We start from the raw sequence: 55,646 nt of genomic DNA on the forward strand, positions 1-55,646 counted from the left end.
AAGAGGCACTGGAAACATTCCGCTGGCATGCCCATACCACCGTAGACAGCAAGACTTACCACGCCTTGTCTCAGCAACATCGTTTAGTGGCTGATGTTGTGTGCTTCCAGGGCTGTCACATTAACCATCTCACACCGCGCACCCTTGATATTGATCGCGTGCAAGCGCTGATGCCCTCACGGGGTATTGATCCGAAAACGCTGATTGAGGGGCCGCCTCAACGGCAGGTGCCGATTTTGCTCCGTCAAACCAGTTTTAAAGCGCTGGAAGAGGCAGTACATTTTAACGATGGATCGCCGGGTACCCACACCGCGCGCTTTGGCGAAATTGAGCAGCGCGGTGCCGCATTAACGCCAAAAGGTCGTGCACTCTATGACCGTCTGTTGGCGGAAGCGGGGACCGGTGCTGACAACCTGCATCATCAACAGCATCTCAGCGCCGTATTTCGCGACTTCCCCGATGTTGAGGACTCACTGCGGGAGCAGGAGCTGGCATGGTTCCGCTACCGTTTAACCGATAAAGGGGAACATCAGCGTCCACAGCCAGGTGAAAGCGTGGCGCAGTTGCTCGCTGAGGGGCGGTTACAGGCCGAGCCGATTATCTATGAGGATTTTCTGCCAGTGAGTGCAGCGGGCATTTTCCAGTCTAATCTGGGTGATGAAGTGCAGGCGCGTAGTGCAGGGAATGCCAGTCGGGCGGATTTTGAAGCCGCATTAGGTGCAAAGGTGCAAGACGAAATGGCGCTCTATCAGCAGATGCAACAGCGCAGTCTGGCGCGTTGCGGCATTGTCAAAGCCTGAGAAAGCCGGCCTGTGGAGGGGCAATCCCCTTCACCGGACCGGCTATTTTTTCTTCTACTATTTATTGCAGGCGCGAATCACGCACCAGCGTGTACTTCCCGGCACCCAAGAACATGATGGCGAGCGCGCCAAGCAGATAAAGGGCTTCTGTTTCCAGAGACCAGGCTCCTACATCTGTTCGATGCCAGACGGCGCCCATTTTTACCAGCAAGGTCGCGACAATCATATTCACCGCAATAATGAAGGCCGCTGGGCGCGTCATTAAACCGATGATCACCATCACAGGTGCCACTATTTCCCCGATGTAAGCACCGTAAGCGATGAAACCTGGCATACCTTTTACGGCCAGCAAATGGGCTATCCAGTCGACGCCATGCATCACTTTGAATTCGCCATGAAACAGCAGCAGGCCGCCAAATGTGAGACGTAACAGCAGTTTACCGAAATCCGGGTGATCACTCATCCGGCTGAACATCTGATTGATTCCACCGAACATCGCGCTTCTCCGTCTCGCCAGGTTAACTTAAAACTTTAGAACACATTGCCATGCCAGGGTTAGCCAAAAAATTTGATGGTGTTGTTCAGTGGATCGAATGCTGCTTCGGCTTAATCTGCAAATGCTTTCGGAACATGGACATTCGTGCAAGGCCTGCAAATAATGGAACTACGCATTATCCGGGAACCCGAGATGAAAAACGAACGACGTCTGAGGATTATGACCGCAGAGGGCGAACTCAGAGGCCTGATTGATGATGATCTCTTTGTCTTCAAGGGAATACCTTACGCCGCTGCACCGGTAGGCAAATTACGCTGGCGTCCACCGCAGCCGGTCGCACCCTGGAAAACGGTGCGTGATGCCACCGAGTGGGGCAATGCCAGTTGGCAGAATCGTGACTATTGTGTGGCCGTTGGTGGTGGTGATCCGGGCTGTTATAGTGAGGACTGCCTTTACCTTAATATCTGGACGCCGGACGTCGAGCCTTCGCATCCGATGCCAGTCATGGTTTGGCTGCATGGCGGCGGATTTACTATCGGTGCTGGCAGCCTCGACCCCTACCGCGGTAAAGCCCTGGCTGCGCAGGGCGTGATTGTGGTGACGCTAAATTATCGGCTGGGCCATTTTGGTTTCTTTGCGCATCCTGCGCTGGATGCCGAATATCAGGCCAAATCAGTTGTCAATAATTTCGCCCTGTTAGACCAAATCGCGGCATTGCAGTGGGTTCAGCGTAATATTCCGGCTTTTGGCGGTGATCGCCATAATATCACGTTGTTCGGCGAGTCTTCGGGGGCGCGCAGCGTGCTGTCGCTGTGTTGTTCACCCTTAGCAGAAGGGTTGTTTCACAAAGGCATTGTGCAGAGTGCCTATAGCTTGCCGGATGTGCCGCGTAAAAAAGCGCAGCAGATTGGCAGGCAGGTCGCGGCACATTTTGGTCTGACCGACCAGGCCACTGCAGCGCAATTGCGTCAATTACCTGCCGACCAGTTTTGGTCGTTGCAGCGATCGCTGGGATTAGGACCGGTGGCAATCAGTGGTGATACGGTATTGCCCAAACCGATGCTGGACACTTTTATGGCAGGCAAACAGCATCGCGTGCCGCTGATGGTGGGTAGCAACAGTGATGAAGCCAGCGTGTTGGACTATTTTGGTGTTGATGCCGCGCAGGTGTTGCAGCAGATGCGCAAGAAAAACCGCTTTAGCTATAGCCTGATGAAATGGTTATACGATATCCATGACGATACGTTATTAGGCCGCTCAGTAGCGCGCGACATGGCCTTCACGGTGATGCCATTGCTGGTCGCGCAATCTCAACACGATATTGGTATGCCGGCCTGGCGCTACTGGTTCGACTATGTCTCAGAGAACGCGCGCGATCTCTATCCACACGGTACCTGGCACGGCAATGAAATTCCTTATGTGTTCAATACGCTTGGCACGCTGACACCGCCGGTCGAGCAGGCTTACACCGAGACGGATCAAGCCTTCGCGCGAAAGGTCAGCGCGTTTTGGGTCACTTTTGCGCGTGATGCCACGGAGTTTAGCTCGGAACTCCGGGGGGAGTTAGCCTGGCCGGTATGGCGACCGCATGCAGACCTGACTTTAGCCTTTGGTCACAATGGTCAGCCCCAGTCTGTATTAAAAGCAAAATTTATGCGAGGACGCCTGCGACTGTTCCGCATGATGATGCGCAACCACGTCAAACTTTGATAAGTGCGCTAATAGTGAAATTGCGCAAATGATTTTTTAAGGCAAATTTCCCGCTAATCCACTGATTAATATTGATAGCCAGTTTTATCCGCCTTAAGCAGCCAGCAATTAATTAGCTTATTAAACCGTTACATTTTCCCTAACCGATGCCGATAAACGCAATATGCCCTATTTTATCGGGCCTCCTTCGCGTTTCACACCAAGGGATTATGTATGGGTATCTTAAAAAACTTCACTATTCGCGCCGTGATGCTGACCATTCTGGGTTTGTTCTGCCTGTTGTGGTGTGCAGTTGGGTTATTCAGCGTCCACTCGCTTAATGCCCTCGGCGATGGGAATGAGATTGACCGTGAGTTAGTCAATCAGATGACGGTACTGAGCAAAGGGAACGATCAATATTTCCGCGTAGTCACACGTTTGTCACGTGTGATGGAGGGGCGCGCAGCGGGTGCTGTCGTGACCGCCGAAGCCTTCGCACCGGTACAGCAAGCGCTGGACAATATGAAAGATCAGCTCGCGCAATTTAAAGCCATGGCGCCCGGTCCAATGGACAGCGAAACCGCCAACAGCGTGATTGCTAACTGGCAAAAACTGCTGGACGAGGGCATCGCACCGCAGGTTTCGTTAGCGCAGCAGGGTACCGTGGAAGCCTATCGGGCACAGGCAAATAACGTGACGCCAGCGTTGAGCCGCGCATTTGGTACCAGTGCTGACGCATTCAACAAAGCGGCTGGCAGCAAACTGGATGAAACCCGCGTGAATGTCGATAAACTCACTAACATGACCAAGATGATCATTCTGGTCGCGGTGGTGTTCGGTCTGGTGATTCTGCTGTTCACTGATCGCTACCTGGTGGCGATGCTGGTGAAACCGCTCGAACGCGTGCGTAACCACTTTGCAGTGATCGCCCAAGGGGATTTGAGCCAGCCAATGGAGGATTTTGGCCGTAACTGTGTTGGTAAGCTGGTACCGCTGCTACGTGCTATGCAGGACAGTCTGCGCGACGCCGTGAGTGCGATTCGCAGCGGCACGGAGAATATTTACCGCGGTGCGGCAGAAATTTCGTCGGGCAATAATGACCTCTCTTCGCGCACTGAAGAGCAGGCAGCGGCACTGGAGCAGACGGCTGCCAGCATGGAGCAGTTAACCGCCACAGTGAAGTTCAACGCCGACAACGCGCGCCAAGCCAGTGTTCTGGCGGAAACTGCCACCAGCACGGCGCAGCAGGGCGGTCATTTGGTGGGTGAAGTCGTGACCACCATGGAAGGCATCTCCGGTAGTTCGAAGAAAATTGCTGAGATCACCAACGTCATCAATAGCATTGCATTCCAGACCAATATTTTGGCGCTGAACGCCGCGGTAGAAGCCGCACGCGCGGGTGAGCAAGGGCGTGGTTTTGCGGTGGTGGCGAGTGAAGTGCGCAACCTGGCACAGCGCAGTGCCAACGCCGCCAAAGAGATCGCCACGCTTATCGAGGATTCAGTGCAGCGTGTCGGTAAAGGTTCCGAACTGGTGAGCAGCGCAGGCAGTACCATGAGCCAGATTCTCAAATCGGTTCAGGACGTCAATGAGATCATGAAGCACATTGCCTCCGCATCCGAAGAGCAGAGCAAGGGCATCTCACAAGTGGGCACCGCGGTGACCGAGATGGACAGTGTCACCCAGCAAAATGCCTCATTAGTTGAGGAAGTTTCCGCTGCGGCCAGCGCCCTGGAGCGTCAGACGCAAGAGCTGCAGGCATCGGTCGCGAAATTCCGCTTATCCGATAGCACACCGGTGAGTCAGGTTACTCCAGCACCTAAACACAGCGTACCGCGCCGTCCCGCGCTGGCTCCTGCCACCGCCGTTCAGCCTAAGTCGGCCAGCGCTGACGATTGGGTCTCATTCTGAGACTGACATAACCACGCCACCAGTTCTGGCAGGAACGGTGGCGCATCCTCTTCCGAACGCTGTAACAAGCTATAGGCGGCCCCGGTTGCGACACAATCCGCAAACGGGGCAATCAGCCGACCATTGGCTAAATCATTCTGCACTAACGTCACATCTGCCACCGTCACGCCAAACCCTTGCATTGCTGCACTGATTGCCAAATCCATGGTGGCGAAATGCTGGTTGCGCGCCATGGGCAGATGCACGTTTTGCTGAGCAAACCACAGTTGCCAGTCACGCATGTCATTGGTGGGATGTAAAAAGGTGAATTTGGCCAGATCGCTGATGCTGCCTGGTGGCGAGATGTGGCTGCCCAGCACGGGTGTCAGCTTCTCATCAAACAGGCGGATTGACCCCGCCGGTGGGGCGCCAAACACAATCGCAGCGTCATAGTTCTCGAGCAGCGAGGCATGATCCAGCGTGGTGGTGAGAGCCACGTGAATTTCAGGGCGCTGCTGTTCCAGCGCCACCAGGCGTGGCACTAGCCAACGCATCGCGCAGGTTGGGGCTTTTAAGCGTATTGAGGCGTTGCTGCGGCTGGCTTTTTCCGTGGCACTGAGCAGCATTGCGTAACCCTGCTGTAGTTCTGGCAGCAAGGCTGCACCTTGCGCGGTGAGATGCAGCCCGCGTGCATGGCGTTCAAACAGGGAGAATCCTAGCCAACTCTCCAGCGTGGCGATCTTACGGCTCACCGCACCCTGGGTGATGCACAACTCAACGGCAGCACGCGTCAGATTAAGATGGCGCGCGGTCACCAGAAACGCATGGATGGCATTCAATGGCAGAGCAGAGCGGGACATGATGGCCTCAAGCTATGATTTTTAATCATGGCTATTATGACAACAAATCGCTTGTCGACTCAAGCCACACGCCGTTGAATAGAAATCTACTTTACCTAATTGGTTATGCAACCTTGCGGAGCAACGATGACCCTGAATAGCAGTGTTAACATCTCTTCCAAACAACCCGATGTCGGCACGACGATTTTTAGCGTCATCGGCAAACTGTCTGCGCAGCACAACGCCATCAACCTGTCACAGGGTGCACCAAATTTCCCTTGCGACCCGAAGCTGGTGGAACTGGTCAGCAAAGCGATGCGTGAGGGGCATAATCAATATGCTTCCATGACCGGTTTACCGGCACTGCGTGAAGCGTTGGCGGAGAAAGTCCACACGCTTTACGGCCAGCAATATGATGCAGGCAGCGAAGTGCTGATCACTGGCAGTGCCAGTCAGGGCATCTATATGGCGATTTCCGCATTGGTGCATCCTGGTGATGAGGTGATTTTCTTTGAGCCGGCCTTCGACAGTTATGCACCAGTGGTGCGCTTACAGGGCGCCACGCCGATAGGCCTGAAACTGCAGGTGCCTGATTTCGCCATCAACTGGGATGAGCTGCGTGCCAGCATTACGCCACGCACCCGTATGATCATCATCAACACGCCGCACAACCCGAGCGCGCAGGTGCTAACACCGGCCGATCTGGAACAACTGGCGGCACTCACGCGCAACACCGATATCGTGGTGCTGTCTGACGAAGTTTATGAACACATTCTGTTTGATGGCCGTGCCCATTGCGGTATGGCCACGCATCCGGAACTGGCGCAGCGTAGTGTGGTGGTCTCTTCGTTTGGTAAAACTTTCCACGTCACCGGCTGGCGCGTTGGCTATGCGCTGGCACCTGCGGCGTTGATGGAGGAGATCGTCAAAGTGCATCAGTTCATGATGTACGCGGCAGATACCCCCATGCAGGTCGGTTTTGCCCACTATCTACAGGACCCGCAAAATTACCTGCAACTGTCACCGTTCTATCAGGAAAAACGCGATCGCCTGCTGGCCTTGATGCAAGATTCGCCATTTAAGCTGCTGCCGAGTGCCGGTTCCTTCTTTATGTTAGCCAGTTACGGACATTTCAGTGACGAAAGCGACAGTGAAATGGTAAAACATCTCATCGTCGATCACGGTGTGGCCACCATTCCGTTGTCGGCGTTTTATATGGACGGCACTGACAATAAATTAATTCGCCTGTCATTCGCGAAAGACGACGCAACACTGCAGGCTGGCGCAGAAGCGCTTTGCCGGGTTAAAGGGTAATTAGGGGAAGAATAATGAAAAAGTTAAACGCACTGTTTGTAGCTCTGGGTATGCTGACTTCTGCACACGCGCTGGCGCAGGAAACCTTACGTTACGGTCTGGAATCACAGTATCCACCGTTCGAAAGCCGCAACGCGCAGGGTGAGTTAGAAGGTTTTGATATCGAACTGGGTAAAGCAATCTGCCAGGTCGGTAACTTTGATTGTAAGTGGGTGGAGAGCAGCTTTGATGCGCTGATCCCTGCGCTGCAAGCGAAGAAATTCGATGCCATCAACTCAGCGATGAACATCACCGAAGCACGTGGTAAGAGCATCGACTTCACCAAGCCGATCTACCGCATTCCTACCATGCTGATCGTGAAGCAGGGTGAGAAACTGCTGCCAACGGCAGAGTCGCTGAAAGGCAAAAACATTGGCGTACTGCAGGGTTCTATCCAGGAAACTTACGCGAAGAAGCACTGGGAACCGCAGGGCGTGACCGTCACCTCTTATCAGGATCAGAACCAGGTTTATAACGACATGGTGGCAGGTCGTCTTGACGGCACGCTGGTGATGTCAGCCGCGGGACAGTCTGGCTTCCTCGATAAGCCGCAGGGCAAAGGTTTCGCCTTCGTCGGCAAACCGGTAGAAGATGACACCATCCTCGGTTCTGGTATCGGTTTTGGTCTGCGTAAGGGCGATGCCAAGCTGAAGGGCGAACTGGATGCGGCGATCACCAAAGTGCAGGCTGACGGTACTGTCACCAAGCTGGCGGCGAAATTCTTCCCAGGTATTGATGTAACAGCCAGCAAATAACAGCTGTTCGCCAGGTCGCCATAAATGGTGACTCTACGGTCGTAGGGTGCGCATTCATGCGCACCTGGTTAATCACCGCACGGAATTATTTTGCGGCTAAATAGCACAACGCTTCCGCCACCTGATACGACTTCACAAACGACGGCACCGGTAAAAACTCAAAACGTGAGTGGAAGTTGTGCGCGCCGGTGAAGAAATTCGGCGTCAACAAACCTTTTGCCGACAGCGCTGCACCGTCCGTTCCCCCACGCATCGGGATCACTTTCGGCTCCACGCCCACCTGATCCAACGCCGCAAAAATCAAATCAATCGCCCGACGATCTTCACCCACGGCATTGCTGATATTGCTGTAAGTATCGCTAATGGTTAACGCCACATGCCCGGTGGGGTAAAGCGCAGCAATCTCATCCGCCACTTCCACCAACTGCTGTTTCTTCGCATCAAATCCGACAAGATCGAAATCACGTATCGAGGCTTTCAGCACCGCGCGGCTGGCATTGGCATTGATATCGTTAAACCAGATATAGCCTTCTCGACCTTCGGTATGTTCAGGCGTGGCTAAGCGATCAAAACGCGAAATAAAATCGTGTGCCATCAGCAGCGGGTTAACCAGCACTCCTTTGCCCGACATCGGATGCGCCGGTACGCCGGTAAACACCAGTTCAGCCGCCGCCGCATTAAAGTTTTCATACACCACTTCACCCAGCTCGCAGCAGTCAATGGTCCAGGCGAAATCCACGTTGAAGCGTGTCTCCAGATCCAGGGCCTTCGCGCCGCGTAGGCCAATCTCTTCATCAGGCACAAACGCCACCACGATGTCGCCATGGTCGCCCTTGAGATTTTCCATTAACGTCATCACCACCGTCACGGCAGCTTTGTTGTCGGCACCCAGCACGCTGGTGCCATCACTGAAGATGATGTCCTGACCCACATAAGGTGCAATCTCCGGATGTTCCGCCACACGCAGCCAGATATCTTGCTGGCTGTTGAGGCACAAATCCTCACCCTTAAACGCCAGGGTCTGTGGATGGATATCGGGAGATAAGCCAACGTCCACGGTATCGATATGGGTGATAAAGCCAATGCGCGGTGCGTTGGCGCGGTTGCCGGGTTTCACTGCGGTCACGGTGGCATGCTGATCAATCACTACATCTTGCAAGCCCAATTCACGCAACTCCTCTGCCAGCAATTCCGCCATAGCATGCTGCGAAGGAGTGCTAGGTAAGGTGGTGGATTTGGCATCGCTCTGGCTGGAGACCGCCAGATAACGATAGAAACGCTGGGTCAGTTGGCTAACAAGAGGCTCTGTCATCACTATTCCTTATAAGCTTTGCGCGATGTGCATTACACACAGCAGATAAATCATGTTAATAATCAATACATACCGATGAGGGCTCATGGAAGTCAATAAAAACGAGGTTGAAAATGAAAAAGATGATGATGAAGTTCACACTCAGTGCCTTGGGTTTGGCACTGGCAGGCGGGGTATCAGCGAAGACGCTGGTGTACTGTTCTGAGGGCTCGCCGGAGAACTTCAATCCACAGCTATACACCTCTGGTACCAGCGTGGATGCCAGTGCCGTGCCGATTTTCAACCGGCTGGTCGATTTCAAACCCGGCACCACTGAGCTGGTGCCCAGCCTGGCGGAAAGCTGGGACATCAGCCCAGATGGCACGGTGTACACCTTCCATCTGCGTAAGGGCGTGAAGTTCCAGAGCAATAAACTGTTTAAACCTTCGCGTGATTTGAATGCTGATGACGTGATCTTCTCGTTTATGCGCCAAATGGACCCGAAAAATCCGTATCATAACGTCTCGGGGGGCAATTACACCAATTTCGATAGCCTCGAATTGTCGAAGTTGATCAAGGGCATCGATAAAGTCGATGACAATACGGTGCGCATCACGCTGGCACATGCCGAAGCGCCGTTCCTCGCCGATCTGGCGTGGTATTTTGCCTCGATTCATTCAGCAGAATACGCAGACCAGATGTTGAAGGCCGGTACGCCAGAAAAAGTGGATATGGAACCGATTGGCACCGGGCCGTTCGAGTTGGTGCAGTACCAGAAGGATTCGCGCATTCTGTATAAAGCCTTCCCGGACTACTGGCAGGGCAAAGCGAAACTGGATCGCATCGTCTTCTCCATCACGCCTGATGCCTCGGTTCGCTATGCCAAACTGGAGAAAAATGAGTGTCAGGTGATGCCGTTCCCCAACCCGGCCGATCTCGACAAGATGCGCGCTAATCCAGATTTAACGCTGGAGCAAAAATCCGGCTTGAACACCGGTTTCCTGTCGTTCAATACCACCAAAGCACCGCTGGATAACGTCAAAGTTCGCCAGGCACTGGCGATGTCCATCAACAAGCAGGCGATCATCGACGCGATTTTCAAAGGCACCGGAACCGTGGCGAAAAATATCCTGCCGCCGGATGTGTGGAGCGCGGATAAGGATCTGAAAGATTACGATTACGACCCGCAGAAAGCCAAAGAGCTGTTACAGGAAGCCGGTATCAAGCCGGGCACCGAAATTTCGCTGTGGGCGATGCCGGTGCAGCGCCCGTACAATCCTAATGCGCGACGCATGGCCGAGATGATTCAGGCCGATTGGGCGCAGGTGGGCATCAAAGCCAATATTGTCAGCTATGAGTGGGGTGAATACCTCAAACGCGTGAAAGGCGGGGAGCATCAGGCGGCGCTGATGGGCTGGACCACCGCAACCGGCGATCCAGATAACTTCTTTGGCCCGCTTTACAGCTGCACCTCGGCAAACGGCGGCTCTAACTCCTCAAAATGGTGTTATCAACCGTTTGAGAAGATCATTACCGAAGCACGCGCAGAGCAGAACCACGACAAGCGCGTGGCGCTGTACCGCGAAGCACAGCAGATCATGCACGACCAAATGCCTGCCGTGATGATCGCCCACTCCACGATTTTCGAGCCGGTGCGCAAGTCTGTCAGCGGGTATACGATTGATCCCTTCGGCAAACATATCTTTTATCCGGTGGATATCAAAAATTAATACCGCAAGTCGCAGCCTGGTGTAGATTTTGTAGGGGAGGCGCCAGAGCCTCCACATCAACGCTCGCAACGTTGACGAAGCACACTCAACTGCTGTTGTAAAAAAGCCAAAAACACATTCAGGGCGGCGCTACGGGGCCGCCCTGATTGCGCCTGCAATTGCAGATTACGCTGGCTGAGCTGATCAATCCCTACCGACCGCAGCACCAGGCCATGAGTTTCTGCCTCCTGCAACACCGTAAAGGCACTGCAAATCGTTAAAGCCAGCGGCGTACGCAGCAAAAACTGGAACAGCGTTGAAAAGGTATCGCAGGTAATCACCGGCTCAATCAGGTTGCCGCTCATATGGCTCGCCAGCTCGAACAGTTGGCGTACCGTAGTGTTTTGCTGCGGCAGGGCCAGCGGATAGTGGCTGATGTCGCTGAGATCCACCTGTGGTGAGCGGGCCAGTGGATGCGTCTGATGCATCACTAACAGCACCGGTGCAGGCCACGAGCCAATAACCTCTACGCCGCGCTCAGCGTGCAGGCTGAATTGCAGTGCGACATCGCACTCGCCGCTGCGTAACAGTTCAGCCACGCCTTGCGTGCTGGCGACTTTAATATCAAACAAAATGCCAGGATTGCCTTCACGAAAGGTGGCTATCAGAGTGGGCAACAGCGTGAAAGCCAAGCCATCGGTACAGGCAACGCGTATTTGCGTGCGGCGCACGGCTTTCAGCCCTTTGATCTCCGCCAGCGCATACTCCATATCCAGCATATTTTTGCGCACGTGGCTGGCAAAGATTTCCCCGGCTTCGTTCAGTACCATGCCTCGGGCATGGCGTTCAAACAGCGGCACGCCAACCTGCGTTTCCAGTCGCTGAATCTGTCGACTGATGGCGGAGACGGCAACAAACAGCTGCTCGCTCGCCGCACTGAGCGACCCCGTATTGGCGACAGCGAGAAAATAGCGAATTTCATTACTTAACATGCGCGTGCCTCATGCTGGTGCATGCCTCGAAAATGGGCAACTGAGCTTTGCTTTAAAAGCAAATCTTACTCGATAAATTGATAATTGTGGCAAAGCAGTGTTTCAGCAAAGATGACAAAACCATAATACGAATAAAAGATCAGCAAACATGACAGCACAACACGCGGTACAACAGGCCACCGCCTGGTTCGATAGCGGGGAATTTCAGCGGATACTGGCGCGGCGCGTCGCACAGCGTACCGAGAGTCAGCGCCAGGATCGCGACAACGAGTTACAGCGCTATTTACAGGATGAGATTGGCCCACAGCTGATCGCGCTGGGTTTTACTCTGCATTTTATTGAGAACAGCGAAGCCGCTCATCGTCCTTTCCTGGTGGCCGTGCGCATCGAAGATCCCGCATTGCCGACCTTGCTGAGTTACGGGCATGGCGATGTGGTATTCGGCGATGATGAAAACTGGCGCGAAGGTTTATCGCCCTGGCAGTTGGTCGAAGAGGGCGATCGTTGGTACGCGCGCGGCAGCGCAGACAATAAAGGCCAGCACTGTGTGAATCTGGCGGCGTTGGAGCAGGTGTTTCAGGCGCGCGGTGGCCGCCTCGGCTTTAACTGCAAACTGCTGTTTGAGATGGGTGAAGAGATCAGCTCACCGGGTCTGGCGCAGCTGTGCCAGCAACATGGAGAACTGTTAAAAGCGGACCTGTTTATCGCTTCCGATGGTCCGCGACTGAATGCGGTGCGACCGACTTTATTCCTCGGCTCACGCGGCGCGGTGAATTTCCGTCTGACCATTACCGCCCGCGACAACGCCTACCACTCTGGCAACTGGGGGGGCTTGCTTACCAATCCGGGTACACAACTGGCGAATGCCATTGCCTCACTGGTTAACGCGCAGGGCGTGTTACAGGTTGAAGCGTTAAAACCGAATTCGCTGACGCAGCAGGTGCGCGACATCCTCAGTGATATCGAAGTGGGTGGCATGCCTGGCGACCCTGAAATCGACGAGAACTGGGGCGAGCCGTCATTGACGCCAACAGAACGCCTGTACGGTTGGAATACCTTAGAGGTGTTGTCGTTCCTGACCGGTAACCCCGCGCGACCGATGAATGCCATTCCCGGTGAAGCAACAGCGGTATGTCAGCTGCGCTTTGTGGTGGGCACCGATTGGCAGAATCTGGCGCAGCATATCAGCGACCATCTTGCGCAGCAGGGCTTTGGCTATGTGAAGGTTGAATTCATGCGGGGATCGCCGGCCACCAGACTGGATCCGACCGATCCGCTGGTGGATTGGGTGTTAACCAGCATGGCAGAAACCAGCGGCAAAAAGCCGGCGCTGTTACCGAATCTGGGCGGCTCACTGCCTAACGAAGTGTTCTCCGACATTCTCGGCCTGCCCACGCTATGGGTTCCGCACTCTTATCCGGCCTGTGGTCAGCATGGCGTCAATGAACATATGTTGAAGTCGATCGCGCGTGAAGGTCTGCAAATTATGACCCGGCTGCTGTGGGATCTCGGTGAGAAAGGCAGCGATTTAGTCGCACAGCATCGTAAACACACAGGAGGTGCAGCATGAGCACCCTCAACACGGCGGCACCGCTGAGTGCGACCAAGCCAAATCTGCACAAAACGCTGTTTGCCACCTGTATCGGTAACGCGCTGGAGTGGTTTGATATTGCGGTCTACGGCTTCTTTGCCAGCTATATTGCCCATGCTTTCTTCCCGACCAGCGACCCCTCTGTATCGCTACTGCTGACGTTTGGCAGCTTCGGTGTTTCATTCCTCATCCGTCCGCTGGGCGCGATTGTGTTGGGTAACTATGCCGACCGCCACGGTCGTAAAAAAGCCCTGCTGTTGTCGATCAACCTGATGATGTTGGGCGGCGCAGTGATTACCTTTATGCCGGGTTACGCCAGTATTGGCTTGATGGCACCGGTACTGATTCTGCTGGCACGTCTGGTGCAGGGGTTCTCTGCGGGTGGGGAATTTGGCAGCTCAACCGCGTTTCTGGTGGAACATTTTCCCGAGCGCAAAGCCTTTATCGCCAGCTGGCAGTTTGCTACGCAGGGCGCCAGTACTTTAATGGCCTCGGCGTTTGGCCTTGGGCTGACGCAGATCCTCAGTGAAAGCCAGATTCAGGAGTGGGGCTGGCGTATACCTTTCGCCTTTGGCCTGTTGATTGGTCCGTTAGGGATTTATATCCGTCGCCACGTGCATGAGCCCGCCAGCTTTGAGGCACAACAGCCTGAAGCCGCACCGCTCAAGCGTCTGTTTGGTCGTCAGAAAGAGCTGATGGTCCTGGCGATTGGCCTGATGGTGATCTCAACGGCAGTCAACTATATGCTGAACTACGTGCCGACCTACGCCACCAAAAATCTGCATTTATCCGGTTCGGTTGCCTTTACCGCTACCTTGCTGGCGGGCGTGATTCTTACCGTTGTGACGCCAGTCATGGGCTTGTGGGCTGAGCGCGTAGGACGTGTGCCGTTGATGTGGGGCTCACTGATTTTGCTGATCGTCACTATCTATCCGGCGTTCAGACTGGTGGTCAATCACACCACGCCGACCACGCTGATTATTTTGGTGTGCTGGATGGCCTTGCTTAAGTCGATCTACTTCTCGACCGTGCCTTCGGTGATGGCGGACTTGTTCCCGATTGGTACCCGTGCCAGCGGCATGGCGATCAGTTATAACGTGGCGGTGACGGTATTTGGTGGCTTTGCGCCGTTGATTTGTACGCTGTTGATCAATGCGACAGGCACCAGTCTGGCACCCGGTTACTACCTGATGGCGATGTCGGTGTTGAGTGGATTGGCACTGCTGCGCAGCCAGAAGCGCGTGTCCTGAGTTGCGGGGGCGGCCTGAAGGCCGCACCCTACAACAAATTTGTGGCTGCAGTCGCTTATGAGAACTGCAAATACGCCACATGGGTTTGCAGATACTCCTCCAGCCCATGACGTCCATCGGCACCACCGATCCCGGATTTACGCCAGCCCGCATGGAAGCCTTGCATCGCTTCGAAGTTTTCGCGATTGATGTAAGTCTCGCCAAACTTCAGCTGACGTAGCGCGATCATTGCGGTATTGAGATTCTGGGTATAAATCGATGAGGTTAGGCCGTACTCGCAGTCATTGGCCAATGCCACCGCTTCATCCAGCGTCTTAAAGGTCATCACCGGCAGGACGGGTCCAAAGATCTCTTCACGCATGATCTCCATCTCCTGACGCACGCCGGTAATGATGGTGGGCTCGAAGTAGAAGCCTTTATTGCCTGCGCGTTTACCGCCCAGCACCACTTTACCGCCGTCTGCTACCGCATTGGCGACCTTCTGCTCTACGCGTCCGAGCGCTGCCGCCGTGATCAGTGGACCCATATCGATATCGGTTTGTTCAGCTGGGTTGCCGAACTTCACTTGCTTCATCGCAGCGGTGAGTGCAGTGATAAACCGATCGTAAATGCCTTCCTGTACATAAACACGTTCTGCACAGTTACACACTTGTCCGGTATTGATCACGCGAGAGCTAACAATCGCTTTTACCGCCAGATCAAGATCGGCGTCATCCATCACGATAGCTGGAGCCTTACCGCCGAGTTCCAGCGACACTTTGGTGACATTTTTGGCCGCCGCTTCCATGGTGGCGATGCCCGCACCTACGCTGCCCGTCAAACTGACCAAACCCACGGTAGGGTTAGCCGCCAGTTCCTGGCCCACTTCCGGACCGTAGCCATACACGAAGTTGATTACGCCTTTTGGCAGGCCAATCTCATCAATGATCTGGGCAAAAATAGCCGCGTTGTTTGGCGTCAACTCGCTGGGTTTAATGGCGATGGTGTTACCGGTGATCAGGGCGGGCGCCGCTTTACGCGCAATCAGGAAAAACGGGAAGTTCCATGGCAGGATGCCTGTGGTGACGCCGATGGCTTTCTTAAACACGAAAATGTTTTCATTTGGGCGGTCGCTGTTAACGATTTCGCCTTCGTAACGACGCGCCCACTCGGACATATAGTCCAGATAATCGGCGGTGAACATCACTTCGGTTTGCGCCAGGCCTTGCGTCTTACCGCCTTCTGCCACGATGGTGGCGGTGAGTTCCGGCTCACGCTGACGAATAGCAGTGGCAATCTTACGCAGCCATTGACCACGCTCCACCGCCGGCAGCGCTTCCCAACCCGATTGTGCGGCTTCTGCAGCCGCAATTGCCTGTGCGGCGTCTTGCCGGGTGCCTTCAGGAATACGTGAGAGCAGCGCTTCGGTGGCAGGGTTGATCACTTCAATCCATTTATCATGCTGGTCGGCTACAAACGCGCCATTAATGTAATGTTGATGGTGTGTTGTCATATGTAGGGCTCCGCGATCGGTTTCGTTAATGTTGTGTGAAATGCAGAGTGAAACAGATCAAGGTGTAGCACCTTTTTGTCATTGCCAGCGCAGATGAGGGGATGGCAGAGAAGGGAAGAACAGCACGACAGACGCAGCATTCCTGATGAAATGCCGCGCATTCAGCGGGTTAGCAATGCTAAGGAATTGTTCTTAAAAACTCAGGAACCTGGCATCGCGGCGCCACTGGCGATAAACCAGGCAAGGAAACTGACGCCAGCAATGATGATGGCAATAGGGAAAAGCAGTCCGATTTTCATAGTGATCCTGAGCATTAAGCGAGTTGAACGATGGCGCGGTGCGTCTTCATCATACTGAATAACTGGAATTGTGTGGCGTCATCCACCTGGCGCAGATGTTCGCCTTTTTGATAATGAATACGGTGGACGTGCCCGAGTTGACGCCACACCACAATCGCCGACGCCAGCAAGGCACAGTTCTCTTCACTCTGAACACAATCGAGAGTGGCATAGCGATCTTCATCTAATCCATTAATGAAAACGTTCAACGCCTGAGGCGGTACGATGGCGCGGATGTCATCCAGCATCACGCGGCTTACCGGGTGTGACAGCAGCAGCGTCAACCTTTTGCTATTCATCTCAATCCTTCGTTCCGATGATTTTTCCAACGTTATACGGCGATAACGTCTCCTGGGGAAGCACGGGGGCAGACTTTGTATGAGTGCCATGTTACGCAGCAAGCTGGCAGTCAGTCAAAAACTGTGTTGATCAACACAACAAAAAAGAAAAATATCCCCAATAATAAGTCACTTATAAAAAATAATCGCTGTTTTAACTGCAAAACCGATTTTGTGATCCTGGTGTTGAAGACCCGCCGAATATTGCCAGCACTCTACGCTTTCCGGCAGCCATTCAAAGGCTGACGAAAAGCGGCGCACCGTAGACTGCCAGTAATCGGGAGACTGTCGGTTTCCTGTGGGCCTCAACCTTACGAAGGAATAACAATGAACAGTGCCATTCTTGCCGGTATTTTATGGCATCTGGTGGGTGCCGCCAGTGCCGCATGTTTTTATGCTCCGTTTAAGCAGGTAAAAAAGTGGTCATGGGAAACAATGTGGTCAGTGGGTGGCGTGATGTCGTGGCTGATACTGCCATGGGCGGTCAGTGCCGTGCTGCTGCCCAACTTCTGGGCGTACTACAGCAGTTTTAGCCTCTCGCAACTGTTGCCGGTGTTTCTGTTTGGTGCCATGTGGGGCGTCGGGAACATCAACTACGGTTTGACCATGCGTTATCTTGGCATGTCGATGGGCATCGGGATCGCCATCGGGATTACGCTGGTGGTCGGCACGTTGATGACACCGCTGCTGCAGGGCCGCTTTGTTGAGCTGTTCAGTTCACCGGGTGGTCGTATGACACTGCTCGGCGTGTTGGTGGCGTTAGTGGGGGTGGCGATTGTCTCGCGTGCAGGTTTGTTAAAAGAGCGTGCCCTCGGTATCAATGCGGAAGAGTTTAATCTGAAGAAGGGGTTGGTGCTGGCGGTGCTGTGCGGCATCTTCTCGGCGGGTATGTCGTTTGCTATGGATGCGGCAAAACCGATGCATGAAGCAGCGGCAAATCTGGGCATTGACCCGCTGTATGTGGCACTGCCGAGCTATGTGGTGATTATGGGCGGCGGGGCATTAGTCAACCTCGCATTCTGCTTTATCCGCCTGGCGGCGAAACCAGAATTGTCGATTCGCCGGGATTTCTCGGTTGCCAAACCGATGCTGATAGCCAACATCGCCTTCGCGGTACTTGGCGGCACCATGTGGTATCTGCAGTTCTTCTTCTATGCGTGGGGCCACGCCAAGATCCCGCCACAGTATGATTTTGTCAGCTGGATGCTGCACATGAGCCTGTATGTGTTGTGCGGCGGGCTGGTGGGCCTGATTTTGAAAGAATGGAATGCGGTAGGGAAACGTCCGGTGCGCGTGTTGTCCTTGGGGTGTGTGGTGATCATCATCGCTGCAAACATTGTCGGCTTGGGCATGGCTAACTAAAGACGCCATGAGAGCCTGACGTGCTATCTGCATCGTCAGGCTTTTGAGGTGTCCAGAGGCTCACGCTGTGGCACAAAGCGCTGACGCCAGGCACTCGGCGTCAAGCCGGTATCCCGCGTGAACACCACCGAAAAGTAGTTACTGTCATCAAAGCCGCAGCGTGCGGCGACTTCACTGATCAAACAATCCTGAGTGCGCAGCAGATACTTCGCCTGACACAATTGCAGCTGGCGCAAATAGTGTCCAACCGTCATTCCTGTTTGTTGCCGGAAAAGCTGTTTCAGCGCACGTTCATTGAGCTGGTTTTGCTGGCAGAACAGATTGAGATCGAATGGACGATGCAGCGCGCCCTGCAAAGCCGACATCAGCAGGTCGAGCTGCTCTCCCTCCGGCAGCGCCCACGGGCGATCGGCGGCATAACCATGGCGACGCAATATCAACGCTAATTGCAGGAACAGCGCTTCAGAAAGTTGAATCGATAATGCATCACTTTTGCGGCTCTCGCGCTCCAGTTGACTGATCACACCGCGCGCCAGCGCCATGCCGCGCGTGGTTAAGCGCCAGCAGCCGGGCGCATCAGTCTCTTCCGGTGGTAGCAGTTGACTCCAGTCCAGACTCAAACGAAAACGATCGCGGCAGTAAAGGATATTATCCAGCGCCAAATCGTTGACGCTGTCATAGCTATGGCAGTCATTATCGCGGATGTAAAATACGTCCCCGCAGGTAATCAGCCAGGGGCGATCGTTCAGCACATGCAAGCCATTGCCACGCCAGACAATGACAATCTCACTGAACTCATGGCGATGAGGGGGGAAGGAGGGTTGAGGCATACGTTCGGCCACCGCTATCGGCAGACTGGTGGCCGGGAAATAGTCTTCGCGCTTCAATATCAGCGACATGAAAAACTCCGATTACATCATCTGCTGGCGCTCCGCTCGGGGCGCGCAGCCAAATTCCCGCCTGAACAGGGTAGAAAAGTGGTTGCTGTCACCAAATCCACACTGATAAGCGATGTCGGTAATGCGCATATCGCTATGCCGCAATAAATGTCTTGCCTGCAGGAGACGCAGCCGATTGAGGTAGCGCTGCGGGGTATTACCCGTCTGCTGTTTCATCTGACGATGCAGGGTACGCAACGACAGTGAGAAACGGTCGGCCAACGCATCCCACTCAATATCTTCACTGTAGTGCTCATTGAGCCAGTCCAGCAACCGATGCAGACGTGCTTCCTGATCCTGCGCTTGATCGTTGTGACCGGCTTCGCGCAGCAGCACCAGCAGTTGCAAAAACAGCTGCTCCTGGTGCGCCTGGCGCTCCAGTGACCAGATCTCTTGCTGCTTCATCTGCGTCACAATGTGCAACGCCTGCGCCATGACTTTGTTGTTGATGCGCCAGTGCGAACTGTAATTGCCATCCTCTTCACTTGGCAGCAGGGACTGCAAGCCGGAAAGAAAGCGAAACGCCGCGGGACTGCGATACAGCACATTGGTCAGACACAGATTGTCCGTTTGTTCATACAGATGACGGTCGTGATCGCGGATAAAACAGACGCAACCGGCACATAAGGTTTGCGGCTGGCCATTAAACACGTGGATGCCGGAGCCTTGTTCTACCAGCACAATTTCATGGAAATCATGATGATGTTCGGGGAAGGCCGACTGCGGAACGCGCGGTTCAATGGCAATTGCGTAGTTTCCCTCAGGAAAGAAATCAGCACTGTGCAAAACGGTCATGATGCGCCTCTCGTTAACAACTTTGCAACCGAGTCTACTCAGGCGTTCGGCACCTTACCTTGAAATTTGAACCGTCCAGCGCAGGAAAATGGCGATTTATTCAAGATCGCCCAAGTGTTTGATGGAAATGCGGTAACGCTCACAACTCTGCCCAGATGCGGTTCTGTGAGCTCTCTCACGATCATCTTTGCCCGTCTGCCAGACAGGTTCACGCGCTGGCAGTAAGGGGAAGGTGCCACAACCTCAGGATTTATACGCTAGAGCCCTCTCATCACAGGAAGAAACGCCATGAGTATGCGTAACATTGTTGCCATTGATTTAGGCGCATCCAGCGGGCGCGTAATGCTCGCGCAGTGGACCTCGACCAGCCAAAAGCTCAGCCTGCGTGAAGTGTGCCGCTTTCCCAATCAACGTGTACGCCGTGCGGGCTACGACTGCTGGGACCTTGACCGTCTGGAGCAAGAGATTCGGGCTGGGCTGGCGCAGTTGGATGATGAGGGCATCGTGCCGGACAGTATTGGTATTGATACCTGGGGCGTTGACCTGGTGCTGCTGGATGCCAACGGGAATCGTGTCGGCGAGGCGGTGAGTTATCGTGACCCACGCACGGACGGGCAAATGGCGCAGGCCATCAACGATCTCGGAAAGGCGGCCATCTACCAACGCACCGGCATTCAGTTTCTGCCCTTCAACACGATCTATCAACTGCGCGCGCTGCACCAGCAGCAGCCAGACTGGCAAGCGCAGGTGAAACACGCGCTGATGATCCCGGATTATCTGCATTACCGCCTGACCGGCAAGATGAACTGGGAATACACCAACGCCACCACCACGCAGTTACTGAACATCGAAACCGGTGAGTGGGACAGGGATCTTCTGGCCTGGGCGGGCGTTGATGCCGCCTGGTTTGGCAAACCCAGCGCGCCAGGCAACACCGTGGGACATTGGTCAAATGCTGCGGGCAAACGAATTCCCGTTATTGCCGTGGCAACCCACGACACCGCCAGTGCGGTAGTCGCCACGCCACTGATGCAGGATGCTGCTGCCTACCTCAGCTCCGGCACCTGGTCTTTAATGGGCATTGAAAGTTGGCAGCCCTGTGTCAGCGCCGCTGCGTTGAACGCCAACATCACCAATGAAGGCGGTGCAGAGGGTTACCGGGTATTAAAGAATATCATGGGTTTATGGCTCCTCCAGCGCGTATGCAATGAGCTGCATATCTCAGATCTCTGCGCCTTGATTGGCGAGGCAGCGCAAGAGCCAGCCTGTCGCACGTTGATCAATCCCAACCACCACCGTTTTATTAATCCCAATAGCATGGTGCAGGAAATACAGAACGCTTGTGCCGAGCAACATATGCCGATTCCGCACACCCCAGCGGCCCTGGCGCGCACCATCTTTGACAGTCTGGCGTTGCTGTACCGCCAGGTGATTGGCGAGCTCAGCCAGTTACGCGATGCGCCAATACGCCAGCTGCATGTGGTGGGCGGGGGCAGCCAGAATCCGCTGTTGAACCAGTTATGTGCCGATGCCTGTCAGTTGCCGGTACTCGCCGGGCCGATTGAAGCCTCAACTTTGGGGAATGTCGGCTGCCAGCTGATTGCACTCGGTGAGTTGCGCGATGTGGCCGATTTACGCCGCTGCATCAGCCAGAATTTCCCGTTAGAAACTTTTGAACCTCAGCGCTCAAGCGTCTTCGCAGCCCACCAGGCACGATTTTCCGCACTGAGCCAACCTGCTAAGGAACTTGCTTATGACAAAGCTGATTGAACAAGCCTATGAACTGGCTAAACAACGTTACGCTGCCGTAGGGATTGATGTGGAGCAGGTGATGACGCAACTGGATGGGATACCCGTGTCGATGCACTGCTGGCAGGGGGATGACGTGCGCGGCTTCGAAAATCCCAACGGGGAGCTCACCGGCGGAATTCAGGCCACAGGTAACTATCCGGGACGCGCGCGTAATGCGCATGAACTGCGCGCCGATATCGAAAAAGCCATGTCGCTGATTCCAGGCGCTAAGCGCCTCAATCTGCACGCCATCTATCTGGAAAGCGACACGCCGGTAGAACGTGATGCCATCGAACCGCAACACTTCAGCCACTGGGTGGAGTGGGCAAAACAGCATAAATTAGGGCTCGATTTTAACCCAAGCTGCTTCTCGCATCCTTTAAGTGCCGATGGTTTTACCCTGTCACACGCTGACAAAGGCATCCGCCAGTTCTGGATTGATCACTGCAAGGCCAGTCGCCGCATCTCGGCACATTTTGGTGAACAACTGGGCACGCCCTCAGTGATGAACATCTGGGTACCGGACGGCATGAAAGACCTCACCATTGATCGCCTGGCACCGCGTGAACGTTTAGCCAGCGCGCTGGATGAGGTGATCAGCGAAAAACTCGATGCCAGTCATCATATCGACGCCGTTGAAAGCAAGTTATTCGGGATTGGTGCCGAGAGTTACACCGTGGGGTCCAATGAGTTTTGCCTTGGCTACGCTGCCAGCCGCCAGACCGCGCTGACGCTTGATGCCGGGCATTTCCATCCCACTGAAGTGATCTCCGACAAAATCTCCACCGCGATGCTGTATGTCCCGCGTCTGTTACTGCACGTCAGCCGTCCGGTGCGTTGGGACAGCGACCACGTGGTGCTGCTGGATGATGAAACCCAGGCCATCGCCACTGAAATTGCGCGTAACAAGCTGTTCAACAAAGTGCATATCGGTCTCGACTTCTTTGATGCCTCCATCAACCGCATCGCGGCGTGGGTGATTGGTACCCGCAATGCCAAAAAGGCGTTACTGCGTGCGCTGCTGGAGCCGAGTGACCAACTGCGCAAACTGGAGCAGGAGGGGGATTACACCGCACGCCTGGCGCTGCTGGAGGAGCAAAAGTCATTGCCATGGCAGGCTGTCTGGGAAGCCTGGTGCTTGCGTCACGATGTCCCTGCTGATGCCAGTTGGCTCAGCGAAGTCCGTCATTACGAACAACAAACACTGCGTCTACGTTAAGGGATAACCCATGCAAAACACGATTCTCGCTTCTTCATTTGTGCAGGACATGGTCAAGGCGACCAGTGATATGTGGTTAAAAGGCTGGGACGAGCGCAATGGGGGCAATGTCAGTTTGCGCTTGCTGCCGGAAGAGGCGCAGGCCTGGTCAGCTGATTTTTATGCCGAACCGCGCTGCATCGAGTTAACCAAGCCTGCACCGGCACTGGCGAATGACTGGTTCCTGGTGACCGGCTCGGGCAAATTCTTCCGTAATGTGCAACTTGATCCCGCCGACTGCCTCGCGTTGCTGCAGGTTGACGACAAAGGGCTGTCATACAAAATTCACTGGGGTCTGAGTCACGGCGGCTTGCCAACGTCAGAGCTGGCGGCACATTTCCAGTCGCACAGCGTGCGCAAGCAGGTCTCCAACGGCGTTGACCGCGTCATTATGCACTGCCATGCCACCAATTTTATGGCGTTGAGTTATGTGGTGAACCTTGATTCTGCACGCTTCACCCGTCTGCTGTGGGAAGGCAGCACCGAGTGTCTGGTGGTGTTCCCGGATGGCGTTGGCATCCTGCCCTGGATGGTGCCGGGTACCGATCAGATTGGCCAGGCTACTGCGGATGCCATGGCATCACACAGTCTGGTGATGTGGCCGTTCCACGGTATCTTTGGTGCGGGCCCGAATCTGGATGAAACCTTTGGCCTGATCGATACCGCAGAGAAGTCCTCTGAAGTGGTGGTGAAAGCCTTGTCGATGGGCGGCATTCGCCAGAGTATCACGACGGAACAGCTGGTCGCCTTGGGTGAACGCTTTAATGTCAAACCCTGGCCAGCGGCACTGCAGGCGGAGCGCAGCGATGTTGCGTAAAGCCTTTGTGATGCAGGTGCATGCGCACTGTCATAATGAGTACTTGCGCCGACATTCGCCCATCTGGCCGGAGTTGGAAGCAACGTTGAAGGCCCACGGTGCGCACAACTATGCGATTTGGCTGGATGCCGAGCGTGACCTGTTGTTTGCCAGCTTAGAGATTGAGTCGGAGGCGCGCTGGGAAGCGGTAGCGAATACGGAAATATGCCAGCGCTGGTGGGCCTCGATGAAAGATTTGATGCCGTCGAACGCGGATAACAGCCCGGTCAGTACTGCATTAAAACCGATGTTTTTTATGCCTTAGCATCGGAGTTGAAGGGCGCACCATGGTGCGGTGCGCCCAACCGGTTACTTCGCGGTTAGCTCACAGTATCCCGCCAACGCCGGCCAAATGGCCATCTGCGTATCCACAATCTTATCTAAATCATCGCGTGCTGCACCTTCACGTGCGCGCACTGACATCCCTTGCAACAGGCAGGCTAAAAAACGCGCCAAAGTTGCGCTGTCAGCGCATTGCGACAACTCACCACGCTGCTGTCGGCTATCCAGGAACTGCTGCAAAGCGCGTTCCTGAGCGTGATGCTGCTGCGCCAGCATATGGGCGATCTCTTCCGAACCCGATGAGAGGGCGCTGGATGTACAAATAAAGAAGCATCCAGCTGGTTTATCACACTCGGTAAAACAGGCCGCAGTGGCGCGGAAATAGGCTTCAATAGCCGTTTTCACATCGAGCGTGTCATCGTTAAGCACCGCGTTACGCTGGGCGCTAAAGGTTTCGATATAGCGCTGCATTGCGGCACGAAACAGACCCTCTTTATTTTCAAACTCGGCATACAGCGTCGGCGCTTTCGCTCCCGTGGCATTGACCAAATCAGATAGCGATGTGCCTTCATAGCCATGCGCCCAGAACAGCATCAATGCTTTGTCTAGTGCATCGTTGCGGTCAAACACCTTTGGGCGTCCACGTGTTTTGCGGTTAACCGTGTCGATAACTTCCGTCATAGCGCACCTCAATGCGTTTTGAACATACAAATAAATTACCGATCATTAAATAAAGATGCAAGCACGGCGGGTTTTTGTCGTGCTGCACTTTGTCCGATTGTGCTTTATCGGTTTGCCACCCCTCATACGGATAAGTGAAAAAGGGCTGCGAAGCCCATAATCACGCCACTTGTTATTAAAATAATGGTCGTTAATAAAATGATTGACGCCAGTGCCGCTCCGGCGTTAGCATTTACTTAACGGTTGTTAAGTAAATTCAACCCACCCATTTCATCTGCATAAGAGAGACGAACATGAAAAGCATCAAAATGACATTAGCCGCTGTAGCCCTGTCTTCAATCGCGTTTGGTAGCATGGCTGCTGAGTTAGTGAACGAAGCACCTTTAAATCAGCAACAAGTTGGCGTGATTAGCGCGTCGGGTAGCACCAATCTGACTTCGCTGGAGAATCAGCTATCGGAGAAGGCGAATGCTGCCGGAGCAAAGTCGTTCCGCATCACTTCGACCTCTGGCAACAACAAACTAAATGGCACAGCGGTCATTTATAACTAATTAACCGATGCGCAGTGAAAGGCGCAGGGGCGCACAGTGTGTGCCCCTGGTTTTTTGCAGTATTAACCGTTTGAACGCAACTGCGGATAACGACGGAAAATGGTGATACACCAGATTAATGCCACCAGGCCAATAACCCCGCCCACATTACCCACGTCCGACATTTTCATATGCAGACTGACCTGATTACCCAGCAGGGCACCCGCGCCAATCCCAATGTTATAAATGCCAGAGAACAGTGACATCGCCACATCTGTTGCATCGGGGGCCAGCGATAGCACGCGCACTTGCATCGCCAGACCAATCATCATCATCGCCATACCCCAGAAAATACAGACCAGGGTAATAGCGGCTGGGCGAACGGCGGCGAACACCAGTAAACCCATACTCAATGTAATAATGGCGATGGCAGCCAGTAATAACCCAGAGGGGAATTTATTGCCCAGGGTGCTGAATAACACACTGCCGATAATGCCTGCCGTACCAAACAGCAGTAACAGCAGGGTGGTAAAGTTCTCATCGGCATTGGCAACCACCTGCATAAATGGCTCGATGTAACTGTAAGCGGTGTAGTGCGCCGTTACCACTAAGGTCACGAGCAGGTACATGGCCACCAGCGCCGGGCGACGGAACAGCATCGGCACGCTACTCAGGGAACCGGTATGCTCACTCGGCAGGCGAGGCAGAATGCGCACCAGCAGGATCAACAGCACCAGCGCTGACAAACCAATCATGCCGAAGGTGGTGCGCCAGCCCAGATACTGCCCAACGATACGACCAATCGGTACACCCAGCACCATCGCTAGCGCGGTACCCGTTGCCAGCATGCTCAAGGCTTGCGTTTTCTTACCGGCTGGCGCGACGCGAATCGCCAATGAAGCGGTAATCGACCAAAACACCGCATGCGCCAGGGCAATACCGATGCGTGAGATCACCAGTGAGGTGAAATCCCAGGCCACAGAAGAGAGGACATGGCTGGCGATGAACAGAATAAACAGCACCGCCAGTAAAAAACGACGCTCAATATTGCGCGTTAACAGCATTAATGGCAGAGAGAGTAGCGCAACGACCCAAGCGTAAATCGTCAGCATGATACCGACGTCGGCGGTTTTCATGGCGTAACTGGCGGCGATATCCGACAGCAGTCCAACCGGGACAAATTCAGTGGTGTTAAACACAAAAGCGGCAATAGCCAGCAGCACGACACGTAGCCAGGCTGTTTTACGTGAGACGGTAATTGATTGCATGGAGTTCAAATCGGTCAACAGCGAGTGAGGGGGTGAAACGCACCCGATTAAGTGACCTAAGTCACAAACTGACGCTATTGTGGAGCATTAATGAGCGGATGAAAACCGTTGGCAGGGTTTTTATTACTGAATATTTTTTATCTCTAAAGCCGGAGTTAATAGCCTGAGGTTATTATCAATTCTTGCGGTTGCCATTCGGTTGCAACCGATGGCAACGCATAGCGCATTAAGAGCCACGGAAAATTAAGCCGACCGTTTCTGTATTAGAACGATATGACAGCCGTGCTTAACAAAACCCTATAAGCGCTATGCCATTGTCAAACCACTATTATCAGAGTCTCACCATGTGTTTTAGCGCCACGCTATGTTGAGTGGTCAGGTTTTTTTTTATCGCCACCGGGCAGCAATGTTCACACCCCATCGCGCTGGCGTAAAACTTTCTTGCTTGCTGGATCGCGGCGGTCGCGGTGTAAAAAGTGCCAAGAAAACGACGCGCGCCATCGGATGGCAGGAAGGGGCATCCCGTTGCATGCACCACATGATTGTCGTTATAGCCTGCGTGCTTATCGACGTAATAGTAAAGCTCCATCGAACGTCCTCATTGCTGTGAAAAAAAAAGTCTAACTATTGTTGGAATAAAATGAATTATAGCGATGAATAGACGCTTTGTTTTATGTGGGACTGTTTGATCGGCGGTTTTTGTGGTCTGCGGTGAGAAACGGGGCTCTACGGCCCCGCATTAAGGATGAAGGGTATTAAAGTTTACGGCACTGTAAGCGCCAGCCAACGAAGAGAGCCAGGAGCAGTAGCACGCTGATAAAGGCGGTCACACCCATCCAGCCATAATTGTGCCAGAACACGCCGCCTAAAGTTCCTGCCACGCTGGAACCCACGTAATAACTGAATAAGTAGAGTGAAGAGGCCTGGCCTTTCGCGCGGCGCGCTCGCGGGCCAATCCAGCCACTGGCGACAGAGTGCGCGGCAAAGAACCCAGCGGTGAACAGCATCATGCCGGGCAAGATTATCCAAAGTGAGTTGAATGCGGTAAGCAACAATCCTGCCAGCATGATAGCGGTCGCGCCAATCATCACCGGACCGCGGCCAAAACGGCTGGTCATGGCACCGGCTTTAGGTGAACTCCATGAACCGGTCAGATAGACCACTGACAGCAGGCCGACCACCGCCTGACTGAGTGACCAAGGTGCACTCAGCAAACGATAACCAATGTAGTTAAAGAGCGTGACAAACGCGCCCATCAACAAAAAACCTTCGGCGAACAGGAAGGGCAGTCCTTTATCGCGCCAGTGCAGACGAAAATTGATCAGCAAGCTACGCGGTCGCAGTGACGCGGGGCGGAAATGACGTGATGCAGGCAAGATCTTCCAGAACATCAGTGCGCCGGCCAGTGAGAAACAGCCAATCACGCCAACGGCAACACGCCATGAGAAGAAATCAGTCAGCACACCGGTCAACAGGCGTCCGCTCATCCCACCAATCGAGTTACCGCTGATATACAGCCCCATGGAGAAGGCGATGACTCGTGGATGGATCTCTTCACTCAGATAGGTCATACCGACCGCCGCGACTCCGCTCAGTGACAGGCCAATCAGCGCGCGCATCAGCAAAATCCCTTGCCAACTGGTCATGGTGGCGGAAATCAGCGTGCAGATGGCTGCCAGCATTAATGCCGTCACCATCACGGATTTTCGGCCAACGGCATCAGAAATAGGGCCGGTGAACAGCAAACCCAGAGCCATTAATCCGGTGGACAGGGATAACGAGATACTACTCTCGGCTGGGGACACGCCAAACTGTTGCGACAATACTGGAAGAATTGGCTGGACACAGTACAGCAACGCAAAGGTGGCCAGTCCGGCAGAAAACAGGGCCAGCGTGACGCGCATAAACTGCGGCGATCCGCGTTCTATCCATTCTGAAGGGGTTGTGGCGGAAACAGGCTTAACGGACAACTCGTCTTCATCGAGTGTCACTGCCTGGGGAGAGCGACTCACGGAAAATCCTCGGCTTGGAAACAGTCCATTTACTGTAGAAAAGCCGAAATAGGTTGTACAATATATTAATAATCTCAAATGAGACGTTTTAAATATGAATGTCGAGCTGCGACATCTGCGGTATTTCATTGCCGTAGCGGAAGAGCTGCATTTTGGACGCGCCGCTCAGCGATTAAATATCTCTCAACCGCCGCTCAGCCAGCAGATTCAGCAGCTGGAGCGGGAAGTGGATGCGCAACTTTTTACCCGCACCAATCGAAGCGTGCAGCTTACCCCTGCTGGGGAACTCTTCTTGCAGGACGCCCGTGCGATCTTATTGCAGACGGAGCAAGCGGCGAGTCGTGCGGCGCGTATCCACAGTGGGCAAGAGGGAGAGTTAAGGATTGGCTTTACCTCATCTGCACCTTTTACCGGACTGGTTTCCGATGCGCTTTATCAGTTTCGCCAGCGCTGGCCGGAAGTGCACATCCAGATGCAAGAAAACAATACGCGACAGCAGTTAGCGCCGCTGCACGAGGGGCGGCTTGATCTTGGCGTGATGCGCAATACGCCACTGCCGAATGATCTGCAACATCGGGTACTGCTGCGCGAACCGCTTTGCGCGCTGGTGCACTGGGCCCATCCACTTGCCGATGCCGAATCGATCTCGATTCAGGCGCTGGCCACTGAACCCTTTGTCTTTTTTGATCCACAGGGCGGTACCGCACTGTATGGCGAAACCCTTGCGTTGCTGCATCGTTATCAAATCAAACCCTTTATTACGCAGGAAGTGGGGGAAGCGATGACGATCCTCGGCCTGGTAGCGACGGGTTTAGGGGTATCGATCTTGCCCGCTTCGTTTCGTCGTGCGCGTCTCGCCGATGTGGTGTGGATTCCGTTGCAGGAGGCCGATGCGATTTCAGAGGTTTGGTTGGTCTGGTCAGCCACGCGTGAACCCAGCGCTCAGATGCGTAATATGATGGCGCTAATGCTGCACAACGCGGAAATTTGAACCGTCTGGTGAATAATGGCCCAGTCTTTATGTGCGATAAATCACATTTCTAATCAAATATTTGACGCTGCCTGTCAATCTGCATCACCATAGCTGCTGTTTATTTAGAAGCGCGAAAATATCCGGGAGCAGGGCGTGAATCTGGACAGTCAGCCTGGCCACATTGATCAAATTAAACAGACCAACGCAGGTGTGGTTTATCGACTGATTGACCATTACGGCCCGATTTCTCGTATTGAGCTTTCTAAACGTGCCCAGCTGGCACCCGCCAGTATCACCAAAATCGTACGTGAAATGCTCGATGCGCATTTGGTACAGGAAACCGAATTTCAGGAACCCGGCAGTCGTGGACGCCCGGCAATCGGCTTAATTCTTGATACCTTTGCCTGGCACTACCTTGCGGTGCGCATTCAGCCGGGACACATCACACTGACGCTACGCGACCTCAGTAGTCGGGCGTTGCAGGAAGATCGTTTACCGCTGCCCAATCAGGCCGACCAACCCTTGTTGCAAACTTTGCAGAATCAGGTGAATGATTTTTTCGTTCGCCACCAGCACAAACTTGAGCGTTTAACCGCTATTGCCATCACCTTGCCAGGATTAATTAACGCGGCCACCGGCGTGGTGCATCGCATGCCGGGATATGATGTGCAGGATATGCCACTCGGAGAGACACTCGCCACGCTGACGGGCTTACCGGTGTTTGTGCAGCACGATATTTCAGCCTGGACGCTAGCGGAAGCGCTGTTTGGTGCCTCGCGTGGGGCACAGGATGTGATTCAGATTGTGATCGATGAAACGGTCGGTGCTGGCGTGATCAGTGGTGGTCAGCTACTGCATAAGCGCGGGAGAGCGTTGGTCGAAATCGGTCATACGCAGATCGACCCTTACGGCCAGCAATGCTATTGCGGCAATCACGGTTGTCTGGAAACGGTAGCCAGCACGGGCAGCTTACTGCAGCTGGCGGCGCAGCGCATGGCCACGCAACCGGATACGGTGCTGCACAACGCCCCCCTGACCATCGCCTCGTTGTGTGAGGCCGCGCAACAGGGCGATCGGCTGGCCCGGGATGTCATCGCTGGTGTGGGGCATCACATCGGGCGCATGTTGGCGATGATGGTGAATATCTTCAATCCACAACAAATCCTTATCGGTTCTCCGCTGAATCAGGCTGCCGATGTGCTGTTTCCCGCGGTGAGCAGCACTATCCGCCAGCAGGCGTTGCCCGCATACAGCCAGGATATCCAGCTTGCGCCCACCAGTTTCACTGATCCCGGTACGCATGGCGCGGCTGCGCTTATCAAGGATTCGCTCTACAGCGGTCATTTATTGGTGAAACTGTTGCAAGGTTAACCTCAGCTCGCCTTAAGTTTGCGCTAACGCAATCTGCCGCTCACCGCAATTCCTTACACTGCCTCCTTCGCAAGTTACACATCGCTTCAATGAAGGAGGAAAAAGATGAGCACCATCTTTGTCACCGGTACCGACACGGCGGTGGGTAAAACCGTCGTATCACGCGCGCTGTTACAGTGCTTTGCCAAAGCTGAACTTTGCGCTGCAGGTTACAAGCCTGTCGCTAAGAGCGCGCAGCACACCCCTGACGGGTTGCGTAATAAAGATGCACTGCTGCTGCAGCAAGCATCAGGCCTTGAGCTCCCCTACAGTGCGGTGAATCCCATTACTCTGGAAGAGGACGAAATCAGCACCAGCCCGGCACAACGTATTGATTATGCGCTGTTGAGCCGCAGTCTGGCGGAATTACAGCAGCGTGCAGCGAGAGTGGTGGTTGAGGGAACCGGCGGCTGGCGGAGCCTGATGAATGATTTGCAACCGCTGTCAAATTGGGTGCAGCAGGAACAGTTACCCGTGGTGTTAGTGGTGGGGATTAAAGAGGGCTGTATTAGCCATGCTTTACTGACCGCAGAAACCATTGCGCGCGATGGTTTGCCGTTAATCGGATGGGTAGCGAATCGTATTAATCCAGGCCTGGCCCATTACACTGAAATCATTGATGTTCTGCGCGAAAAACTCGGCGCGCCTCTGCTGGGTGAGCTGCCTTACTTACCGCGTGCCGAACAACGTGAGTTAACTGGATATCTCGATATTTCGCTTTTACAGTCTTCACAATTGCACTTTGGTAGTGCAATAACGGCTGGGGCGTGAAACTAAGTGATGCAAATGGAGCTAAGTTGAATCTAAGGTTTCTGGTTCAGCTTGGCTTTCATCCTTGATTTAATCTGTTTTTATTCAAATCGTTAGAAAAAATTCCTGCCAGACAGGCGGCGATGGCGTGATTTATGCATCAGCAATGCTGATGAATATTCTGCCGGAGCACCCTTATGTCGCATTCTCAAAAAGGTTTGTTGTATGGGTTAGACGCCCGTATTGGTCTTGCCCCCGCTTTCTTTGCGGCACTGCAGCACGTGTTGGCCAGCGTGGTAGGGATTATTACGCCCCCACTGATTATCGGCTCCGTGCTCGGGTTGCAAAGCTACATTCCTTATTTGATCAGCATGTCCTTACTGGTTTCAGGATTAGGCACCTTTCTGCAGGCGCGCCGCTTTATGGGCATTGGCGCCGGGATGATCTGCCTGCAAGGCACCAGTTTTGCGTTTCTCGGCGTAATTCTATCCGGTGGCTTGATGGTGAAGGCGCGCGGTGGATCGCCGGAGGATATTATGGCGATGATCATGGGGTGCAACTTCGTTGCTGCGTTTATTCCGATGCTGATCAGCCGCTGTGCGACCACATTGCGAAAAGTCCTGACTCCCGTTGTGACCGGAACCGTGATTACATTGATTGGCATCAGCCTGATTAAAGTGAGTATCACCGATTGGGCTGGCGGGCACAGTGCGACCGACTTTGGCGCACCAGGCAATCTGGCGTTAGGTGCGCTGACATTACTGGTGATTATCGTGCTAAACCGTTCGCGTAATCGCTGGACGCGTCTGGTGGCGGTGGTAGCAGGAATTGCAGTGGGCTGCCTGGCCGCTGCATTGACCGGCCATATGCCGATCAAACCGATGTCTGGGGATCACTGGCTGGTGTTGCCATCCTTCTTCCACTTTGGCTTCAGCTTTGACTGGACGATTTTTGTGCCGATTGCGCTGGTTTCAGTCATTTGCGTGATTGAGGCGGTGGGGGATTTGACCGCGAACTGTCTGATCTCACAGCAGCCGATTGAAGGAGAAAGTTTCCAGCGGCGTTTGCAGGGCGGCATCCTGGCCGACGGCGTGAGCTGCTTGCTGGCATCCGTTTTCTCTGCTTTCCCCAACACCACCTTTGCGCAAAATAATGGTGTGATTCAGATGACCGGCGTCGCCAGCCGCTATGTGGGGATGGTGATTGGCGTGATGCTGCTCCTGCTCGGTGTGTTCCCGGTGATTGGCAATCTGTTGCAGCAGATACCGCCGCCGGTCCTGGGCGGAGCCACACTGGTAATGTTTGGCAGTGTCGTTGCCGCAGGTATCCGTGTGATGACGCAATCCCCGCTGGGGCGGCGAGAGATGTTGATCGTTGCGGTCTCCTTTGGCATCGGTTTAGGCGTAGAAGCGGTACCCGATGTACTGAAACAGTTCCCGCTGTTGGTGAGTAATCTGTTTGGCCATGCGGTCACCACCGGTGGCATTCTGGCGATTGTTCTTAACGTGGTCCTGCCTTCCGAGCGAGGGGATGAGTTAGCGGTGGAAGCGGTGGAGGAGTCTCATTGATTGAGGGCAGAACGTTAGTGGTCGCCATTAGTGGCGACCCTACGACAAGCAAGTGAGGTTTTTGTAGGGTGCGCATTGATGCGCACCTGGACTTATGGAACTTGAGGATTCAATCGGCGGCGCGTGCGTCCGGAACTCAGATAATCCGCGATATAGTCCTGTGAAATCTCACCACTGTAGCGGCCTTCCTCGTCGACGATCGGCATCCACACGGTGTTGTGCTCATACAATTTGGATAGCACCACGCGCAGATTCTCCTCCGCTTTCCCTGTCACCTTAAAGGTATGCAGCATCTCCTCGCAGCGGCCGGTTGCACCTCGCGCTTCGCGGCGTTTCACAAAGCCCAGTGGCTTACCGTCTTCATCCACCACAGTGACAGAGCGCATATCATTATCATCCATGGTGGCAAAAGCATCCAGCAGTGGGGTGCTGCGCTGCACGGTGATGGTTGGCTGCTGATCGGTAACATCTCCTGCCTGGACTAACAGCAGGCGCTTCAGGGTACGGTCCTGACCAACAAACGAACCGACAAAATCATTGGCCGGTTTCGCCAGTAATTCATCCGGGCTCGCGCACTGCACAATCTTACCCTGGCCAAATACCGCAATACGGTCACCCAGTTTCAGTGCTTCATCAATATCATGGCTCACCAGCATCACGGTCTTTTTCAACTGACGCTGCATCTCCAGAAATTCGTTCTGAATCACTTCACGGTTAATCGGGTCGACGGCACCGAAAGGCTCATCCATCAGCAACACCGGTGGATCAGCGGCCAATGCACGGATCACGCCGATACGCTGCTGTTGTCCACCCGACATCTCACGCGGATAGCGGTGGAGAAATTTAGTTGGGTCCAGTGCCACCATGCTCATCAACTCGGTCGCACGCTCGCGGCAGCGCTTCTTATCCCAGCCCAGCATGCGCGGTACTACCGTAATGTTCTCTTCAATGGTCATGTTCGGGAACAGACCAATCTGTTGGATGACGTAGCCAATATTACGACGCAGCGTCACGGTATCTTGTCCGCTGGTATCTTCACCGTTGATCAAAATCTTGCCGCTGCTGGCTGGGATCAAACGGTTAATCATTTTTAAGGTGGTGGTTTTGCCACAGCCAGAAGGACCGAGTAGCACACACATCTCACCGGCGGGCACTTCCAGGCTAACGTTATCGACGGCGTTAAAAGAGGTGCCGTTCTTCTGCGTAAAGGTTTTCGTCAGGTTTTCCAGCTTTATCATTATCGAATCCCCTTAGGAGTCAGCGCCGACTGCAAACGGTGCAGTAGCCAATCAAGCACAATTGCTAACAAACAAATCATTAGTGCGCCCGCGATTAACATGCGCACATCACTACCGCTGATGCCATCAAGCAGTTGCAGACCCAAACCGCCTGCGCCAATCACGGCGGCGATCGCCATTACGCCAACGTTCATCACCACCGCAGTGCGAATACCGCCAAAAATCACGGGCAACGCCATAGGGATTTCGACCCAGCGCAAGCGCTGCCAGAAGGTCATGCCAATGCCGCGACCTGCTTCGCGCAAACCCGGCGACAAATTCTCCAGTGCTGTGTGGGTGTTGCGAACAATCGGCAGTAATGAGTAAAGAAACACGGCACAAATAGCGGGAAGTGCACCGATGCCCTGACCGATCATCGAGAACAGGGGGATCATCAGGCCAAACAGGGCGATGGTAGGAATCGTCAGCACGATAGTGGCAATGCCGAGAATCGGAGTAGCCAGCCATTTAAATCGCACAATCAAAATGCCCAGTGGGACGCCAACAATAATGGCGAATCCGACCGCCACCAATACCAGCCAGGTGTGCTGCCAGGTCAGAGCCATCAGGGTGTGCCAATTGCTCATCATGTAATGCAAAGTATCCATGATGCCTCCTTACAGCAGGTTTTTAGATTTCAGGAAATCACGCGCCACCTGCTCAGGGGACTGGTGATCAATATCGACACGCTTGTTCATCTCGGTAATCGCTTCATCTGTGATTAAAGGCGAGAGTTGATTCAGTGCCGCTTCCAGGCCGGGATGGCTGTCGAGTACGTCTTGGCGCACCACTGGCGTGACGTTGTAACTTGGGAAGAAATGTTTGTCATCTTCCAGGACTTTGAGTTCAAAGCCTTTTACGCGGCCATCGGTGGTGTAAATCAAGCCCGCATCGACAAAACCATCACGCACAGCGTTATAGACCAGGCCGGGGTCCATCTGGCGAATTTGCGGGCGATCCAGCGGCATGTTGTAGGCTTTCTGCAGCGGTTTCAGGCCATCGGAACGGCCAGAGAACTCCAAATCCAGACCCAGCTTCCAGTTATGATCGGGATCGTTCTTGCGTACCTCTTCCAGTTTCGCCACCAGTTGCGACATGGTGCTGATACCCTCTTTATCAGCGCGGGCACGCGTCATAGCAAAAGCGTAGGTGTTATTCATGGGCGCAGGATCGAGCCAGATTAAACCGAGTTTGGCATCAAGCTGTTTCACCGTTTTATAGGCTTCTTCAGAGGACATCGGTTTATTGATGTGATTAAAGATGATCAGAGACGTACCGGTGTACTCCCAGGTCATATCAATCTGTTTATTGATCATCGCGTTGCGACCAATGGTGGTGGCGATATTGGTTTTCGGCACCACCTGAAAACCCTTCTTCTGAAGCCACATTACCGTCATCGCGGAAAGAATGTGCTGTTCGGTAAAGCTCTTGGTGGCCATGACAATCGGTGTGGCTGCCGCAGCGGTCTGGCTGATAGCCAGTGTGGCGGCCAGTGCCAGCGCAGTGTGCCTGGCCCAGCGCGTTAAACAGTGCATCTTACCCATCACTTAGCTCCTTGTGTTAAGCCGCAGAGTGCGGGCTGAGGAAACGTCCCAATGCTGCCAGTAGCATATCGAGGATCAGGGCAAACAGCGCTGTTGCCACTGCACCGAGGATCAGGGTTGGGAAGTCATTAAGATAGATACCAGGGAAGATCAGTTCGCCATAGCTGCTGGCACCAATCAGGAATGCCAGCGGCGCAGTACCCACGTTAATCGCTGTGGCGATACGCACACCAGCCAGAATGACCGGCAAGGCATTGGGGATTTCCACCTGAATCAAGCGCTGGAATTTGGTCATGCCGATACCGTTGGCGGCTTCAATCAGCGACGGCGGCACCGCGCTTAAGCCGGCATAGGTATTGCGCACAATAGGTAGTAATGAAGCGAGGAACAGGGCGATCAATGCCGGACGGTCACCAATGCCGACAATCACCATCGCCAGCGCCAATACAGCAAGCGGAGGCAGGGTATTACCGACATTGAAAATCTGCATCACATACTCAGCCCAACGACGAGCAAAGGGGCGACTCAGTAAGATCCCGCTGGGAATACCCACCAGCAGTGCGAAGAACATCGACCAGAAAACCAAAAACAGATGCTGCTGACCCAGGTAAATCAAGTCTTCTTTACGGTCACGCAGGGTATTGAGTCCGATGCCCCAAACCAGCAGCGCAATCACCGCAACAATGGCCAGCAGTGCCAGCCCGGTTCGGCGGACGAGCGATGCATTTTGCATGCAAGTGTCTCCCTGATTCAAAAATTCGTTTGATATGGTGATGCCATTCTCAGGATGTCAGCGTAATGCCTAAGACGTTGCGTACGAAAATCCTTCACCCTGTCAAAATGCAGATAAAATGACTCTTTCTAACTTCTTTCTCAGCGAATAACTGGAAAGAGGCTTTAAAAGCTATAGCAATGCTTACCGTAATTCGCCAGTTTTTACGGTAAAATCAGGCAGATAGAAAAGGGGCGAAATCGCGGTTAACCCGCATGAAATAAGGCATCATCCGACAATAAAAAAATTTCATCGATTTGAGTGACGTTGTCACTAATGGAAGCACGCAGAGGAAACTCGTCTGGTGGAAAATCAGCTAGCCTTGAAGGTAAAAAAGGGAGACGTATGACTGAAACTGCACAATTGAATACGGAACATCGCCACTGGATCCTCATCGCCTGCATGTTAGCCATGTTTATGGCGGCGATCGAAGTCACCATCGTTGCTACCGCTATGCCTACGATCATTGCTGAACTCGGCGGTTTTTCGCAGTTCGGCTGGGTATTCTCTATCTATCTGCTGACTCAGGCCGTGAGCGTACCTTTATACGGTCGTCTGGCGGATATGTGGGGGCGGAAACGGTTATTTTTCATTGGTGTCTCGCTGTTTCTTATCGGTTCGGTGCTATGCGGGTTTGCGCATACCATGACGTGGCTGATTCTGTTCCGTGCGTTTCAGGGCCTGGGTGCCGGGGCGATTATGCCGCTCACCACCACCATCGTGGCCGATATCTACTCACCGCGCGAACGCGCCAGCGTGCAGGGTTGGCTCTCAAGCGTGTGGGGCGTGGCGGCCATCATCGGACCGTTAAGTGGCGCCTGGCTGGTACAGCATTTTAACTGGTCAGTCATTTTCTGGATAAATGTGCCGATCGGTTTATTCTCCATCTTACTGTTGGCGAAATTCCTGCCCGCGCGCGAACACCATAAAGGCGCGAAGCTCAATCTCACCGGCAGCTGCTGGCTGATGATCTGCGTCACGGCACTGTTGGTGGCGCTGTTACAAGCGGATGCACTGGGTTACTGGCTGTTGGCATTCCTGCTATTAGCGCTGTTGGCCGGCTGGCAATTGAAGCAGCACGAACAGCGTGCTGCCGCGCCGCTGTTTCCCTTGGCCATCTGGCGTAGCCGATTGATTGTGGCGGGCAATGCCGGAAATCTGATTATTGGCGCCACCATGATGGGCATCAGCGCTTTTCTGCCTACGTGGATCCAAGGTATTAACGGTGGCACGCCGTTGCAGGCGGGCAGTGCGCTGGCGATGATGTCCATTGGCTGGCCGCTGGCGAGTACCCTCAGTGGCAGATTAATGCTGGTCACCTCGTATCGCTTCACTGCTCAACTGGGGGCCTTTTTACTCATCGCGGGCAGTGCACTGTTGCTGTTGTTACGCGCCGACAGCTCAATTATGCAGGCGGGGTTCACGGCATTTGTGATTGGCACCGGCATGGGTATGACCAGCACCACTTTCCTGGTCTCGGTGCAGAACCATGCGCACTACGAAATTCGCGGCATCTGTACCGCATCAATCATGTTTAGCCGTATGCTGGGTTCGGCGGTGGGCACCGCGCTGATGGGAGCGGTGCTGAATTTCAACCTCGCACTGCGTCTGCCGCAGGCCGACGATCCGATGCAAAAAATCATGTCGCATGAGAGCCGTCAGGCACTGCCGGAAGGCACGCTGCATAACTGGATTGGTCAGATTGCCACGTCACTGCATTGGGTGTTTGTGGTCGCGCTGCTGATTGCCATGCTGACGTTGTGGATTGCATGGCTGATGCCACGCCAAAGGCCGGAAGCCGAATAGAAAAGGGCGGCTGAGTGCCGCCCGGTAAGCATTACTGTGCAGGGGTATCTTGTGAGCTGCCTGCGCTGGCCGGAACATTGCTTTCCGCATCACGGCCATTCTTCTTGTAGACGATTTTCTGAGTATCATTCTCGCAGTGGCCCACCACCTGACCGCCAGCCTGATCGGCCTGGTCATTGGGGACGATATCCAGCGAGAAGTCCGATTCGGCCACGCCGTTATTGACGATCTTCTTACTGATATCGGCTTTAACGCTTTCACAGGATGCTTGGGCCAATACTGGCAGGGCCAGCATCGCCATCAATACAACGGCATTACGTTTTTTCATCACACTCTCCTTGGTTCTGAATTCCCATGAAAACTATAGCAGCAACAGCGAATTAAGGTGCGACAGTACGCCCAGTGCGGCGATCAAGGCAACGCAGGGTATTGGGTTCCCAATAGGCGTTCACGTTGTAGCTCTTTTCACAGGCGTCACGGGTATCAAAAGCTTTGTCCGCTTTATCAAACTCTTTCTCCACACGCGTATTGACCTTACCGCGCAGATTTTTCGTGTCATTCCATTGTTCCTGGCTTTGACGTGCCGCTTCATTGCTGGCAGCACTGTTGCCATCTTCAATGATCACGCGGTCAGTTTTAGCCACAGCCAATGGCGCGGCCAGCAGCACGCTGGAAGTCAATACGGCAGCCAGCAGGGCAGAAAACAGATTTTTCATTGTCATTTCCTTAAGTTAACACCAGCACAGCCGCTTGGTCGGCTGTTACAACCATGGGCGTTAGTATATCATCGCTGCTTCTTTACTCACCAGCGGTGAGCCGTTTGTTTAACCTGGAGTGAACATTTTTATGCTGGTGAAAACCACGTTACTGTTTTTTATCACTGCGATTGCCGAAATTGTTGGCTGTTTCTTGCCGTGGCTGTGGTTGAAGAAAGGCATGACGGCATGGTTATTGATCCCTGCTGCAGCGAGCCTCGCCCTGTTTGTCTGGCTGCTGACGTTGCACCCGGCCGCCAGTGGACGTGTGTACGCGGCTTACGGCGGTGTTTACGTGATGACAGCACTGATCTGGCTGCGCGTGGTGGATGGCGTAAAGCTCAGTACCTGGGATTGGATTGGCGCGCTGGTCGCATTCTGCGGGATGCTGATTATCGTCACGGGATGGGGTCGCGCATAGGGCGCACGGCTGTGCGCCCTTGGGCATCGGTTAACCTTTGTGCACTTTCAAACCCGCGAGGGTCTGGGCAACGGGCATAATCTCTAATGTATTGATGTTAACGTGCTTAGGCAGGGTGGTTACCCAGAAAACGGCTTCAGTCACGTCTTCCGCGGTCAGTGCGGTAGTGCCTTCGTAAACCGCATCGGCGCGACCATCGTCACCTTTGAAACGCACGTTGGAAAATTCAGTACCGCCCACTAAACCAGGCTCAATATCGGTAACACGCAGCGCCGTGCCGTGTAAATCGGTGCGCAGGTTGAGGCTGAACTGACGGACGAAGGCCTTGGTTGCGCCATACACGTTACCGCCCAGGTATGGCCAGCTCCCCGCGATGGAGCCAATGTTAACGATATGACCAACGTTGCGCTCCACCATGGCAGGCAGCACCGCGCGAGTCATGTACACCAAGCCTTTGTTGTTGGTGTCGATCATATTTTCCCAGTCTTCGATATTGGCTTTGTGCGCCGGTTCAACACCCAACGCCAGGCCCGCGTTGTTCACCAACACATCAATATCGCGCCACTCAGCGGGTAGAGCCGCAATAGCTTCATCGATAGCGGCACGATTGCGCACATCCAACTGAACGGTATACAGATTGTCGCCAAGCTCATCTTTCAGCTCTTTTAAACGCTCAGCGCGGCGTCCGCTGGCGATCACCTTGTGACCTGTAGCAATGAAGCGGCGGGTGATACTTTGACCAAAACCAGCAGTAGCGCCGGTAACAAAAATAATCATCTCACTGTTCCTTAAACAATTGTACGTCAATGTTAACCAATTGATTTTAAGTATGAAAACCAATCACGAAAGTAAAAAGGGGCATACAGGGGGCATGACACTAAATTGCCAGCACAGTGTTGAGCATGTCAACCTGACTGCCGCTTAACTCCCCAATCCAGGAACCATACACATCATAAACCATCTGCGCGTTCTCATGGCCCATCTGAGTGGCTATGAATGTTGGATTGGCCCCAGCCGACAACATCCAGCATGCGTAGGTGTGTCTTGTCTGGTAAGGCGTTCTGCGTCGTATTCCTGCCCGTTTGATCGCTGCATCCCACCGACTGCTAATCCCGCTGGTCGAAAACCAGGGCTTTTCCTCTTGGTCCAGACGATTAGGCACGAACACAAATCGAACATTCTGCTCCTCAGTTTTCCCATACTCACGAGGATGAAACGTGATCCTTATGGGAGGTTTATGTCCGGTCAGCTCCAGCTGAGCGCGTAAAGCTGCTATGGCCGGTTTTAGAAGGTGAACAGTGCGGATGCCGGCGTTCGTCTTTGGCGGTCCGAACTGCTTTACGCTGGTCAGATTGCGCCTGATGTGGATGACGCCTCTATCAAGATCGACATCTTCCCATGCAAGCGCTGCAAGCTCTCCGTGGCGTAGACCTGAGTACACGGCAAATGGCCAGAGGTTTTTAGCCTGACCGCGTGAGGCAATAATCAGTTGCTTTAGCTCATGCTTGAGTAGGGGATCAGGCTTACCCTTTATGCGTTTTAACGGCTTGATACCCTCATGCGGTTTATCTTCGATAAAACCGCAACGACAGGCGAAATCCATAACCCGTCCTAACATCTGCATGTATGACTGCACAGTGCGCACTTTACGGCCTTTCCGGTTCTGCTTCGAACCGTGCGCATACAATGTCATGCCATTCAGAAACTCGCTGCGATAAAAAAGAATATCGTTATGCCGGATGTTTTTGATTGGGGTCTCGTCACCAACAATGCGCCTGACAACTCTCGCTGTGGAGATGTACCCCTTTAGCGTGTTCGCTGAAACCTCAGGCTTCTTACCTTCCATCCACATATCTATTAGATCGCCAAAGGTTTCTATTTTTTGGGTTGTATCGAATTGTGATAAGCGGGACGAGCCAGGGAAGCGTTCATGATAATTGAATTCACCCAGGTTAATTTCGCTGACAATAATTGTGCGTAAGCTGCCCGCTTTTTTTATATTAGCTGGCGTGTTAATCCAGCCTTTTAGCGTTTCACGGCATCTCTTACCGCGGTACATAAACCAGATGCAAATGCTCTTGTTTCTGATTTCCACACCCGTTGGTAATGCAGCCATAATCATGAATCCTGAATAAACTTGTTAATCCTTGGATAGTTGTACCAGGTCGTCCCTCTTTTACTGTTTTGGTTCCCTTTAGGTGATACACGTTTAAAATGCACCCCTTCAATCCAGCAGTTAATTCTGTAATTCTCTATCTGGTTCTCATTCAGGCCAGTACGTTGCATGAGCTTAGACTGAACCATCCATTCTTCATTAAAAATGATTTGAGCCATATGCTATCTCGATCGGATTTTCGAATACTGAATAATTCATTAAACCTGAAAAGGGAATGAGTCGAATAATGTGTTGGTGTATGGGACTGTAATGGACAGCTTTATCTTAAGCCAACTGAACTCAGCCGCGAGGAAAATCATTCTGGATATGTAGTTTATATCGCTGCTAACGTTGGATGTTATTTCTGCTATGGACACATCCGGATCGACACTTTCGTCTACGCCTTGAGGCATGCTGACTGAAGACTAATTAAGTTGAAGTGAATCCCGTGTGAAGATTGCACGCTATCCTTATAACTGGAGGTGCATATGTGTGGAAGATTCGCGCAGTACAGCAGCCGAGACGACTATTTCGAATTTCTGGGTCTGAAGCCTGATGAAATCCTTTATGACCATGAACCGATAGGGCGCTTTAACGTTGCTCCTGGTACCAAAGTGCTATTGCTCAACGAGCGGGACGAGGAGTTGCACCTTGATCATGTTTACTGGGGTTATGGCCCTGAATGGTGGGACAAACAGCCGCTTATAAATGCCCGTGGCGAAACAGCTGCGAGCGGCCGAATGTTTAAACCCCTCTGGAATCATGGCCGTGCGATTGTGCCGGCCGATGCCTGGTATGAATGGAAGCGGGACGGCGACAAAAAGCAGCCTTACCTGATTTATCACAAGAAGAAAGAACCATTGTTCTTCGCTGCCATCGGCAAAGCGCCTTACGATAAAGACCATGGCCATGAAGGCTTCGTCATTGTGACGGCAGCGAGCAGCAAAGGCATGGTGGATATCCATGATCGTCGCCCACTGGTTTTGAGTTCTGATGCCGTGCGCGAATGGCTCAGTGCAGAAACCAGCCCGGAACGCGCACGGGAGATTGCTCATGATGCCGCCTTACAAGAGAAGTATTTTACCTGGCACTCAGTCAGCAGGAAGGTGGGGAATGTTCATAATCAGGGAAGGTATTTATTAGAAGCAACTGGTGACCAGGACAAATGAAAGAGGCTTACTGATTCAATATCCTGAGGGAAACTGCTGAGAGTGGAATGACTTATAAATGCATGAGCGTGATGTTCATCAACTCACCACAGTGCTCATGCATCACTATACGACCATTCAGACCTCAACTGTGACTACCAACCGAATGATATGCCTGCGGCCACACCAATACTGCTAGATGAATCATAGCTTCCATATGCGCTGACATTTAAGTTAGGGGTAAGTTTTATTTTAGTACCTAGCGCTGTCGCACCCTGTCCACCATAAGAGCCCGCTCCAAAACCGAAACTAAAACGTTTTCCCTCAACGAAGGGTATGGCCGACATTGACATAGCGGAACTCACACCAGCCATAGCTTTGTGATGATTGTCACCGATGCGTTTATCCATAGCAGAGAACTTACGTTCGGTTTTCGTCTCAAACCGCTGTTGATTGATGTTTAGTTGAGTTATTTTTTTTGTGTTTTCTGATATCAGACCGCTTGCATCAGATATTTTCTTGTTGTTATTTGCGATGTCTTTGGTGTTGGCGAGTATTTCATTTTGGTTTTCTTTGATGTTTATTTCATCAAAGAATAAGTTTAATCCGTTATTGTTTATTTCCTTTTGTTGCTCTTCAATTTTTCCCTTATTGGTGTTGATGTTGTTTTTATTATTATCAATGTCTTTTTTGTGCTCATCAGATTGTTGCTTGTTAAAGTTTATCTTCGACTCTTGGTCATTAACTTTCATTTTTAACGAGTTGAGCTCAACACCATCAGTGAAAATTTGCTCACGGTTGTGTTCGATATCCTCTTTCATGCTGCTGACATCTGTTTTATGTTTTCCAGGGTGGAAAAGAGCAACATTAGCGTGCGCTTGAGAAAATAAAGACACTGTTATTACCAGTGAAATTAATTTCTGGTTCGACTTCATGATTACTACTTCCTTTTTATTGGATTTAGGTATGTTGGGTGTGAATATAAAAGGTGCCTGATTTCTCATTCACTACTGATGTGAATAAAAAATGTTTGGTAAGTTGCTATGATATTTTGCATCAGTGTTAAAACTGAAGGTTGAAGGCTGTTTTTTTTACTGAATTCCAGGGGGCGTTGAAAGTTTCAATGTGAAAAATGTTAAGACAGTTTTACTGTTAACGCTAAAAATCGCGTCCTCAAAGGACAAGGTGGTTAATAAGGTGGATGCGCCATCATTTTTAACTCCTCATGCCAAAAGCCTCATCTATGGATGAGGCTTTTGGCATGAAAATTACAGAAATTTATGCTGTCGTTTAATTTTTTTGGGTTACCAACCAAATGACATTCCTGCTGCAACACCAATATTCCTATTGCTGTCATAGCTTAAGTAGGTGCCACTCTTAATATTATCACTCACTCTGAATTGTGATCCGAAAGCCATCGAGCCCTGTCCGCCGTAAGAACCGCCGCCTAGTCCCATACTAATGGATTTCCCCTCTATGTAAGGAATCGCATTCATTGCCATCGCGGCACTTATCCCCGCCATAGCTTTCTTATGGTTTTTAGAAATCGTTTTACCCATTTGTGAAAATCGTTCTTTCGTCTCGCTTTCAAATCCGTGAAATTCATCAGTCAGGAGCTTTATTGATCTGGTGTTTTCAGAACTTTTGTTTTCAAGCCTGACTATCATTTCATTATGAGAGTCTATTTTAATTTCGTTATTCTTGATTTTTTCTGCATTAGTGCCGATGTTCTGACCGTTTATGTCGATTTTCTTTGTATTGCTTTTTATGTTTTCTGCATTAGTACCGATATTCTCACCGTTGGTGTCGATCTTTTTTGAATTGCTTTTTATGTTTTTTGCATTGGTGCCGATATTCCCACCGTTGGTGTCGATCTTTTTTGAATTGCTTTTTATGTTTTTTGCATTGGTGCCGATATTCTCAGTATTAGTGCCAATTTTGGTGCTGTTGTCACCTATGTTTTTTTGATTAGTATCTATCTTTCCGGTGTTTTCTTTGGCTATTTTATCAACGTTGCTTATTCTCTTTTTCAAAGAGCCGTTTATGGAGTATGCAGGATATGATGCTAAGAGTGAAATGATGACTGCAATCAGCGCAAGTTTGTTTTTCACTTGTAAGTTTCCTTGTGTTTTGTTCATAATTCAAGTAGAGGGTTATTTGGATTTATATGATTTGAAGGGATATCAGTTGGCATCGCCAGAAGGTAAGCGTGTGTTCCTACCTTAATTCGAGTAATTGATTAATTTCGTTTGATGCCTGAAGTAGCTACGTCCACGTTTACCGTTGTATAAAGGGGGGCAATATAATCGACAGGTCGCCCTTTTAAGTCAATGTAACTGGATGCATCCGCATGGCTCAGGAAAAGCTTGTCCTGAGCCTCTCCGGGGAGTTTCACGATCCATGCAACTGGTGTCGATATCAGTGAAAGCTTAGCGATGATATAAACCAGTTGTTCCATATGCTCTGCGGTGGAATTGTTTAAATGACAATCTATATAGTGCAATAGCTTTTTGTTCATGAATGCCTCTCAGTTAAAAAACAGGAGTATCCCTGCGTTATTCTGATTTAGTGAAATTCTTGATGTGATTTTTATTTGCCGACTTCACCATGCTCTTGAGTGATAGAAATCTATCACCTGGGCTTTTTTAGATGAAGTCAGAAAAGTGAATGTTTCATCTCTGTATTTAAAAAGAGTGGTGTTGGCAAAATGATATATAAGACTATTTTTCAGACCATCCATTACGTAAAACACTCTGACAATACTGGCTGCGATGTTCTGACCATTCAGCATTAACCTGCCTCCTGGCCAGCATCATCGCTTTTAACCAGAGTTTCCCGGCTCTTTCGTATTCACCAAAACCTTCTGCAATGGCAGCTGCTTCAGCGACATAATAATACCGGTTGTTACGAACAGTTCTTCTGACACTCATTCCCTGGCTCATTTTAATACCTGTATTCACTAAATTATTTCAGACTGACTGCTTCTTCGATTTCGGCTTTTCTCACCAGGAAGACATCGGTTGCCTTTTCAAGCAATTCTGGCGTAGCAGCCAGAACCTTTGATGCGTAGGCATAGCATCGGGCCACCGCGCTGACGGTTTCCGCGTTCAACGCAGCCTCACAAAAATCGGCCAGCAATTTATCAGGGGTTCGCTCCTGATTATCCTCTTCTGTCTGTTTGGCTTTTGATGTCCTTGTGGGACGTGGAGTTGGTTTTGACGCAGGTACGACAGGTTGAGGTGCTGGTGGGTTGGGCGGTAGCGCCGGCGGCGGAGTTTCGGACGCACTTTGCTCAACACCAGATGCTTCGACTTCGACGGCTTCGATGTGTTTCCCGCCACCCTCGGCTTCCTGCCTGGACTGATTGATCAGTGCGTTTAAATCGGCAGATTTCCCCGGGGTGATATCACGTTCAACAGGTGGGGCTGTGTCGATCTCGTCTGGTGTGTAAACGCCAAGGATAACATCCGGACAATGGAGCCTCGCCCAGCGTTTGACGGCAAGATAGGCAAGCTGTTGTTTCGGGTCACTTGCCCACAGTGTTGAGTTGCGCACCTGCGCCTGTGTTAACAAGATTTCCAGCTCGCGTGGCTCTTCCTCATTCTTCATTGTTGCCCAGACACGAACACCACAGCCGGTTTCATCTGCAAGTGTCCAACCGGGGGCCGCGTACTTGTTTCCCTTGGGTGAGGTTCTTTCAACGAATTTGCCAATGACCTTTTCCCAGGGACCAAACCATGCGTACTGAATGCGATCGCGGGTGGGGGCCATGGTGGTGATGACGGCATTAACAAGCTGAGCCTCATAACCCAGCACGCCGTTAACCATGAAGGTCTTCTGGGCAACAGCAAACGGGTTCATACGCCACTGCAAAGCCTGCATCGTGACGGCCAGGCAGTCTGAGGCTTTACCGGTGAGATGCGCAGGAACTGTCACCCGGCTGCAGGCCATAATCTCGGCGAAGCGCACCAGCTTATCCAGTGCATCAGGGCTGAAAATGGTAGCCGCCGTGCTGGTATTTTCTGACGTAGACTCCATCAGTTGGGTCTCCATAATTAATACTCCTGTCTGCGTGCCCAGGCCGGGCGTTGGATTGTCTCAATGCCACCCCAGTGATCGTGAAGGCGGCAGTGGTGGTAGGTGTTGAGATTCTGGCGGAAGAGTTTTTTACCTGAATGCATGTCTTCGTCATCAAGCTCAAAAACCCTGACGGGGTAACGGCCGCAGTCGATCGATTCACTGACGGCAATAAAAACAAACTGAGGGTATTCGCCGAAGCACCTGTAAAAACCTTCACAGTACATCGCGGCCTGCACGTGGTAACGGAACTCCTCGATGTGACGAGAGAAGCGAGACATGTCTGCAATTTTCTTCACATCAATAATGACAGGGCGGTCGGACAGGTATTTATCCGGTCGAATTCTACAAAGCTCCTCTGTTTCACTGTCACGCCAGTAAACCGACGATTCGCAATACCCGTTTTCTTTCAGAAGAAATCTTGCTGCATGGTGAGCCATCGCACTGTCACGCATGAGCAGGAGCTTGCGTCCCTGTTCTGCATCGAGCACGGTCATACCCATCCGGCTACTGTCATCCAGAAACTCCTGTTCCTCCTCTTTTCCCTTACTGGTTCGACGGTTAAATGAGGGCGCGACGACATACCGCCTGTCGAACTCATCAGGTTCCAGCAGCATGCAATGTAGGGCACTGCCCATCTCCAGTGCTGCTGTTTTTTCCGTATCGACAGGGGCATCTTTACGCCATTTATAGATGGCAGGGTTAAGCGCTACATCATCAAGCTGTGACTTACTGACGCCTGGCCCCGCGTGATAATCCGCGTTGCTGATGTCGTGATACACACCGGGTTTTACTGGCATGGTTCCTCCCATTTCAGTAATACCTGCAGGTCATAATTTTGATTTGCCTGGAGGTAAACGAGGTTGAGAATGAAATCCTGATACTCAGCGTTTGCACTGGCACCGGTGCAGCACTGACTGGCCTGTGGGTGCAGTTGAGAGGGCCGAAATTCACTGAGTTTGTCTGGAAAGCAGGTGAGCAGGCGGGCGGCTTCATCGTCGATCCATTGTTCTTTCTCAATAGCGGCCTGCTCTTCGGCGTCGAGTTGTTCCTTACGGCGTTCGAGCTGGATATAGGGCATCAAGGCTGCCCCTCCTGAAGAATCATTTCGGTCAGTCGATCGGTCAGAACCTGCAGCAACGGTTTAGGCGGTTTACGACGGAAACTTTCGCTGTTCAGAATGTTTTTACGGCTGAACTCGACAGAGCGAATGGGATGAAAAGGACGAGCGCAGGCGGCATCGCCCCTGATGCGTTGATTCATCATGGGTAAGGTTCCTGTTAGTGGGTTGGGTCAGGGCTATTGCTGTGAAGAAAAGGGGCCAAGTGAGATTAAAGGGGGGCAGTTCTGGATTTAACTCAGCGCCTGATAACGATGATTTCAATTGCAACCATATTCAGACGAGTTTTTGCCCTGTTATCCGGTAACCGGGCACCTTCGGTCAGAGCACCCTGTAAATCGGCACCTGTAAGTCTGGCTGTGCGCATATCTGCATTACGCAGATTCGCAGCCATTAGGCGTGCGCGGCTGAAGTCGGCGTTGTTCATACTGGCGCCGGACAGGTTGGTAAAAGGCATAAATGCGCCGCACAGGAGAGTGTTGTTCAGACAGGCTCCCTGTAAATTTGCACCAATCAGAATGGCACCCGCAAGGTCGGCGTCATTCAGGGGTGCATCTCTCAGGTCCATAAAACTCAGATCGGCGCGTTTTCCATTCTGACCATGTGAGTGTAACCACGCTTTATGGGCACGCAGGACGGTTTCCAGTTGTGATGGGTTCATGATGTTGCTCCTTTGCTTAAGGGACAGTTGCAGCAGTAAGAGAACGACTTGCCAGATTCATTGCGTCAGGTCGGATGGGAAAAGGATGTGTGGAACAACGGTCCTGCTGACGCAGTCCGTAACGATTAAACATGCCTGAATCAGATGACTGACCGGGACGACAGTGCGGAAGGCTTAATGGTTGAAAAAGGGTGAGTAATACAACGAAATGCAGCATTCATTTAAACTCCTCACGTCTGGCTGCTGCCCGGGCTTCAAAAATGGCTGGTGTATCACCTGAAATGACTGTTTTCAGGCAAAAGAGTCCAGAGGTGGTTACCGTCGCACCAGGTGCAGCGCTAATCGCTGCATTAGCCACCCGGGCATGAGACAGCAAACGCAAAAGACAGGATTGAATGATTAGCATGGAATGTTCGCCATCAGTGATATAGGTAATTTTCACAGAATCTACTCCGCGTTGAAGATACAGGGGGCAAAAGGGTTGCGCGTGTTAAAGCCAGTCGGGTCTTTCTCCTTTCCCTAAATAAGCGTCAAGAATATCGAGCAGTCTGGGATAAAATTTAACGGCCCGTTCGCCATCCATGGATTCAATCTCGCTTTGTCGGAAGCGTCGCCAGTCTTCAATTTTATGAACCTGACAACCTGCACTTAACGTTACGCCATGCATAATTTGAATGCTGTACTTCTCACCGAGAATAAGCCAGGTGTCAGCAGGTAACCGCGTACCAAATAAATGAGCGCCTTTGAGGTTGGTACCCGTTAAATCGGCGAGGCGCAGATTGGCATCATAAAAATCAGTGCAGAAAAATCTTGAGTAACTCAGCGATGCATATTCGAATTTTACATGTGAGAAGTTCGTTCTCTTCATATCGCATCCATTTAATGCAGCATGGCGTAATTTCGCGCGACTAAAATTGCAGCTACTCATATCGCATTTGGTAAAAATTGATTTCTCCAGGTTGGCGTTATAGAAACATTGATTGGATAAATTCCTGTAATTCAGAACTAATCTTTTTCCCTCTTCACCGGCTGATGCCAGCCAGACATGATGTTCCTGTAGTAACGCCGATAATTCATCCTCGCACATTACATTCCCGGGAGATGTATCTGAATTAACTAAGGCTGAAATGTCATGCATATCGTTTAATTCCTGTTCAGAGTTCTTTGTCATAATCGGCGTGACTCAGTAATACCCACTTTCTCCCTCCGTTTTTGGAAAGAAGACGCCAGGAGGGAGTTACACAGATGGAAAGATAGCCATGCCGGATAGATCGCCGCGGTTTTATTTGTCCCAGACGCCATTGCCTGAGGAGACAGCGCGCCCGGATGTACACCCGCTGAGGTGCCTTGTGTTTATTCATGGTTGACCACCAAGGCCTCTGCGCATGCCGCTGCAATTTTCTGAATGAACACCCAGCGAATGCCTTCTCTGAAACTGGCAAAGACTTTCATGCGTCTGAGAGAACTGGCGGTAAAAATGTGCCAGCCATATCGGTATCGATAGACCATTGTTTACTCCTGATGAGTGAGAGAACCACTGGAAGGTTATTAATGCCTGCTTTTAACCACATCAGGCGAGGTGGTTCCCGTGTACCCCTACAGCGAGAATTGGTGGTAGCATCCCCGAACCCCTACAGCACCGAGACGTACAATGGATGTGATCACAGGCTTCAACGTTGCCAGACAAGCATTCGAGTTACTTAAAGTCATCAAGGATGGCCGGGATGAGTCGCTTATACGCGAGGCAGCTGGTGAGTTATCCGAGAAGATTACGGAGTTGCAGATGCTGAATGCAGAGTTGTCTGGCCTATATCAGGCAGAGAGACAGGTCACGATGGAACTTCGCGAGCAAAAGAGAAAAATCGAGATATTTGCAGTGCAGGGCGGCAATTACGAACTTCATACAACCGATGGCGGCTCTACGGTATACCGGTTAAAGAAAACGGATGCTGAGAACTTCCAGTATCACTATCTTTGTGCCCATTGCTACAGTGAGAGCAGGATAGCGATCCTTCAGCCTAAGACTGAACGCAGCCAGCATGCCGGATTTTTTATTCATTACTGCCCTCAGTGTAAAAATGAGTATAGAATGCAGAAAGTCCCCTTTCGCGAAATGTACCAGAATGTCAGACCCTTTCCGCATTAAATACGACTGATGCGGATGAAGATGTTTAGCCGAAAAAATCCCGGCTATGCCGGGATAATATTGTTCAGGATTAATTTTCACCAGACGATGAGGCTGAATGGTGTTTGTTATACTTTCTGATTGTGTGGTGTCAGGCGAGATACATCACGGGTTATTTATAACGGATAACGACATTCATTAACCTGAATAAATAACTATTACTGCTGTTGCTCAGATTCATGCTGCTGTTCACACCCGCAGCATTTGGGACGTAAGTCTGGATGTACCGTATACAGGGGTTCCAGAATTTCACTGATAATATTATCGAGTGAGACCTGCACTTTTTCCATGTACTCCTCTGACTCCTCTTTAGTTACATGTCCCTCACCCTCGTACTCATAAATATTACCGACTGAGATGCTTAGTTCACGCACAACCATTAATACCGACTGTTTAATGCTGACTGCTGCTTCGCGATTTTTCACAGGAACTCCTGGGTTAATTGAGCCTGTTAAGGCTGAGAAAGTGGGGGGGAGCTAACGGGTTGAACAACGAGTGGTAAAAACTGCTGGTGGATTTCACAGCCAGTTGCACATTTAACTGGGGCGAAAAAAATCCCGCACGAGGCGGGAAAGTATTACAGGTATGCAGGTGGACGGCCTGATACCGTACGCCCGGCAAGTTGGGCTAAATCGCTACGCGATATGACTAGACGAGGAGTCAGAATTACTTCCTGACGAAGAATTTATAATCTAATCGTTATTCATTTTGCTGAATAAATTCATCTTTTCTCTCATTTCACCTCTGAATGTTTTTTTAGGTCGAGGATTAAACGTCAGGCCTTGCTTGTTTTCATTAAAAATATGGATAAGCAGGGCGATTTTTGTTTTTGAGGTTTGCTTTGCCCAAAACAGCCACGTCGGGCATCACGAATCCTCGTCAGATCAAAATCACTGGCATTGCGGTGATAAGTCTTGATGTGAGTCAGAGGCGTTCGTGGGTCGAAGCGCCTTTTGCAAAGCGGGCATACAACGGTAGTGCGTTTCATGCTTCCTTCTCCAACAAAGGACATGACACTGGCCAGTGCCATGTCTTTTGTTGCGAGAAAGGGTGGGTTTTGCCTCTTCGGGATATCGCACTCCTGTGCTCCTCCCGCCCGACTTTACTGAGCCGTACAGACCTCTTTGGCGGTCAACTCTTTTGAAAACCAGACTACCAAATATGCATTCATGAGTTCACGTAGTGTGTCATGTATGCCCTTAATTCAAACTTAAACCTATATCATCGTGTGATCAACCTCATTTTGTGATCATTCATTGAAATAGATCTAGGTTGTTGAATTTGATCAGAAAAAACTTTGGCCCAGTATCGAGCCAAAGTTAGCTGGAGATTTCATGCGAAAAGAGTATTTGGCCAGGCAGCGGCAACAATCTTGCCAATAATTAAGGCAGAGTCATTTTGAGGAATGGTTTGGTAACGGGTTGCAGTGTTAAGAGGTTCAAGCCAGCCTCTCCCATCTTCTTTAACAAATTTTTTGAATGCGATTTCATTCTCTGAAATCAGTTTTACCAGGCAGAAATCACCTGGGTCAGGGGTGTGATCAGGATCGCAAAGAACCAAAATTCCTTCAGGAAAGCTTGGTCTCATTCCTAAAGGAGCTGTCATTGAATGGCCCATGACTTCATACCAGAATGCCCGGTTTCCTGCCTTGGTACCAGATGGGGCAGTGATGATTTCTTCGTCAGCTAAAAGTTCATCAAGGCTCTGTTTTAGAAGCTTTTCTGCTTGCAAGACTGGATAATTAAACTCGTTAAGAACGTTGATAGCTTCATCACCAAACAGCAGAAATGCAGGGGTTACATTCAATGCTCTTGCCAGTATTTCGGCATCATCTGCGCTTAATTTCCTGACCTCAAGTTCATAGTTTCCCAGCCTTGAAGCAGTAGGCCAGCCGCAAACTTTAGCGAGTTCAGCCTGGCTTAATCCTAGGCTATCCCTCTGTTTTTTAATCCTTTCTCCAATTTTGCTTGGCATAATTATCGCTCATTTTCACACAACGTGAATGCATTATACACGGTAATTGACCTCATCCCACAAATTGTGTCTAATAATATTTGACTTAAGTACGCGGGAGCGCTCTATGAACCAGATAGCCACATTAAGAAAGCAAATCGGGGTTTCCCAGGCTTGTCTCGCCAAAGCAATTGGCTGGATCCCTTCACGTTTATCAAATTACGAGAATAACCTCCGCACGCCAGGTCTGGAGGACTGCAGGAAGATAGTGATGGGTTTAGAAAGTCTGGGGTGCCCTTGCTCAATTGATGACATCTATCCACCCACTTCAGAGGTAGTTCAGTAAATAACTTTAAGATGTAAAAGCAGTTTTCGTTACCTGAGCATTCTCACGGAACGTTGTTTGAATGCTCCTAATCCCACCCGTTACAGGAGTTAAATTCATGCACAATGCAAATCCAAGCAAAAGCCAAAGTTACGCCTGCCAGGGAAGGCATTTGCTTGCTTCTGCCCATAAGGCATTACTCAAAACCCGCCAAACTGAAGTAGCCCGCCGACTGAACGTGGCTGACTCCACCATTCTCCGTCGAACAGAAAAATATCCAGAAATCATGGAAACGCTGGCAGCAAGTGGGGTAGAGGATTTTGTGTTAAGGGGGGAGATGAAAGTGCCGCTGGATCAGTATCGATGGCTTCTCACCGTGTCCATTCAGTTTGCCGAGTATGAACTGGATCGCACAAAAGAGAAAACCCCGGACTGCGGTAACAGTGCCGGGGTTTAGTGCAGAACAGTTTCGTTAGAAACCATCTCGATTATGTCAGCAGCAGCCGTGTAAGTAAACGGCTGCAATTTGAGTTTAGGACCAGGAAATGAACGCTGAAAAAAAGAACACACCAGCACCCCCATCTTCCCGTTCAAAGGCGCATTTGTTGGCGCAGCATCTTCCGACTCTGATTTGCGAAGAAGGTGAAGAATATGACCCGGCCATGCAAAAGCGTTTAAAACAAGAAGCAGTTCGTGACCATCAAGATAACACTGTAACCGGGCTGGTGAAGTTTTGGTCTGCTGCCAAACATCATGTCCGAAAGGGCGTGATACCTGATGCTGATCTCTCATATGTCGATTACATCGTGGACTATCCCGGTTTCGGTCAGGCCATGCAGAAGGTGGGATGGATTAAATATGACAAAAAGAAGAATTGCTTGCTGATACCAGCAATGAAAAGGGAACAACTGAAGGCGGAAGCCAAAAAGGCACAGGCTGCATTGAGGCAAAAGCGTCACCGGAGGAAGCTTAAGGTCAGGCACTGGATTATTGAAGGAAGAAAGGCTGCTGCTGAACTTGCTAATTGCTCGCGTTTTAAAAATGAGAAGGCCGTCATCAACAATGATGTGGCCTACGATGAACAGGGAAGAATGACCCGACTTGGCTCGGTCATCATCAATGGAAAAGAGATGCAGGTCTTTTTCAGTTCTCCCCGACACCGTGTAACAGACCGGCATAGCAGCCCAGCCGGGGCATCTAATGAAACAGTCGGTGGTTCAGCCGTCATTCCGAACATTGCGGAATGCGTTACGGTCGTTGCTTCAAACGTCACGGAAAGCGTTACGCACCGTGCTAAAGGCATCACTCAGGACGTTGCGACAAGCGTTACGCACGGTGCTTCGGGCGCCACTTCGAGCGTTGCGAAAAGCGTTACGCTCAGTAATTCAGGCGTCACTCCAGGCATTGCGGAATGCGTTAAGGTCGGTGATTCTTGTGTCACTCCGGATGATGCGAAAATCGTTACAGTCGGTGGTTCACACGTCACTCCGAGCGTTGCGGAAAGCGTTACAGAGGATGATTCTCGCGTCCCCCAGAGCGCCATGAAAAGCGTTACGCACGGTGATTCTGACGTCACTTCGGGCATTGCGGAAAGCGTTACGCATTGGGATTCTGGCGTCACTTCGAGCGCCACGGAATGCGTTACGGTCGGTGATTCTGGCATCACGCAGAACGTCACGGATTACGCTCCGCGACGCCTCTCGCGTGTTATACCTTCGCGTGCGCACACCCGTTTTAGTTTTTTAAGATCTAAAACACTAAGATCAAAACATAAAACAACACACAGCGCGCACGAGAAATTTTTCAAGGCGGCGATGAGATTCAAAATCAAAACTGCCCAGGGTCAAAACCCCACATGGCCGGAACGCTCTGGTCATCCCAAACAAAATCCGGTGGTCCTGTCAGAGCCACGAAACTACCTGCACCCATTCGACGCGCAGCTCAACGTGACTCAGAGTTTTACGCTCTGGCGAAACGGCCAGAGTGCAACCTGTGTGACCCGAAAAATCAGGCATGCCGAACTGACTCCATTGCCTGAAAAAGCGGTGAGCGAGCCGGGTAAATTCAGACTGTTTTCCGACTGGTCACCGTCAGCAGACTTCCTGGCAAACGCCCAGTACATCGGCCTCACGCTGTCGCACGAAGCGACA

Annotated in this window: 61 protein-coding genes (2 of these 61 cut by a window edge); 25 read left to right on the forward strand and 36 right to left on the reverse strand. The window is 52.0% G+C overall.

Annotation, left to right across the window (positions count from 1 at the left end):
* A protein-coding gene (gene hglS, locus QMZ30_RS14120; protein ID WP_283227842.1) for a 2-oxoadipate dioxygenase/decarboxylase HglS crosses the window boundary here: on the forward strand, window positions 1-800 show its 3' portion. Its footprint begins 544 nt before the window's first position; the window shows 800 of its 1,344 coding nt (coding positions 545-1,344); its start codon lies beyond the left edge, outside the window; its stop codon occupies window positions 798-800.
* A gap of 61 nt (window positions 801-861) precedes the next feature.
* Here hglS and QMZ30_RS14125 read toward each other — a convergent pair whose 3' ends face one another.
* Window positions 862-1,296, reverse strand: coding sequence for a DoxX family protein (locus QMZ30_RS14125; RefSeq protein WP_283227843.1), 435 nt, complete (start codon window positions 1,294-1,296; stop codon window positions 862-864).
* A 192-nt stretch (window positions 1,297-1,488) separates the two neighbouring features.
* Between QMZ30_RS14125 and QMZ30_RS14130 the strand changes: the two genes are divergently transcribed.
* Window positions 1,489-3,006, forward strand: a complete 1,518-nt coding sequence (locus QMZ30_RS14130) for a carboxylesterase/lipase family protein (RefSeq protein ID WP_283227844.1) — start codon at window positions 1,489-1,491, stop codon at window positions 3,004-3,006.
* A gap of 213 nt (window positions 3,007-3,219) precedes the next feature.
* On the forward strand, window positions 3,220-4,896 hold the full coding sequence (locus QMZ30_RS14135) for a methyl-accepting chemotaxis protein (protein WP_283227845.1): 1,677 nt from the start codon (window positions 3,220-3,222) through the stop codon (window positions 4,894-4,896).
* On the opposite strand, the gene QMZ30_RS14140 is transcribed toward QMZ30_RS14135, so the two are convergent.
* Window positions 4,854-5,735 (reverse strand): LysR substrate-binding domain-containing protein, encoded by an 882-nt coding sequence (locus QMZ30_RS14140; RefSeq protein ID WP_283227846.1) that lies wholly within the window; start codon window positions 5,733-5,735, stop codon window positions 4,854-4,856. The two genes, QMZ30_RS14135 and QMZ30_RS14140, sit on opposite strands and share 43 nt — an antisense overlap.
* A gap of 126 nt (window positions 5,736-5,861) precedes the next feature.
* On the opposite strand from QMZ30_RS14140, the gene QMZ30_RS14145 reads away from it, so the two are divergent.
* A complete protein-coding gene (locus tag QMZ30_RS14145) occupies window positions 5,862-7,028 on the forward strand; it encodes a methionine aminotransferase (protein ID WP_283227847.1) in 1,167 nt (388 codons plus the stop codon).
* A gap of 14 nt (window positions 7,029-7,042) precedes the next feature.
* Window positions 7,043-7,822, forward strand: coding sequence for a transporter substrate-binding domain-containing protein (locus tag QMZ30_RS14150; protein WP_283227848.1), 780 nt, complete (start codon window positions 7,043-7,045; stop codon window positions 7,820-7,822).
* Between the two features lie 85 nt (window positions 7,823-7,907).
* On the opposite strand, the gene pepT is transcribed toward QMZ30_RS14150, so the two are convergent.
* Window positions 7,908-9,134: a peptidase T gene (pepT, locus tag QMZ30_RS14155; protein WP_283227849.1), complete on the reverse strand. Its 1,227-nt coding sequence runs from the start codon at window positions 9,132-9,134 to the stop codon at window positions 7,908-7,910.
* A 113-nt stretch (window positions 9,135-9,247) separates the two neighbouring features.
* Here pepT and QMZ30_RS14160 point away from each other — a divergent pair, with 113 nt between their 5' ends.
* On the forward strand, window positions 9,248-10,843 hold the full coding sequence (locus QMZ30_RS14160) for an ABC transporter substrate-binding protein (protein ID WP_283227850.1): 1,596 nt from the start codon (window positions 9,248-9,250) through the stop codon (window positions 10,841-10,843).
* A gap of 56 nt (window positions 10,844-10,899) precedes the next feature.
* On the opposite strand, the gene QMZ30_RS14165 is transcribed toward QMZ30_RS14160, so the two are convergent.
* Window positions 10,900-11,814 carry a LysR family transcriptional regulator gene (locus QMZ30_RS14165; protein ID WP_283227851.1) on the reverse strand — a complete coding sequence of 305 codons (915 nt, stop codon included), beginning with the start codon at window positions 11,812-11,814 and terminating at the stop codon, window positions 10,900-10,902.
* Window positions 11,815-11,962: 148 nt separating this feature from the next.
* Here QMZ30_RS14165 and QMZ30_RS14170 point away from each other — a divergent pair, with 148 nt between their 5' ends.
* Complete coding sequence (locus QMZ30_RS14170) at window positions 11,963-13,384, forward strand: M20 family metallopeptidase (protein WP_283227852.1); 1,422 nt, start codon at window positions 11,963-11,965, stop codon at window positions 13,382-13,384.
* Entirely contained in the window at window positions 13,381-14,655 is a 1,275-nt protein-coding gene (locus tag QMZ30_RS14175) for an MFS transporter (RefSeq protein ID WP_283227853.1), read from the forward strand. Before QMZ30_RS14170 ends, QMZ30_RS14175 begins: the two co-directional genes overlap by 4 nt.
* 55 nt (window positions 14,656-14,710) lie before the next feature.
* Here the strand turns inward: QMZ30_RS14175 and aldA are convergent, their stop codons facing one another.
* The 3 genes from aldA to QMZ30_RS14190 all read right to left on the reverse strand — a co-directional run bounded on the left by aldA (window position 14,711) and on the right by QMZ30_RS14190 (window position 16,784).
* Window positions 14,711-16,147: an aldehyde dehydrogenase gene (gene aldA, locus QMZ30_RS14180; RefSeq protein ID WP_283227854.1), complete on the reverse strand. Its 1,437-nt coding sequence runs from the start codon at window positions 16,145-16,147 to the stop codon at window positions 14,711-14,713.
* Between the two features lie 200 nt (window positions 16,148-16,347).
* Window positions 16,348-16,446 carry a YoaK family small membrane protein gene (locus QMZ30_RS14185; protein ID WP_008108862.1) on the reverse strand — a complete coding sequence of 33 codons (99 nt, stop codon included), beginning with the start codon at window positions 16,444-16,446 and terminating at the stop codon, window positions 16,348-16,350.
* A gap of 14 nt (window positions 16,447-16,460) precedes the next feature.
* A complete protein-coding gene (locus tag QMZ30_RS14190; protein WP_039334379.1) occupies window positions 16,461-16,784 on the reverse strand; it encodes a hypothetical protein in 324 nt (107 codons plus the stop codon).
* 366 nt (window positions 16,785-17,150) lie between these two features.
* Between QMZ30_RS14190 and rhaT the strand changes: the two genes are divergently transcribed.
* On the forward strand, window positions 17,151-18,185 hold the full coding sequence (gene rhaT, locus QMZ30_RS14195; RefSeq protein ID WP_283227855.1) for an L-rhamnose/proton symporter RhaT: 1,035 nt from the start codon (window positions 17,151-17,153) through the stop codon (window positions 18,183-18,185).
* A 35-nt stretch (window positions 18,186-18,220) separates the two neighbouring features.
* Here rhaT and rhaR read toward each other — a convergent pair whose 3' ends face one another.
* Window positions 18,221-19,084 carry an HTH-type transcriptional activator RhaR gene (gene rhaR, locus QMZ30_RS14200; RefSeq protein WP_283227856.1) on the reverse strand — a complete coding sequence of 288 codons (864 nt, stop codon included), beginning with the start codon at window positions 19,082-19,084 and terminating at the stop codon, window positions 18,221-18,223.
* Window positions 19,085-19,096: 12 nt separating this feature from the next.
* Window positions 19,097-19,918: an HTH-type transcriptional activator RhaS gene (gene rhaS, locus QMZ30_RS14205; protein WP_283227857.1), complete on the reverse strand. Its 822-nt coding sequence runs from the start codon at window positions 19,916-19,918 to the stop codon at window positions 19,097-19,099.
* Window positions 19,919-20,206: 288 nt separating this feature from the next.
* Here rhaS and rhaB point away from each other — a divergent pair, with 288 nt between their 5' ends.
* Genes rhaB through rhaM form a run of 4 tightly spaced genes read left to right on the forward strand, consistent with a single transcriptional unit; the run spans window position 20,207 to window position 24,088 of the window.
* Window positions 20,207-21,688 carry a rhamnulokinase gene (gene rhaB, locus QMZ30_RS14210; protein ID WP_283227858.1) on the forward strand — a complete coding sequence of 494 codons (1,482 nt, stop codon included), beginning with the start codon at window positions 20,207-20,209 and terminating at the stop codon, window positions 21,686-21,688.
* Entirely contained in the window at window positions 21,672-22,928 is a 1,257-nt protein-coding gene (locus QMZ30_RS14215) for an L-rhamnose isomerase (protein ID WP_039334391.1), read from the forward strand. The genes rhaB and QMZ30_RS14215 overlap by 17 nt, the downstream gene beginning before the upstream one ends.
* 10 nt (window positions 22,929-22,938) lie before the next feature.
* A complete protein-coding gene (gene rhaD / locus QMZ30_RS14220; RefSeq protein ID WP_283227859.1) occupies window positions 22,939-23,784 on the forward strand; it encodes a rhamnulose-1-phosphate aldolase in 846 nt (281 codons plus the stop codon).
* Window positions 23,774-24,088 (forward strand): L-rhamnose mutarotase, encoded by a 315-nt coding sequence (gene rhaM, locus QMZ30_RS14225; protein ID WP_283227860.1) that lies wholly within the window; start codon window positions 23,774-23,776, stop codon window positions 24,086-24,088. The genes rhaD and rhaM overlap by 11 nt, the downstream gene beginning before the upstream one ends.
* Before the next feature lie 44 nt (window positions 24,089-24,132).
* Here the strand turns inward: rhaM and QMZ30_RS14230 are convergent, their stop codons facing one another.
* Window positions 24,133-24,786, reverse strand: a complete 654-nt coding sequence (locus QMZ30_RS14230; protein ID WP_283227861.1) for a TetR/AcrR family transcriptional regulator — start codon at window positions 24,784-24,786, stop codon at window positions 24,133-24,135.
* Window positions 24,787-25,079: 293 nt separating this feature from the next.
* On the opposite strand from QMZ30_RS14230, the gene bhsA reads away from it, so the two are divergent.
* Window positions 25,080-25,337 (forward strand): multiple stress resistance protein BhsA, encoded by a 258-nt coding sequence (gene bhsA / locus QMZ30_RS14235; RefSeq protein ID WP_039336118.1) that lies wholly within the window; start codon window positions 25,080-25,082, stop codon window positions 25,335-25,337.
* Between the two features lie 62 nt (window positions 25,338-25,399).
* Here the strand turns inward: bhsA and QMZ30_RS14240 are convergent, their stop codons facing one another.
* The 3 genes from QMZ30_RS14240 to ynfM form a co-directional block, all read right to left on the reverse strand.
* A complete protein-coding gene (locus tag QMZ30_RS14240) occupies window positions 25,400-26,584 on the reverse strand; it encodes a sugar transporter (RefSeq protein WP_283227862.1) in 1,185 nt (394 codons plus the stop codon).
* A gap of 331 nt (window positions 26,585-26,915) precedes the next feature.
* Window positions 26,916-27,173, reverse strand: a complete 258-nt coding sequence (locus tag QMZ30_RS14245; RefSeq protein ID WP_283227863.1) for a hypothetical protein — start codon at window positions 27,171-27,173, stop codon at window positions 26,916-26,918.
* 166 nt (window positions 27,174-27,339) lie between these two features.
* Window positions 27,340-28,596 carry a multidrug efflux MFS transporter YnfM/SxtP(Kp) gene (ynfM, locus tag QMZ30_RS14250; RefSeq protein ID WP_283227864.1) on the reverse strand — a complete coding sequence of 419 codons (1,257 nt, stop codon included), beginning with the start codon at window positions 28,594-28,596 and terminating at the stop codon, window positions 27,340-27,342.
* Window positions 28,597-28,690: 94 nt separating this feature from the next.
* On the opposite strand from ynfM, the gene QMZ30_RS14255 reads away from it, so the two are divergent.
* From QMZ30_RS14255 to QMZ30_RS14270, 4 genes are all read left to right on the forward strand, one after another.
* Complete coding sequence (locus QMZ30_RS14255) at window positions 28,691-29,587, forward strand: LysR family transcriptional regulator (protein WP_283227865.1); 897 nt, start codon at window positions 28,691-28,693, stop codon at window positions 29,585-29,587.
* Window positions 29,588-29,722: 135 nt separating this feature from the next.
* The gene (gene mlc, locus QMZ30_RS14260) at window positions 29,723-30,940 is read left to right on the forward strand and encodes a sugar metabolism global transcriptional regulator Mlc (RefSeq protein WP_283227866.1); all 1,218 of its coding nucleotides are present in this window, start codon (window positions 29,723-29,725) and stop codon (window positions 30,938-30,940) included.
* A 105-nt stretch (window positions 30,941-31,045) separates the two neighbouring features.
* A complete protein-coding gene (bioD, locus tag QMZ30_RS14265) occupies window positions 31,046-31,750 on the forward strand; it encodes a dethiobiotin synthase (protein WP_283227867.1) in 705 nt (234 codons plus the stop codon).
* 176 nt (window positions 31,751-31,926) lie between these two features.
* A complete protein-coding gene (locus QMZ30_RS14270; RefSeq protein WP_283227868.1) occupies window positions 31,927-33,297 on the forward strand; it encodes a nucleobase:cation symporter-2 family protein in 1,371 nt (456 codons plus the stop codon).
* 92 nt (window positions 33,298-33,389) lie between these two features.
* Here QMZ30_RS14270 and osmV read toward each other — a convergent pair whose 3' ends face one another.
* Genes osmV through QMZ30_RS14290 form a run of 4 tightly spaced genes read right to left on the reverse strand, consistent with a single transcriptional unit; the run spans window position 33,390 to window position 36,851 of the window.
* Window positions 33,390-34,535 carry an osmoprotectant ABC transporter ATP-binding protein OsmV gene (gene osmV, locus QMZ30_RS14275; RefSeq protein WP_039336135.1) on the reverse strand — a complete coding sequence of 382 codons (1,146 nt, stop codon included), beginning with the start codon at window positions 34,533-34,535 and terminating at the stop codon, window positions 33,390-33,392.
* Window positions 34,535-35,182: an osmoprotectant ABC transporter permease OsmW gene (gene osmW, locus QMZ30_RS14280; RefSeq protein ID WP_283227869.1), complete on the reverse strand. Its 648-nt coding sequence runs from the start codon at window positions 35,180-35,182 to the stop codon at window positions 34,535-34,537. The genes osmV and osmW overlap by 1 nt, the downstream gene beginning before the upstream one ends.
* 9 nt (window positions 35,183-35,191) lie before the next feature.
* Window positions 35,192-36,109, reverse strand: a complete 918-nt coding sequence (locus tag QMZ30_RS14285) for a glycine betaine ABC transporter substrate-binding protein (RefSeq protein WP_283227949.1) — start codon at window positions 36,107-36,109, stop codon at window positions 35,192-35,194.
* 25 nt (window positions 36,110-36,134) lie between these two features.
* Entirely contained in the window at window positions 36,135-36,851 is a 717-nt protein-coding gene (locus QMZ30_RS14290) for an ABC transporter permease (RefSeq protein ID WP_283227870.1), read from the reverse strand.
* Between the two features lie 384 nt (window positions 36,852-37,235).
* Between QMZ30_RS14290 and QMZ30_RS14295 the strand changes: the two genes are divergently transcribed.
* Window positions 37,236-38,696 carry an MDR family MFS transporter gene (locus QMZ30_RS14295; RefSeq protein ID WP_283227871.1) on the forward strand — a complete coding sequence of 487 codons (1,461 nt, stop codon included), beginning with the start codon at window positions 37,236-37,238 and terminating at the stop codon, window positions 38,694-38,696.
* Between the two features lie 31 nt (window positions 38,697-38,727).
* Here the strand turns inward: QMZ30_RS14295 and QMZ30_RS14300 are convergent, their stop codons facing one another.
* Window positions 38,728-39,024 carry a DUF1161 domain-containing protein gene (locus QMZ30_RS14300; protein ID WP_058973638.1) on the reverse strand — a complete coding sequence of 99 codons (297 nt, stop codon included), beginning with the start codon at window positions 39,022-39,024 and terminating at the stop codon, window positions 38,728-38,730.
* 52 nt (window positions 39,025-39,076) lie between these two features.
* Entirely contained in the window at window positions 39,077-39,412 is a 336-nt protein-coding gene (locus QMZ30_RS14305) for a DUF1283 family protein (RefSeq protein WP_283227872.1), read from the reverse strand.
* Between the two features lie 133 nt (window positions 39,413-39,545).
* On the opposite strand from QMZ30_RS14305, the gene QMZ30_RS14310 reads away from it, so the two are divergent.
* Window positions 39,546-39,872 (forward strand): YnfA family protein, encoded by a 327-nt coding sequence (locus QMZ30_RS14310; RefSeq protein ID WP_283227950.1) that lies wholly within the window; start codon window positions 39,546-39,548, stop codon window positions 39,870-39,872.
* 30 nt (window positions 39,873-39,902) lie between these two features.
* Here QMZ30_RS14310 and ydfG read toward each other — a convergent pair whose 3' ends face one another.
* From ydfG to xisR, 3 genes are all read right to left on the reverse strand, one after another.
* A complete protein-coding gene (gene ydfG, locus QMZ30_RS14315) occupies window positions 39,903-40,649 on the reverse strand; it encodes a bifunctional NADP-dependent 3-hydroxy acid dehydrogenase/3-hydroxypropionate dehydrogenase YdfG (RefSeq protein ID WP_283227873.1) in 747 nt (248 codons plus the stop codon).
* Window positions 40,650-40,749: 100 nt separating this feature from the next.
* On the reverse strand, window positions 40,750-41,988 hold the full coding sequence (locus tag QMZ30_RS14320) for an Arm DNA-binding domain-containing protein (RefSeq protein ID WP_283227874.1): 1,239 nt from the start codon (window positions 41,986-41,988) through the stop codon (window positions 40,750-40,752).
* Window positions 41,989-41,990: 2 nt separating this feature from the next.
* Complete coding sequence (xisR, locus tag QMZ30_RS14325) at window positions 41,991-42,206, reverse strand: excisionase family protein (RefSeq protein WP_283227875.1); 216 nt, start codon at window positions 42,204-42,206, stop codon at window positions 41,991-41,993.
* Window positions 42,207-42,515: 309 nt separating this feature from the next.
* Here xisR and QMZ30_RS14330 point away from each other — a divergent pair, with 309 nt between their 5' ends.
* Window positions 42,516-43,196, forward strand: a complete 681-nt coding sequence (locus QMZ30_RS14330; protein ID WP_283227876.1) for an SOS response-associated peptidase family protein — start codon at window positions 42,516-42,518, stop codon at window positions 43,194-43,196.
* Window positions 43,197-43,330: 134 nt separating this feature from the next.
* Here the strand turns inward: QMZ30_RS14330 and QMZ30_RS14335 are convergent, their stop codons facing one another.
* The 12 genes from QMZ30_RS14335 to QMZ30_RS25905 all read right to left on the reverse strand — a co-directional run bounded on the left by QMZ30_RS14335 (window position 43,331) and on the right by QMZ30_RS25905 (window position 50,394).
* Complete coding sequence (locus QMZ30_RS14335) at window positions 43,331-44,110, reverse strand: YadA C-terminal domain-containing protein (RefSeq protein ID WP_283227877.1); 780 nt, start codon at window positions 44,108-44,110, stop codon at window positions 43,331-43,333.
* Between the two features lie 369 nt (window positions 44,111-44,479).
* A complete protein-coding gene (locus QMZ30_RS14340; RefSeq protein WP_283227878.1) occupies window positions 44,480-45,286 on the reverse strand; it encodes a YadA-like family protein in 807 nt (268 codons plus the stop codon).
* A 128-nt stretch (window positions 45,287-45,414) separates the two neighbouring features.
* Window positions 45,415-45,693, reverse strand: a complete 279-nt coding sequence (locus QMZ30_RS14345; protein ID WP_283227879.1) for a hypothetical protein — start codon at window positions 45,691-45,693, stop codon at window positions 45,415-45,417.
* 202 nt (window positions 45,694-45,895) lie between these two features.
* The gene (locus tag QMZ30_RS14350; RefSeq protein WP_283227880.1) at window positions 45,896-46,117 is read right to left on the reverse strand and encodes an ANR family transcriptional regulator; all 222 of its coding nucleotides are present in this window, start codon (window positions 46,115-46,117) and stop codon (window positions 45,896-45,898) included.
* Between the two features lie 22 nt (window positions 46,118-46,139).
* Window positions 46,140-47,228 (reverse strand): RecT family recombinase, encoded by a 1,089-nt coding sequence (locus tag QMZ30_RS14355; RefSeq protein ID WP_283227881.1) that lies wholly within the window; start codon window positions 47,226-47,228, stop codon window positions 46,140-46,142.
* 2 nt (window positions 47,229-47,230) lie between these two features.
* Window positions 47,231-48,052, reverse strand: coding sequence for a PD-(D/E)XK nuclease-like domain-containing protein (locus tag QMZ30_RS14360; protein ID WP_283227882.1), 822 nt, complete (start codon window positions 48,050-48,052; stop codon window positions 47,231-47,233).
* Entirely contained in the window at window positions 48,043-48,333 is a 291-nt protein-coding gene (gene gamL, locus QMZ30_RS14365) for a host nuclease inhibitor GamL (RefSeq protein WP_283227883.1), read from the reverse strand. Before gamL ends, QMZ30_RS14360 begins: the two co-directional genes overlap by 10 nt.
* The gene (locus QMZ30_RS14370; RefSeq protein WP_283227884.1) at window positions 48,333-48,518 is read right to left on the reverse strand and encodes a hypothetical protein; all 186 of its coding nucleotides are present in this window, start codon (window positions 48,516-48,518) and stop codon (window positions 48,333-48,335) included. Before QMZ30_RS14370 ends, gamL begins: the two co-directional genes overlap by 1 nt.
* A 92-nt stretch (window positions 48,519-48,610) precedes the next feature.
* A complete protein-coding gene (locus QMZ30_RS14375) occupies window positions 48,611-49,033 on the reverse strand; it encodes a pentapeptide repeat-containing protein (protein ID WP_283227885.1) in 423 nt (140 codons plus the stop codon).
* A gap of 217 nt (window positions 49,034-49,250) precedes the next feature.
* Window positions 49,251-49,475, reverse strand: coding sequence for a hypothetical protein (locus QMZ30_RS14380; protein WP_283227886.1), 225 nt, complete (start codon window positions 49,473-49,475; stop codon window positions 49,251-49,253).
* A gap of 48 nt (window positions 49,476-49,523) precedes the next feature.
* Complete coding sequence (locus tag QMZ30_RS14385; protein ID WP_283227887.1) at window positions 49,524-50,204, reverse strand: pentapeptide repeat-containing protein; 681 nt, start codon at window positions 50,202-50,204, stop codon at window positions 49,524-49,526.
* Window positions 50,188-50,394, reverse strand: a complete 207-nt coding sequence (locus QMZ30_RS25905; RefSeq protein WP_502921482.1) for a ParE family toxin-like protein — start codon at window positions 50,392-50,394, stop codon at window positions 50,188-50,190. The genes QMZ30_RS14385 and QMZ30_RS25905 overlap by 17 nt, the downstream gene beginning before the upstream one ends.
* Window positions 50,395-50,684: 290 nt before the next feature.
* Here QMZ30_RS25905 and QMZ30_RS14390 point away from each other — a divergent pair, with 290 nt between their 5' ends.
* Window positions 50,685-51,179, forward strand: a complete 495-nt coding sequence (locus QMZ30_RS14390; RefSeq protein ID WP_283227888.1) for a hypothetical protein — start codon at window positions 50,685-50,687, stop codon at window positions 51,177-51,179.
* Window positions 51,180-51,376: 197 nt separating this feature from the next.
* Here the strand turns inward: QMZ30_RS14390 and QMZ30_RS14395 are convergent, their stop codons facing one another.
* Together QMZ30_RS14395 and QMZ30_RS14400 are read right to left on the reverse strand one after the other, a co-directional pair.
* Window positions 51,377-51,643, reverse strand: a complete 267-nt coding sequence (locus tag QMZ30_RS14395) for a hypothetical protein (RefSeq protein ID WP_283227889.1) — start codon at window positions 51,641-51,643, stop codon at window positions 51,377-51,379.
* A 907-nt stretch (window positions 51,644-52,550) separates the two neighbouring features.
* Window positions 52,551-53,192 (reverse strand): LexA family protein, encoded by a 642-nt coding sequence (locus QMZ30_RS14400; RefSeq protein ID WP_283227890.1) that lies wholly within the window; start codon window positions 53,190-53,192, stop codon window positions 52,551-52,553.
* 106 nt (window positions 53,193-53,298) lie between these two features.
* On the opposite strand from QMZ30_RS14400, the gene QMZ30_RS14405 reads away from it, so the two are divergent.
* The 3 genes from QMZ30_RS14405 to QMZ30_RS14415 all read left to right on the forward strand — a co-directional run.
* Window positions 53,299-53,517, forward strand: coding sequence for a helix-turn-helix domain-containing protein (locus QMZ30_RS14405; RefSeq protein WP_283227891.1), 219 nt, complete (start codon window positions 53,299-53,301; stop codon window positions 53,515-53,517).
* Window positions 53,518-53,614: 97 nt separating this feature from the next.
* A complete protein-coding gene (locus QMZ30_RS14410; RefSeq protein WP_283227892.1) occupies window positions 53,615-53,953 on the forward strand; it encodes a hypothetical protein in 339 nt (112 codons plus the stop codon).
* An 88-nt stretch (window positions 53,954-54,041) separates the two neighbouring features.
* Window positions 54,042-55,646, forward strand: the 5' portion of a protein-coding gene (locus QMZ30_RS14415; RefSeq protein WP_283227893.1) for a DnaT-like ssDNA-binding domain-containing protein. The gene runs 198 nt beyond the window's last position; the window shows 1,605 of its 1,803 coding nt (coding positions 1-1,605); its start codon is at window positions 54,042-54,044; its stop codon lies off the right edge, out of view.

Source organism: Pantoea sp. EA-12 (genome assembly GCF_030053355.1).
Classification (GTDB): Bacteria; Pseudomonadota; Gammaproteobacteria; order Enterobacterales; family Enterobacteriaceae; genus Pantoea; species Pantoea vagans_C.

Coding starts and splice junctions, on each gene's coding strand:
- QMZ30_RS14125 (WP_283227843.1), bottom strand. CDS start 1,296: ATGTTCGGTGGAATCAATCAGATGTTCAGCCGGATGAGTGATCACCCG.
- QMZ30_RS14130 (WP_283227844.1), top strand. CDS start 1,489: ATGAAAAACGAACGACGTCTGAGGATTATGACCGCAGAGGGCGAACTC.
- QMZ30_RS14135 (WP_283227845.1), top strand. CDS start 3,220: ATGGGTATCTTAAAAAACTTCACTATTCGCGCCGTGATGCTGACCATT.
- QMZ30_RS14140 (WP_283227846.1), bottom strand. CDS start 5,735: ATGTCCCGCTCTGCTCTGCCATTGAATGCCATCCATGCGTTTCTGGTG.
- QMZ30_RS14145 (WP_283227847.1), top strand. CDS start 5,862: ATGACCCTGAATAGCAGTGTTAACATCTCTTCCAAACAACCCGATGTC.
- QMZ30_RS14150 (WP_283227848.1), top strand. CDS start 7,043: ATGAAAAAGTTAAACGCACTGTTTGTAGCTCTGGGTATGCTGACTTCT.
- pepT (WP_283227849.1), bottom strand. CDS start 9,134: ATGACAGAGCCTCTTGTTAGCCAACTGACCCAGCGTTTCTATCGTTAT.
- QMZ30_RS14160 (WP_283227850.1), top strand. CDS start 9,248: ATGAAAAAGATGATGATGAAGTTCACACTCAGTGCCTTGGGTTTGGCA.
- QMZ30_RS14165 (WP_283227851.1), bottom strand. CDS start 11,814: ATGTTAAGTAATGAAATTCGCTATTTTCTCGCTGTCGCCAATACGGGG.
- QMZ30_RS14170 (WP_283227852.1), top strand. CDS start 11,963: ATGACAGCACAACACGCGGTACAACAGGCCACCGCCTGGTTCGATAGC.
- QMZ30_RS14175 (WP_283227853.1), top strand. CDS start 13,381: ATGAGCACCCTCAACACGGCGGCACCGCTGAGTGCGACCAAGCCAAAT.
- aldA (WP_283227854.1), bottom strand. CDS start 16,147: ATGACAACACACCATCAACATTACATTAATGGCGCGTTTGTAGCCGAC.
- QMZ30_RS14185 (WP_008108862.1), bottom strand. CDS start 16,446: ATGAAAATCGGACTGCTTTTCCCTATTGCCATCATCATTGCTGGCGTC.
- QMZ30_RS14190 (WP_039334379.1), bottom strand. CDS start 16,784: ATGAATAGCAAAAGGTTGACGCTGCTGCTGTCACACCCGGTAAGCCGC.
- rhaT (WP_283227855.1), top strand. CDS start 17,151: ATGAACAGTGCCATTCTTGCCGGTATTTTATGGCATCTGGTGGGTGCC.
- rhaR (WP_283227856.1), bottom strand. CDS start 19,084: ATGTCGCTGATATTGAAGCGCGAAGACTATTTCCCGGCCACCAGTCTG.
- rhaS (WP_283227857.1), bottom strand. CDS start 19,918: ATGACCGTTTTGCACAGTGCTGATTTCTTTCCTGAGGGAAACTACGCA.
- rhaB (WP_283227858.1), top strand. CDS start 20,207: ATGAGTATGCGTAACATTGTTGCCATTGATTTAGGCGCATCCAGCGGG.
- QMZ30_RS14215 (WP_039334391.1), top strand. CDS start 21,672: ATGACAAAGCTGATTGAACAAGCCTATGAACTGGCTAAACAACGTTAC.
- rhaD (WP_283227859.1), top strand. CDS start 22,939: ATGCAAAACACGATTCTCGCTTCTTCATTTGTGCAGGACATGGTCAAG.
- rhaM (WP_283227860.1), top strand. CDS start 23,774: ATGTTGCGTAAAGCCTTTGTGATGCAGGTGCATGCGCACTGTCATAAT.
- QMZ30_RS14230 (WP_283227861.1), bottom strand. CDS start 24,786: ATGACGGAAGTTATCGACACGGTTAACCGCAAAACACGTGGACGCCCA.
- bhsA (WP_039336118.1), top strand. CDS start 25,080: ATGAAAAGCATCAAAATGACATTAGCCGCTGTAGCCCTGTCTTCAATC.
- QMZ30_RS14240 (WP_283227862.1), bottom strand. CDS start 26,584: ATGCAATCAATTACCGTCTCACGTAAAACAGCCTGGCTACGTGTCGTG.
- QMZ30_RS14245 (WP_283227863.1), bottom strand. CDS start 27,173: ATGGAGCTTTACTATTACGTCGATAAGCACGCAGGCTATAACGACAAT.
- QMZ30_RS14255 (WP_283227865.1), top strand. CDS start 28,691: ATGAATGTCGAGCTGCGACATCTGCGGTATTTCATTGCCGTAGCGGAA.
- bioD (WP_283227867.1), top strand. CDS start 31,046: ATGAGCACCATCTTTGTCACCGGTACCGACACGGCGGTGGGTAAAACC.
- QMZ30_RS14270 (WP_283227868.1), top strand. CDS start 31,927: ATGTCGCATTCTCAAAAAGGTTTGTTGTATGGGTTAGACGCCCGTATT.
- osmV (WP_039336135.1), bottom strand. CDS start 34,535: ATGATAAAGCTGGAAAACCTGACGAAAACCTTTACGCAGAAGAACGGC.
- osmW (WP_283227869.1), bottom strand. CDS start 35,182: ATGGATACTTTGCATTACATGATGAGCAATTGGCACACCCTGATGGCT.
- QMZ30_RS14285 (WP_283227949.1), bottom strand. CDS start 36,109: ATGCACTGTTTAACGCGCTGGGCCAGGCACACTGCGCTGGCACTGGCC.
- QMZ30_RS14290 (WP_283227870.1), bottom strand. CDS start 36,851: ATGCAAAATGCATCGCTCGTCCGCCGAACCGGGCTGGCACTGCTGGCC.
- QMZ30_RS14295 (WP_283227871.1), top strand. CDS start 37,236: ATGACTGAAACTGCACAATTGAATACGGAACATCGCCACTGGATCCTC.
- QMZ30_RS14300 (WP_058973638.1), bottom strand. CDS start 39,024: ATGAAAAAACGTAATGCCGTTGTATTGATGGCGATGCTGGCCCTGCCA.
- QMZ30_RS14305 (WP_283227872.1), bottom strand. CDS start 39,412: ATGAAAAATCTGTTTTCTGCCCTGCTGGCTGCCGTATTGACTTCCAGC.
- ydfG (WP_283227873.1), bottom strand. CDS start 40,649: ATGATTATTTTTGTTACCGGCGCTACTGCTGGTTTTGGTCAAAGTATC.
- QMZ30_RS14320 (WP_283227874.1), bottom strand. CDS start 41,988: ATGGCTGCATTACCAACGGGTGTGGAAATCAGAAACAAGAGCATTTGC.
- xisR (WP_283227875.1), bottom strand. CDS start 42,206: ATGGCTCAAATCATTTTTAATGAAGAATGGATGGTTCAGTCTAAGCTC.
- QMZ30_RS14330 (WP_283227876.1), top strand. CDS start 42,516: ATGTGTGGAAGATTCGCGCAGTACAGCAGCCGAGACGACTATTTCGAA.
- QMZ30_RS14335 (WP_283227877.1), bottom strand. CDS start 44,110: ATGAAGTCGAACCAGAAATTAATTTCACTGGTAATAACAGTGTCTTTA.
- QMZ30_RS14345 (WP_283227879.1), bottom strand. CDS start 45,693: ATGAACAAAAAGCTATTGCACTATATAGATTGTCATTTAAACAATTCC.
- QMZ30_RS14350 (WP_283227880.1), bottom strand. CDS start 46,117: ATGAGCCAGGGAATGAGTGTCAGAAGAACTGTTCGTAACAACCGGTAT.
- QMZ30_RS14355 (WP_283227881.1), bottom strand. CDS start 47,228: ATGGAGACCCAACTGATGGAGTCTACGTCAGAAAATACCAGCACGGCG.
- QMZ30_RS14360 (WP_283227882.1), bottom strand. CDS start 48,052: ATGCCAGTAAAACCCGGTGTGTATCACGACATCAGCAACGCGGATTAT.
- gamL (WP_283227883.1), bottom strand. CDS start 48,333: ATGCCCTATATCCAGCTCGAACGCCGTAAGGAACAACTCGACGCCGAA.
- QMZ30_RS14370 (WP_283227884.1), bottom strand. CDS start 48,518: ATGATGAATCAACGCATCAGGGGCGATGCCGCCTGCGCTCGTCCTTTT.
- QMZ30_RS14375 (WP_283227885.1), bottom strand. CDS start 49,033: ATGAACCCATCACAACTGGAAACCGTCCTGCGTGCCCATAAAGCGTGG.
- QMZ30_RS14385 (WP_283227887.1), bottom strand. CDS start 50,204: ATGACAAAGAACTCTGAACAGGAATTAAACGATATGCATGACATTTCA.
- QMZ30_RS25905 (WP_502921482.1), bottom strand. CDS start 50,394: ATGAATAAACACAAGGCACCTCAGCGGGTGTACATCCGGGCGCGCTGT.
- QMZ30_RS14390 (WP_283227888.1), top strand. CDS start 50,685: ATGGATGTGATCACAGGCTTCAACGTTGCCAGACAAGCATTCGAGTTA.
- QMZ30_RS14400 (WP_283227890.1), bottom strand. CDS start 53,192: ATGCCAAGCAAAATTGGAGAAAGGATTAAAAAACAGAGGGATAGCCTA.
- QMZ30_RS14405 (WP_283227891.1), top strand. CDS start 53,299: ATGAACCAGATAGCCACATTAAGAAAGCAAATCGGGGTTTCCCAGGCT.
- QMZ30_RS14410 (WP_283227892.1), top strand. CDS start 53,615: ATGCACAATGCAAATCCAAGCAAAAGCCAAAGTTACGCCTGCCAGGGA.